This is a genomic window from Neisseria sp., from assembly GCF_030527965.1.
Taxonomy (GTDB): Bacteria; Pseudomonadota; Gammaproteobacteria; order Burkholderiales; family Neisseriaceae; genus Neisseria.
The window spans coordinates 57,672-113,961 of sequence record NZ_JAUMZU010000002.1 but is presented as its reverse complement, the minus strand read 5'-3'; the positions used below and the strand labels follow the sequence as shown (position 1 = coordinate 113,961).

General features: G+C 47.0%; 62 protein-coding genes and 5 tRNA genes (2 of these 67 only partly in view). 23 read left to right on the top strand and 44 right to left on the bottom strand.

Annotated features, from left to right (window positions below):
- The 7 genes from Q4A84_RS01590 to guaB all read right to left on the bottom strand — a co-directional run.
- Window positions 1-898, bottom strand: the 5' portion of a protein-coding gene (locus Q4A84_RS01590; protein WP_303087171.1) for a hypothetical protein. It extends 233 nt beyond the left edge of the window; 898 of the gene's 1,131 nt are visible here — the first part of the coding sequence; the start codon lies at window positions 896-898; its stop codon lies beyond the left edge, outside the window.
- 32 nt (window positions 899-930) lie between these two features.
- Window positions 931-1,755 carry a hypothetical protein gene (locus Q4A84_RS01585; RefSeq protein ID WP_303087170.1) on the bottom strand — a complete coding sequence of 275 codons (825 nt, stop codon included), beginning with the start codon at window positions 1,753-1,755 and terminating at the stop codon, window positions 931-933.
- Between the two features lie 28 nt (window positions 1,756-1,783).
- Window positions 1,784-2,599 carry a hypothetical protein gene (locus Q4A84_RS01580; protein WP_303087169.1) on the bottom strand — a complete coding sequence of 272 codons (816 nt, stop codon included), beginning with the start codon at window positions 2,597-2,599 and terminating at the stop codon, window positions 1,784-1,786.
- A 193-nt stretch (window positions 2,600-2,792) separates the two neighbouring features.
- Window positions 2,793-4,451, bottom strand: a complete 1,659-nt coding sequence (locus Q4A84_RS01575; RefSeq protein WP_303087168.1) for an electron transfer flavoprotein-ubiquinone oxidoreductase — start codon at window positions 4,449-4,451, stop codon at window positions 2,793-2,795.
- Window positions 4,452-4,720: 269 nt separating this feature from the next.
- Window positions 4,721-5,002 carry a cell division protein FtsB gene (ftsB, locus tag Q4A84_RS01570; protein ID WP_303087167.1) on the bottom strand — a complete coding sequence of 94 codons (282 nt, stop codon included), beginning with the start codon at window positions 5,000-5,002 and terminating at the stop codon, window positions 4,721-4,723.
- A gap of 13 nt (window positions 5,003-5,015) precedes the next feature.
- Window positions 5,016-6,302, bottom strand: coding sequence for a phosphopyruvate hydratase (eno, locus tag Q4A84_RS01565; protein WP_303087166.1), 1,287 nt, complete (start codon window positions 6,300-6,302; stop codon window positions 5,016-5,018).
- 293 nt (window positions 6,303-6,595) lie between these two features.
- On the bottom strand, window positions 6,596-8,062 hold the full coding sequence (gene guaB, locus Q4A84_RS01560; RefSeq protein ID WP_303087165.1) for an IMP dehydrogenase: 1,467 nt from the start codon (window positions 8,060-8,062) through the stop codon (window positions 6,596-6,598).
- A gap of 196 nt (window positions 8,063-8,258) precedes the next feature.
- Between guaB and Q4A84_RS01555 the strand changes: the two genes are divergently transcribed.
- Window positions 8,259-8,714 carry a DUF4124 domain-containing protein gene (locus Q4A84_RS01555; protein ID WP_303087164.1) on the top strand — a complete coding sequence of 152 codons (456 nt, stop codon included), beginning with the start codon at window positions 8,259-8,261 and terminating at the stop codon, window positions 8,712-8,714.
- Window positions 8,715-8,727: 13 nt separating this feature from the next.
- Window positions 8,728-10,554 carry an excinuclease ABC subunit UvrC gene (gene uvrC / locus Q4A84_RS01550; RefSeq protein ID WP_368389549.1) on the top strand — a complete coding sequence of 609 codons (1,827 nt, stop codon included), beginning with the start codon at window positions 8,728-8,730 and terminating at the stop codon, window positions 10,552-10,554.
- A gap of 125 nt (window positions 10,555-10,679) precedes the next feature.
- Here uvrC and Q4A84_RS01545 read toward each other — a convergent pair whose 3' ends face one another.
- The 4 genes from Q4A84_RS01545 to Q4A84_RS01530 form a co-directional block, all read right to left on the bottom strand.
- Entirely contained in the window at window positions 10,680-10,919 is a 240-nt protein-coding gene (locus Q4A84_RS01545; protein ID WP_303087162.1) for a recombinase RecA, read from the bottom strand.
- Window positions 10,920-11,039: 120 nt separating this feature from the next.
- Window positions 11,040-11,609, bottom strand: a complete 570-nt coding sequence (locus Q4A84_RS01540; protein ID WP_303087161.1) for a nucleoside 2-deoxyribosyltransferase — start codon at window positions 11,607-11,609, stop codon at window positions 11,040-11,042.
- 52 nt (window positions 11,610-11,661) lie between these two features.
- Entirely contained in the window at window positions 11,662-12,114 is a 453-nt protein-coding gene (locus tag Q4A84_RS01535; RefSeq protein WP_303087160.1) for a hypothetical protein, read from the bottom strand.
- A complete protein-coding gene (locus tag Q4A84_RS01530; protein ID WP_303087159.1) occupies window positions 12,098-13,417 on the bottom strand; it encodes a homoserine dehydrogenase in 1,320 nt (439 codons plus the stop codon). Before Q4A84_RS01530 ends, Q4A84_RS01535 begins: the two co-directional genes overlap by 17 nt.
- A gap of 100 nt (window positions 13,418-13,517) precedes the next feature.
- Here Q4A84_RS01530 and Q4A84_RS01525 point away from each other — a divergent pair, with 100 nt between their 5' ends.
- Entirely contained in the window at window positions 13,518-13,889 is a 372-nt protein-coding gene (locus Q4A84_RS01525; RefSeq protein WP_303087158.1) for an Mth938-like domain-containing protein, read from the top strand.
- A gap of 422 nt (window positions 13,890-14,311) precedes the next feature.
- The gene (locus Q4A84_RS01520; protein ID WP_303087157.1) at window positions 14,312-15,229 is read left to right on the top strand and encodes an alpha/beta hydrolase; all 918 of its coding nucleotides are present in this window, start codon (window positions 14,312-14,314) and stop codon (window positions 15,227-15,229) included.
- A gap of 175 nt (window positions 15,230-15,404) precedes the next feature.
- On the opposite strand, the gene gyrB is transcribed toward Q4A84_RS01520, so the two are convergent.
- Window positions 15,405-17,795, bottom strand: coding sequence for a DNA topoisomerase (ATP-hydrolyzing) subunit B (gene gyrB, locus Q4A84_RS01515; RefSeq protein WP_303087156.1), 2,391 nt, complete (start codon window positions 17,793-17,795; stop codon window positions 15,405-15,407).
- Window positions 17,796-18,111: 316 nt separating this feature from the next.
- On the opposite strand from gyrB, the gene pgsA reads away from it, so the two are divergent.
- From pgsA to Q4A84_RS01485, 6 genes are all read left to right on the top strand, one after another.
- Window positions 18,112-18,675 (top strand): CDP-diacylglycerol--glycerol-3-phosphate 3-phosphatidyltransferase, encoded by a 564-nt coding sequence (gene pgsA / locus Q4A84_RS01510; RefSeq protein WP_303087155.1) that lies wholly within the window; start codon window positions 18,112-18,114, stop codon window positions 18,673-18,675.
- A gap of 85 nt (window positions 18,676-18,760) precedes the next feature.
- A tRNA-Gly gene (locus Q4A84_RS01505) sits at window positions 18,761-18,836 on the top strand.
- A gap of 30 nt (window positions 18,837-18,866) precedes the next feature.
- Window positions 18,867-18,942: transfer RNA gene (locus Q4A84_RS01500), tRNA-Gly, on the top strand.
- Window positions 18,943-18,972: 30 nt separating this feature from the next.
- Window positions 18,973-19,048, top strand: a tRNA-Gly gene (locus Q4A84_RS01495).
- Window positions 19,049-19,084: 36 nt separating this feature from the next.
- Window positions 19,085-19,158: transfer RNA gene (locus Q4A84_RS01490), tRNA-Cys, on the top strand.
- Window positions 19,159-19,312: 154 nt separating this feature from the next.
- Window positions 19,313-19,402 (top strand) — tRNA-Leu (locus Q4A84_RS01485).
- 370 nt (window positions 19,403-19,772) lie between these two features.
- On the opposite strand, the gene Q4A84_RS01480 is transcribed toward Q4A84_RS01485, so the two are convergent.
- Window positions 19,773-21,521, bottom strand: a complete 1,749-nt coding sequence (locus tag Q4A84_RS01480) for a hypothetical protein (RefSeq protein WP_303087154.1) — start codon at window positions 21,519-21,521, stop codon at window positions 19,773-19,775.
- A gap of 335 nt (window positions 21,522-21,856) precedes the next feature.
- On the opposite strand from Q4A84_RS01480, the gene Q4A84_RS01475 reads away from it, so the two are divergent.
- Both Q4A84_RS01475 and metK read left to right on the top strand, forming a co-directional pair.
- Window positions 21,857-22,744 carry a lysophospholipid acyltransferase family protein gene (locus Q4A84_RS01475; protein WP_303087248.1) on the top strand — a complete coding sequence of 296 codons (888 nt, stop codon included), beginning with the start codon at window positions 21,857-21,859 and terminating at the stop codon, window positions 22,742-22,744.
- Window positions 22,745-22,871: 127 nt separating this feature from the next.
- Window positions 22,872-24,041: a methionine adenosyltransferase gene (metK, locus tag Q4A84_RS01470; protein ID WP_303087153.1), complete on the top strand. Its 1,170-nt coding sequence runs from the start codon at window positions 22,872-22,874 to the stop codon at window positions 24,039-24,041.
- 104 nt (window positions 24,042-24,145) lie between these two features.
- On the opposite strand, the gene menA is transcribed toward metK, so the two are convergent.
- Window positions 24,146-25,054 (bottom strand): 1,4-dihydroxy-2-naphthoate octaprenyltransferase, encoded by a 909-nt coding sequence (gene menA, locus Q4A84_RS01465; RefSeq protein ID WP_303087152.1) that lies wholly within the window; start codon window positions 25,052-25,054, stop codon window positions 24,146-24,148.
- 87 nt (window positions 25,055-25,141) lie between these two features.
- Window positions 25,142-28,006, bottom strand: coding sequence for an Rne/Rng family ribonuclease (locus Q4A84_RS01460; protein WP_303087151.1), 2,865 nt, complete (start codon window positions 28,004-28,006; stop codon window positions 25,142-25,144).
- Window positions 28,007-28,613: 607 nt separating this feature from the next.
- On the opposite strand from Q4A84_RS01460, the gene Q4A84_RS01455 reads away from it, so the two are divergent.
- From Q4A84_RS01455 to pntB, 7 genes are all read left to right on the top strand, one after another.
- Window positions 28,614-29,591 carry an RluA family pseudouridine synthase gene (locus tag Q4A84_RS01455; protein ID WP_303087150.1) on the top strand — a complete coding sequence of 326 codons (978 nt, stop codon included), beginning with the start codon at window positions 28,614-28,616 and terminating at the stop codon, window positions 29,589-29,591.
- 67 nt (window positions 29,592-29,658) lie between these two features.
- Window positions 29,659-30,309 carry an HAD-IA family hydrolase gene (locus Q4A84_RS01450; protein WP_303087149.1) on the top strand — a complete coding sequence of 217 codons (651 nt, stop codon included), beginning with the start codon at window positions 29,659-29,661 and terminating at the stop codon, window positions 30,307-30,309.
- A gap of 118 nt (window positions 30,310-30,427) precedes the next feature.
- Window positions 30,428-31,414 (top strand): S49 family peptidase, encoded by a 987-nt coding sequence (locus Q4A84_RS01445; RefSeq protein WP_303087148.1) that lies wholly within the window; start codon window positions 30,428-30,430, stop codon window positions 31,412-31,414.
- A 404-nt stretch (window positions 31,415-31,818) separates the two neighbouring features.
- The gene (locus tag Q4A84_RS01440; protein WP_303087147.1) at window positions 31,819-33,171 is read left to right on the top strand and encodes an NCS2 family permease; all 1,353 of its coding nucleotides are present in this window, start codon (window positions 31,819-31,821) and stop codon (window positions 33,169-33,171) included.
- Between the two features lie 158 nt (window positions 33,172-33,329).
- Window positions 33,330-34,868, top strand: a complete 1,539-nt coding sequence (locus Q4A84_RS01435) for a Re/Si-specific NAD(P)(+) transhydrogenase subunit alpha (protein WP_303087146.1) — start codon at window positions 33,330-33,332, stop codon at window positions 34,866-34,868.
- Between the two features lie 66 nt (window positions 34,869-34,934).
- Complete coding sequence (locus Q4A84_RS01430) at window positions 34,935-35,597, top strand: class I SAM-dependent methyltransferase (RefSeq protein ID WP_303087145.1); 663 nt, start codon at window positions 34,935-34,937, stop codon at window positions 35,595-35,597.
- A 91-nt stretch (window positions 35,598-35,688) separates the two neighbouring features.
- Window positions 35,689-37,074: a Re/Si-specific NAD(P)(+) transhydrogenase subunit beta gene (pntB, locus tag Q4A84_RS01425; RefSeq protein ID WP_303087144.1), complete on the top strand. Its 1,386-nt coding sequence runs from the start codon at window positions 35,689-35,691 to the stop codon at window positions 37,072-37,074.
- A 157-nt stretch (window positions 37,075-37,231) separates the two neighbouring features.
- Here the strand turns inward: pntB and miaB are convergent, their stop codons facing one another.
- The 29 genes from miaB to rplC all read right to left on the bottom strand — a co-directional run bounded on the left by miaB (window position 37,232) and on the right by rplC (window position 52,257).
- Window positions 37,232-38,557: a tRNA (N6-isopentenyl adenosine(37)-C2)-methylthiotransferase MiaB gene (miaB, locus tag Q4A84_RS01420; RefSeq protein WP_303087143.1), complete on the bottom strand. Its 1,326-nt coding sequence runs from the start codon at window positions 38,555-38,557 to the stop codon at window positions 37,232-37,234.
- 270 nt (window positions 38,558-38,827) lie between these two features.
- On the bottom strand, window positions 38,828-39,202 hold the full coding sequence (gene rplQ, locus Q4A84_RS01415; protein WP_303087142.1) for a 50S ribosomal protein L17: 375 nt from the start codon (window positions 39,200-39,202) through the stop codon (window positions 38,828-38,830).
- A gap of 24 nt (window positions 39,203-39,226) precedes the next feature.
- Window positions 39,227-40,210 carry a DNA-directed RNA polymerase subunit alpha gene (gene rpoA / locus Q4A84_RS01410; RefSeq protein ID WP_303087141.1) on the bottom strand — a complete coding sequence of 328 codons (984 nt, stop codon included), beginning with the start codon at window positions 40,208-40,210 and terminating at the stop codon, window positions 39,227-39,229.
- A gap of 25 nt (window positions 40,211-40,235) precedes the next feature.
- Window positions 40,236-40,856, bottom strand: coding sequence for a 30S ribosomal protein S4 (rpsD, locus tag Q4A84_RS01405; RefSeq protein ID WP_303087140.1), 621 nt, complete (start codon window positions 40,854-40,856; stop codon window positions 40,236-40,238).
- An 18-nt stretch (window positions 40,857-40,874) separates the two neighbouring features.
- Window positions 40,875-41,270, bottom strand: coding sequence for a 30S ribosomal protein S11 (rpsK, locus tag Q4A84_RS01400; protein ID WP_002216249.1), 396 nt, complete (start codon window positions 41,268-41,270; stop codon window positions 40,875-40,877).
- Window positions 41,271-41,289: 19 nt separating this feature from the next.
- Window positions 41,290-41,652, bottom strand: a complete 363-nt coding sequence (gene rpsM, locus Q4A84_RS01395; RefSeq protein ID WP_303087139.1) for a 30S ribosomal protein S13 — start codon at window positions 41,650-41,652, stop codon at window positions 41,290-41,292.
- Between the two features lie 60 nt (window positions 41,653-41,712).
- On the bottom strand, window positions 41,713-41,826 hold the full coding sequence (gene rpmJ / locus Q4A84_RS01390) for a 50S ribosomal protein L36 (protein ID WP_303087138.1): 114 nt from the start codon (window positions 41,824-41,826) through the stop codon (window positions 41,713-41,715).
- Window positions 41,827-41,848: 22 nt separating this feature from the next.
- A complete protein-coding gene (infA, locus tag Q4A84_RS01385) occupies window positions 41,849-42,067 on the bottom strand; it encodes a translation initiation factor IF-1 (RefSeq protein ID WP_303087137.1) in 219 nt (72 codons plus the stop codon).
- A 2-nt stretch (window positions 42,068-42,069) separates the two neighbouring features.
- Complete coding sequence (gene secY, locus Q4A84_RS01380) at window positions 42,070-43,362, bottom strand: preprotein translocase subunit SecY (protein WP_303087136.1); 1,293 nt, start codon at window positions 43,360-43,362, stop codon at window positions 42,070-42,072.
- Window positions 43,363-43,373: 11 nt separating this feature from the next.
- Window positions 43,374-43,808 (bottom strand): 50S ribosomal protein L15, encoded by a 435-nt coding sequence (gene rplO / locus Q4A84_RS01375; RefSeq protein ID WP_303087135.1) that lies wholly within the window; start codon window positions 43,806-43,808, stop codon window positions 43,374-43,376.
- A gap of 1 nt (window position 43,809) precedes the next feature.
- Window positions 43,810-43,995: a 50S ribosomal protein L30 gene (rpmD, locus tag Q4A84_RS01370; protein ID WP_303087134.1), complete on the bottom strand. Its 186-nt coding sequence runs from the start codon at window positions 43,993-43,995 to the stop codon at window positions 43,810-43,812.
- A gap of 6 nt (window positions 43,996-44,001) precedes the next feature.
- Entirely contained in the window at window positions 44,002-44,505 is a 504-nt protein-coding gene (rpsE, locus tag Q4A84_RS01365; RefSeq protein ID WP_303087133.1) for a 30S ribosomal protein S5, read from the bottom strand.
- Between the two features lie 28 nt (window positions 44,506-44,533).
- The gene (gene rplR, locus Q4A84_RS01360; protein ID WP_303087132.1) at window positions 44,534-44,887 is read right to left on the bottom strand and encodes a 50S ribosomal protein L18; all 354 of its coding nucleotides are present in this window, start codon (window positions 44,885-44,887) and stop codon (window positions 44,534-44,536) included.
- A gap of 19 nt (window positions 44,888-44,906) precedes the next feature.
- Entirely contained in the window at window positions 44,907-45,440 is a 534-nt protein-coding gene (rplF, locus tag Q4A84_RS01355) for a 50S ribosomal protein L6 (RefSeq protein ID WP_303087131.1), read from the bottom strand.
- 15 nt (window positions 45,441-45,455) lie between these two features.
- Window positions 45,456-45,848 carry a 30S ribosomal protein S8 gene (gene rpsH / locus Q4A84_RS01350; RefSeq protein ID WP_303087130.1) on the bottom strand — a complete coding sequence of 131 codons (393 nt, stop codon included), beginning with the start codon at window positions 45,846-45,848 and terminating at the stop codon, window positions 45,456-45,458.
- A 16-nt stretch (window positions 45,849-45,864) separates the two neighbouring features.
- A complete protein-coding gene (gene rpsN, locus Q4A84_RS01345; RefSeq protein WP_303087129.1) occupies window positions 45,865-46,170 on the bottom strand; it encodes a 30S ribosomal protein S14 in 306 nt (101 codons plus the stop codon).
- Window positions 46,171-46,172: 2 nt separating this feature from the next.
- Window positions 46,173-46,712 (bottom strand): 50S ribosomal protein L5, encoded by a 540-nt coding sequence (gene rplE, locus Q4A84_RS01340; protein WP_303087128.1) that lies wholly within the window; start codon window positions 46,710-46,712, stop codon window positions 46,173-46,175.
- Between the two features lie 10 nt (window positions 46,713-46,722).
- The gene (gene rplX, locus Q4A84_RS01335; RefSeq protein ID WP_303087127.1) at window positions 46,723-47,043 is read right to left on the bottom strand and encodes a 50S ribosomal protein L24; all 321 of its coding nucleotides are present in this window, start codon (window positions 47,041-47,043) and stop codon (window positions 46,723-46,725) included.
- 10 nt (window positions 47,044-47,053) lie between these two features.
- Window positions 47,054-47,422 (bottom strand): 50S ribosomal protein L14, encoded by a 369-nt coding sequence (rplN, locus tag Q4A84_RS01330; protein ID WP_085415761.1) that lies wholly within the window; start codon window positions 47,420-47,422, stop codon window positions 47,054-47,056.
- Window positions 47,423-47,663: 241 nt separating this feature from the next.
- Window positions 47,664-47,927, bottom strand: a complete 264-nt coding sequence (gene rpsQ / locus Q4A84_RS01325; RefSeq protein WP_303087126.1) for a 30S ribosomal protein S17 — start codon at window positions 47,925-47,927, stop codon at window positions 47,664-47,666.
- Window positions 47,927-48,118 carry a 50S ribosomal protein L29 gene (gene rpmC / locus Q4A84_RS01320; protein ID WP_303087125.1) on the bottom strand — a complete coding sequence of 64 codons (192 nt, stop codon included), beginning with the start codon at window positions 48,116-48,118 and terminating at the stop codon, window positions 47,927-47,929. The genes rpsQ and rpmC overlap by 1 nt, the downstream gene beginning before the upstream one ends.
- The gene (gene rplP / locus Q4A84_RS01315) at window positions 48,118-48,534 is read right to left on the bottom strand and encodes a 50S ribosomal protein L16 (RefSeq protein ID WP_303087124.1); all 417 of its coding nucleotides are present in this window, start codon (window positions 48,532-48,534) and stop codon (window positions 48,118-48,120) included. Before rplP ends, rpmC begins: the two co-directional genes overlap by 1 nt.
- Entirely contained in the window at window positions 48,518-49,213 is a 696-nt protein-coding gene (gene rpsC / locus Q4A84_RS01310; RefSeq protein WP_303087123.1) for a 30S ribosomal protein S3, read from the bottom strand. The genes rplP and rpsC overlap by 17 nt, the downstream gene beginning before the upstream one ends.
- 10 nt (window positions 49,214-49,223) lie before the next feature.
- Window positions 49,224-49,553, bottom strand: a complete 330-nt coding sequence (rplV, locus tag Q4A84_RS01305; protein ID WP_303087122.1) for a 50S ribosomal protein L22 — start codon at window positions 49,551-49,553, stop codon at window positions 49,224-49,226.
- Window positions 49,554-49,561: 8 nt separating this feature from the next.
- Window positions 49,562-49,840 carry a 30S ribosomal protein S19 gene (rpsS, locus tag Q4A84_RS01300; protein ID WP_009119027.1) on the bottom strand — a complete coding sequence of 93 codons (279 nt, stop codon included), beginning with the start codon at window positions 49,838-49,840 and terminating at the stop codon, window positions 49,562-49,564.
- Window positions 49,841-49,845: 5 nt separating this feature from the next.
- Window positions 49,846-50,679, bottom strand: a complete 834-nt coding sequence (gene rplB / locus Q4A84_RS01295) for a 50S ribosomal protein L2 (protein ID WP_303087121.1) — start codon at window positions 50,677-50,679, stop codon at window positions 49,846-49,848.
- Window positions 50,680-50,681: 2 nt separating this feature from the next.
- Window positions 50,682-50,996 (bottom strand): 50S ribosomal protein L23, encoded by a 315-nt coding sequence (gene rplW, locus Q4A84_RS01290; protein WP_303087120.1) that lies wholly within the window; start codon window positions 50,994-50,996, stop codon window positions 50,682-50,684.
- Window positions 50,993-51,613: a 50S ribosomal protein L4 gene (gene rplD, locus Q4A84_RS01285; RefSeq protein ID WP_303087119.1), complete on the bottom strand. Its 621-nt coding sequence runs from the start codon at window positions 51,611-51,613 to the stop codon at window positions 50,993-50,995. The genes rplW and rplD overlap by 4 nt, the downstream gene beginning before the upstream one ends.
- Window positions 51,613-52,257, bottom strand: a complete 645-nt coding sequence (gene rplC, locus Q4A84_RS01280; protein ID WP_303087118.1) for a 50S ribosomal protein L3 — start codon at window positions 52,255-52,257, stop codon at window positions 51,613-51,615. The genes rplD and rplC overlap by 1 nt, the downstream gene beginning before the upstream one ends.
- 465 nt (window positions 52,258-52,722) lie before the next feature.
- Between rplC and Q4A84_RS01275 the strand changes: the two genes are divergently transcribed.
- From Q4A84_RS01275 to Q4A84_RS01260, 4 genes are all read left to right on the top strand, one after another.
- The gene (locus Q4A84_RS01275; RefSeq protein ID WP_303087117.1) at window positions 52,723-53,721 is read left to right on the top strand and encodes an ABC transporter substrate-binding protein; all 999 of its coding nucleotides are present in this window, start codon (window positions 52,723-52,725) and stop codon (window positions 53,719-53,721) included.
- Between the two features lie 248 nt (window positions 53,722-53,969).
- Entirely contained in the window at window positions 53,970-54,995 is a 1,026-nt protein-coding gene (locus Q4A84_RS01270; RefSeq protein WP_303087116.1) for an ABC transporter substrate-binding protein, read from the top strand.
- Window positions 54,996-55,112: 117 nt separating this feature from the next.
- Window positions 55,113-56,018, top strand: coding sequence for an ABC transporter permease (locus tag Q4A84_RS01265; RefSeq protein WP_303087115.1), 906 nt, complete (start codon window positions 55,113-55,115; stop codon window positions 56,016-56,018).
- Window positions 56,015-56,290, top strand: the 5' portion of a protein-coding gene (locus Q4A84_RS01260) for an ABC transporter ATP-binding protein (protein ID WP_303087114.1). It continues 519 nt past the right edge of the window; only the first 276 of its 795 coding nucleotides appear in the window; its start codon is at window positions 56,015-56,017; its stop codon lies beyond the right edge, outside the window. Before Q4A84_RS01265 ends, Q4A84_RS01260 begins: the two co-directional genes overlap by 4 nt.

Below are 56,290 nucleotides of genomic sequence, written 5' to 3'. Positions count from 1 at the left end.
GCGCCATTGCCGCATTGTTCAAACTCTCTTCGCTATAAGATTGATTGTTTTTCTGATAGAAGGCTTCCAGATGCGCCTTGCCCGAATGATAAATTCTTTGCGCATTTTCAGGCAGGCTTTCCAACGAAATCTGCTGCGCAGGCGCCGCTTGCGCCAGCGCGATGTCTTCTCCCGATATCCGTTGCGCTTCAGCATGAAGAACGGCTCTTATCTGCGTGGCATGCTTAATCCAGAGTTGTGCATCTTTACGATCCTGTTCGTCAACAGAACGTATATCGCCACGCTCGCCGTAAATGGGTATTTGGTAAGAAGTCTGCGGGCCTAAAAAGGGGCCATTATAACGACCATTTTTATCAACGCTGATTACACCATCTGTAAAATCCGAAACCATTCCATAAAGCGCTAAACTTTCCACAATCGCAGCCGCACCCTCACCTTTCGTTTCCATCAGTCTTTGCCAAGCCTGATCCTGTGATTGCTTGCCATAGCCGTATTTGCCGGCCAGCTTCATCGGCTCTTCCAGTGTCCAGTTTTCAATACGTAATTCGTGTTTTTCAAAAACGCTTTTATGGAACTCACGAGCTTGAAAAAATGTAACATCGGTGTTGGTCTTCCCCCCCGTTTCCTTCATATTGGCTTCCAAGGCATCCAGATAGCCCCCCGCCATATCAACGCGAATTGGGTTCAGCTCGCTTTCGCTGAAATGCCTGCCTGAAGAATCCTGCATAAACAAAATCGCCGTCTCTCCGGTAGGCGTATCGCCCTTGGCCACGCCTTTTGCCCAGCCGGCATAGTTATAACCCTTACCCAACAGCTCGCTGTAAACTCGGATGGCGCCTTCCACGCCATGTTGCTTAATATCTTCACGATAGCGATCAATATCGCTTTTGTTAATCATTGCCGGCATCTTATTGTCCTCTCATCTAAATTTTAAAGTTTACGTTCGGGGTGTTTGGCATTATCTGCAAACTCCGCCAATATCTCTTGCACCCGCGCCTCTATCTTCTGCCAGTCTTTCAGACGATAACGACTGTATCCCACACTAAAATAGGCATACGGACTCATCTGCGATAGAAACTTATGCGTACAGGGTGGATTCGGCACATTATTATTGGAACACTTGATATAGCTGCTGACGTCGCCTTTCTTATCTCGGGCAATAAACAGCGTATTTGTTGAACCAGTATTAGAGTCCGGCTCAAGCTGCTCATACACTTCCAAGCCATACTGCACTTCTCCCGTCTTCTTAAAAGTATATTCCGGAAGTTTGGGTTTAGCCCTCACATCATCGTCTAAATAGCTATTTAAAAAATCTAACACAGCCGTAGTATAAAAATTGACGGAAGCCCATGGCGAATTCTTTATTTTCCTCTCCTCCGAACGATCGGAAAACGAATCCGTGCGGTTGTCGAATACCTTCCCCGTATCCAGATTTACCTCTATCCCAAAATCCCGAATCGGCGACTTCAGCGTACGCGGCGGGCTTTTATAGTTTTCCCAATCCGGCGAAAATATCGTCGGCGTATCCTCGTACGACATCGGGCCTGGGGTGATATATCCTGAGAAACGGATGGGGATTCCGCCCAAACTACCTATGCCATCTACTCCATCATCGGCTGCCGGTTGGTTTTCCGCTTGTTGTTGCGACGCCGAACCCGCCGCATTCCTCTGCGCCTGCGGGCAGGCCGCCAGCGTTAAAGGCAGCAAGCACAAGGCAATCAAGCGCAGCTTGTTGTTCATCAATCTATAAGGCATAGCATTTCCTTTCTTCTTAAAGGCAGCATTAAAGTTTACGTTCGGGGTGTTTGGCATTATCGGCAAACTCCGCCAATATTTCTTGCACCCGCGCCTCTATCTTCTGCCAGTCTTTCAGACGATAACGACTGTATCCCACACTAAAATAGGCATACGGACTCATCTGCGATAGAAACTTATGCGTACAGGGCGGATTCAGCACATTATTATTGGAACACTTGATATAGCTGCTAACATTGCCTTTCTTATCTCGGGCAATAAACAGCGTATCTGTCGAACCCGTATTAGGCTCTGGTTTAAGCTGCTCATACACTTCCAGACCATACTCCATCTTCCCTATTTTTTTGAAAGTAAAGCTCTTTAAGCCGGGTTTCTCCCTCAAATCATCGTCTAAATAACTATTTAAAAAATCTAACACAGCCGTAGTATAAAAACTGACGGAAGCCCACGGCGAATTCTTTATTTCATTTTCATCAAAAAAACCGGAAATCGAATCCGTGCGGTTATTGAATACCTTCCCCGTATCCAGATTCACCTCTATCCCAAAGCTATCAATCGGCGACTTCAGCGTTCGTGGCGGACTTTTATAGTTTTCCCAGTCCGGCGAAAATATCGTCGGCGTATCTTTGTACGAAACTGGGCCATGTGTAATATGCCCCGAGAAACGAATAGGGATTCCACCCCAACTACCCACCCCATCATCGGCTGTCGGCCAGTTCTCCGCTTGTTGTTGCGATGCCGAACCCGCCGCATTCCTCTGCGCCTGCGGGCAGGCCGCCAGCGTTAAAGGCAGTAAGCACAAGGCAATCAAGCGCAGTTTACATGTGATGACTAGATATCTCATACAGAGTTTCTTTTAAATGGGTAGTGTCTATCATATAACAATCGCATCAATTTTTTGTTAAATTTCTACCTAAATTTAAGCTATTTGGGGATGAACAAACCATCTCTACTCTGTTTTTTCCCGCCTGTTTCTTAACCGAAAAGTATAAAAAAGCCTGTCTGAAAATGTTTCAGACAGGCTTTTTTATACACGATTACATCGCACCGTAATTGGGGCCGCTGCCGCCTTCGGGGCAAACCCATTGGATATTCTGCGTTGGGTCTTTAATGTCGCAGGTTTTGCAATGGATACAGTTGGCGGCGTTGATTTGCAACTTCGGCGCGCCGTCTTGCTGCGTGATTTCATAAACCGCGGCAGGGCAGTAACGGGTTTCGGGCGAAGCATATTCGCGGTAGTTGACCTCAATCATCGCCTCGGGATGGCGCAGCACCAAATGGGAAGGCTGGTTTTCTTCATGGCTGGTAGAGGTCAGGAAAACGCTGCTGAGGCGATCGAATGTGAGCACGTTATCGGGCTTCGGATAATCAATCGGGCGGCAATCCGAGGCTTTCTTCAGCGTGCTGTAATCAGGCGCATGGTGTTTTAGCGTCCACGGCACGCGGCCTTTAAACACATATTGCTCCAATCCGGTATAAGCAAACGCCACCCACATGCCCCATTTGAACGAAGGGCGGATATTGCGTACGGCATAAAGCTCTTGGCCCAGCCAGCTTTGCTCCAACAAGCCTTGCACCGATGCCACTTCCTTGCCGCTTTCCGGCTCGAATCCGTTTTCTTCCAACAAGGGAAATGCGGCTTCGGCGGCCAGCATGGCGGATTTCATGGCGGTATGAATGCCTTTGATGCGCGGCACGTTCAAAAAACCGGCAGCATCCCCGATAAGCAGCCCGCCGGGAAAACTTAAGCGCGGCAGGCTTTGCCAACCGCCTTCTACCAGCGCGCGCGCGCCATAGGCAATGCGGCGGCCGCCTGCAAACGTTTTGCGGATTTCAGGATGGGTTTTGAAACGCTGAAATTCTTCAAACGGAGAGAGATACGGGTTTTGGTAGTCCAAGCCGACAACAAAGCCGGTGGCGATTTGATTATTATCCAGATGATAGATAAACGAGCCGCCATAAGTTTTGCTATCGAGCGGCCAGCCGGTGCTGTGCACTACCAAGCCGGGCTGGCATTGCCCTTCGGGCACTTCCCAGATTTCTTTGATGCCGATGCCATAAGTTTGCGGCTGGCTGTGTTTGTCTAGCTGAAATTGCTTGATAACTTGCTTGGCCAAAGAGCCGCGGCAACCTTCGGCAAACAGGGTTTGCTGCCCCAATAATGCCATGCCGGGCTGAAACATATCGGTCGGCTCGCCGTTTTTATCCCGCCCCATGTCGCCCGTGGCGATGCCCTTGACCGAACCATCTGGATGGTAAAGCACTTCGGCCGCGGCAAACCCGGGGTAGATTTCGACACCAAGGTTTTCCGCCTGCTCGGCCAGCCAGCGAACCAGCATGCCCAAGCTGATGATATAATTGCCGTGATTTTTAAAACTGGGTGCGGTCGGCAGCTTGTAGGCTTTGTTTTTGGTGAGGAATAATACGCGGTCTTCGGTAACGCTTCGGGTTAACGGCGCGCCGTTTTTCTGCCAATCCGGCAACAATTCGCTCAATGCCTTGGGATCGATAACGGCACCCGATAAAATATTGGCGCCGACTTCCGAGCCTTTTTCCACCACGCAAACGCTTACTTCCCGCCCTGCTTGTTGTGCCAATTGCTTGAAGCGTATGGCCGCGCTTAAGCCCGAAGGCCCAGCACCAACAATAACCACATCGTATTGCATGCTTTCGCGTTCGATGCTTTGCATGTTCATTTTTTGTGTTCCTGTATATTTTTTTCTGTTGCCACGCTTTTTATCTTTAAATTTTCAATCAATCGGTTCTCATTATATAACATCTGGCGCAACGGTTTGTTTATCTTGCCATATTCTGCCCACCTCTCAAGCGAAGCATCTTGCTTTATCGGCAATCCAGGTAGATTGGGTTCTTCCCAATATCTTGAGATAAAACAGAATGCCTGTCTGAAAACGGTTGAGCAAATCGCTTCGCCGTTTTCAGACAGGCATTGTCTTATCAAGAAGGATTAACGGTTTCGCTGATCAACCATACGGTAATAGATTTCACCGTTTTTGATATAACCTAAATCGACCCGGGCGATTTCGGCAATGGCGTCTTTACCATTGGCCAAATCATTCACTTCCGCTGCCAGCGCATTGTTGCGCAAGGTAAGCATGCTGTTTTCCGTTTCTTGCGAGGTTACTTCGCTTTGCAGCCGCCACATATCCCGCCAGCCACCTTTCGATAGCCAGAGGTCGTATTGCGAGCCAACGATGCAAATGCTCAAAAAAACCGTTACCCATCTCATATTTGATATGGCCTTATTTATTCAATTGGTAAAACGCGCTTTTACCCGGATAGTAAGCGGCTTCGCCCAATTCTTCTTCAATGCGCAGAAGCTGATTGTATTTGGCCATGCGGTCGGAGCGGCTCAAAGAACCGGTTTTAATCTGCATGCAATTGGTTGCAACCGCCAGATCGGCAATGGTGTTGTCTTCAGTTTCGCCCGAACGGTGGCTCATCACGCTCGCATAACGGTTGCGTTTAGCCAAATCCACCGCGCTCAAGGTCTCGCTTAAAGTACCGATTTGGTTCACTTTAACCAACAATGCATTGGCCAAACCTTTTTCAATGCCCTCGGCCAAGATTTTCGGATTGGTTACAAACAAATCGTCGCCAACCAGTTGCACTTTGCTGCCTAATTTGTCGGTCAACAGTTTCCAACCATCCCAATCGTTTTCGTCCATGCCGTCTTCGATCGAAATAATCGGATATTTCGCAACCAAACCGGCCAGGTAATCGGCAAACTCAGCGCTGCTCAACGCCACGCCTTCCGCTTCCAGATGATATTTGCCGTCTTTGTAGAATTCGCTCGACGCGCAATCCAAAGCCAGTAAAACATCTTCGCCCGCTTTGTAACCGGCGGCATTCACAGCTTCAACAATCAGCTGCAAAGCCTCTTCATGGCTTTTCAGGTTAGGCGCAAAACCACCTTCGTCACCAACGGTAGTAGGGAAGCCTTTGCCATCACACAATTTTTTCAGCGCATGGAAAATCTCGGCGCCGCAACGCAAGGCTTCGCGGAAGCTTTTCGCACCCACCGGCATAATCATGAACTCTTGGATGTTCAGGCTGTTGTTGGCATGCTCGCCGCCATTGATAACGTTCATCATCGGCACGGGCAAAGCCATCGGACCGGCACCGCCCAAATAGCGGTAAAGCGGCAAACCAGCATCTTCGGCGGCGGCGCGCGCAACGGCCAGAGAAACGGCCAAAGTCGCATTGGCGCCCAAACGGCCTTTATTTTCAGTGCCGTCCAAATCAATCATGATTTTGTCGATATAACTTTGCTCGGAAGCATCCACACCGATTAAAGCTTGAGCGATTTCATTATTTACATGCTCCACCGCCTGCAACACACCTTTACCCAGATAGCGGCTTTTATCGCCATCACGCAATTCCAAAGCCTCTTTCTGGCCGGTAGACGCACCGGAAGGCACCGCGGCACGACCCATCACGCCAGATTCCAGCAAAACATCACATTCCACAGTAGGATTACCGCGCGAATCCAGAATTTCACGGGCAAAAATATCAATAATAGCGCTCATTGCAGCATTCTCCATAGTTATTCATATTCAGGATTAAATAATTTTCAGACAGGCATCAGATGCAGACAATGCCTATCTGAAAGAATATTACATTTTTAAGATTATACCGATTAAGCCCCAATGAAACGAGCGCTTAACCGGCGATTTAAGTAAAAATTGTTTCGTATCAATTTTTAAACATTTAAGGTAAAGCCGTTAATTTATCATACCCGTACTTTCCGATACGGCAAACATGATTTCCAACGCCTCAAATCAATATGAAGCAAAACTTCAAAACACCTTAGTCAGCCCGATTAACGGACATGATAATTAGGCGCCTCTTTGGTAATTTGCACATCATGCACATGTGATTCATTCATACCTGCTGCCGTAATCTCAACGAATTCCGCTTTTTCATGCATTTCGGTAATGTTGGCGCATCCCAAATAACCCATGCTGGAGCGCAATCCGCCCACCAACTGATGAATAATCTGCACAATCGGGCCTTTATACGGTACACGCCCTTCGATGCCTTCAGGAACATATTTGTCGGCACTTTCCTGCTTGTCTTGGAAATAACGGTCTGACGATCCTTGGCTCATCGCACCCAACGAACCCATGCCGCGATAAGACTTATAAGAACGCCCCTGATACAACTCAATCTCACCCGGCGCCTCGTCGGTACCGGCAAACATACCGCCCAGCATCACACAAGAAGCACCTGCCGCCAAAGCCTTGGCCACATCGCCCGAAAAACGGATGCCACCGTCGGCGATCAACGGCACGCCCGTATCCTTCAGCGCTTCAGCCACATTATGAATGGCCGTCAACTGCGGCACACCCACACCAGCCACAATACGGGTAGTACAAATAGAACCAGGCCCGATGCCGACTTTCACCGCATCGGCGCCTGCGGCTACCAAATCGCGCGCTGCCTGAGCGGTTGCGATATTTCCTCCGATAACCTGCACGTGCGGAAAATTCGTTTTCACCCACTTCACCCGATCCAGCACACCTTGGCTGTGCCCGTGCGCAGTGTCAACTACAATCACATCCACACCCGCCTCAACCAAAGCCTTGACCCGCTCATCGGTATCGGCACCCACACCAACCGCCGCACCCACACGCAAACGACCGTCGGCATCTTTATTTGCATTCGGGAATTCCGTGGTTTTCAGAATGTCTTTAACCGTAATCAGGCCTTTCAGCTCCCAATCGCCGTTTACCACCAACACCCGCTCGACTTTATGTTCATGCATCACATCGCGCGCATCTTCGATAGACGTACCTTCAGACACGGTAACCAGTTTTTCTCGCGGCGTCATAATCGCAGAAACCGGCTGGTCAAGGCGTTTTTCAAAGCGCAAATCGCGATTGGTTACCAAGCCGACCACTTTACCATTTTCCACAACCGGCAAACCCGACATTTTGCGTTTGCGCTGAGCAAGCATCACCAGCAAATCGCGAATCAGCATATCGGGAGAAATGGTTACCGGGTCTTTCACAATACCGCTTTCATGACGTTTTACTTTCGCAACCGCATAAGCCTGCCGCTCGGGCGTCATATTTTTATGAATAATGCCAATTCCGCCTTCCTGCGCCATTGAAATGGCCAAGCGGGCTTCGGTAACGGTATCCATCGCGGCAGAAAGAAAAGGGAGATTAAGGGAGATTTGACGGGTAAGCGGGGTTTTCAGGGAAACGTCGCGCGGCAGCACGTTTGAATGTGCGGGAACCAACAAAACGTCATCAAAAGTATAGGCTTTTTCTACGATACGCATGATGCTTTGAAACTTTCAGTTTGTGCAAGATGCACGATATTGTAGCAAATCCGACGCGCTTTAGTAAGCGACCAAACGGAAAAAAGCTTATTTTTTTAGCCGTTTCCATGACAGCCCAAAAGGAAATCGGTAAAATAAAGCCATCTTTTTACCAATTAAAAACAAACAGCAATCCATAATTTTTGAAAGAACCATTATGCACATTACTTCCTTTGCACGATTCGCCGCCATCGGTCTCATTCTGACTTCTTCCACCCTTTACGCTAAAGAAGTGTACAACTGGAAAGGCGCCAACGGTACCAACACCTATTCCGACGTGCCGCGCAATCTGAAAAGCACCGGCGTCAGCACATTAAACGTGCGCACCCGCACCGTAACCGCGCCGGTTGAGAAAAACGCAGCGCCCGGTTCTTTGGCCGACCAACAAAAACAATTAAACGACCAAATGGCTGAAAACAATAAAAAAGTAGAAGAACAAAACAAAAAAATCGCAGAAGAAAACCAAAAAATGCAGGAGGCCAACTGTAAAACTGCCCGAATGAACCGCACTTTTGCAGAATCCGCCCGCACCGCCAACCGTGATGCCCTGATGGCACGCTATGATAACGACATCAGCAAATTCTGCTCCGCACCGGCGCCAGAGGCTCATTAATACTATTGTTACAGTGTCAGATCATTTCAATTTAACCGTTTTCCTGAAAAACCTGCCTAACCTGCCCGGGGTTTATCGTATGCTCGATAAAAACGGGCAGGTTTTGTATGTTGGCAAAGCAGTCAACCTCAAGCGGCGCGTAACCAGCTATTTTCAAAAAAACGACCATTCGCCGCGCATCATGCTGATGGTCAAGCAAATATATACGGTGGAAACAACGGTTACCCGCTCGGAAGCCGAAGCTCTGATTCTCGAAAACAATCTGATTAAAGCCTTATCGCCGAAATACAATATCTTGTTTCGTGACGATAAAAGCTACCCTTATCTCATGCTCAGCGGCCATGAATTTCCGCAAATGGCTTATTACAGAGGCACTCTGAAAAAGCCCAATCAATATTTCGGCCCTTATCCCAACAGCTATGCCGTACGCGACAGCATTCAGATATTGCAAAAAGTATTTCGGTTGCGCACGTGTGAAGACAGTGTCTTTGAACATCGTGACCGCGCCTGCCTGCTCTATCAAATCAAACGCTGCTCAGGCCCGTGTGTGGGTCACATTTCCTACGAAGATTATCAAGCGAGCATCCGCGAGGCGGTTACCTTTTTAAACGGCAAAACCGGCGAACTAACCCAAAGACTGCACTATAAAATGCAACAAGCTGCCGACCGGCTTGATTTTGAAGAAGCCGCCCGTTACCGCGACCAAATTCAAGCGCTTGGTTTGGTACAAAGCCAGCAGTTTATCGACAGCAAAAACCCAAGCGACATTGATATTCTGGCCGTAGCCGCAATGAGCGGCACTGTTTGCCTGCATTGGGTCAGCATACGCGGCGGGCGCCATGTCGGCGATAAAAATTTCTTTCCCGATACTCGCCATGATCCCGACCCTGAAATTCAAGATTATGCGGAAGCCTTTGTCGCCCAGCATTATCTGGGTAAAAGCAAACCCGACATCATCATCAGCAACTTTACCCTGCCCGCCGGCCTGCAAGAAGCCCTCGTTGCCGAGCACGGCAAACAAATTCAATTCATAACCAAAACCATAGGCGAGCGAAAAATCTGGCTGAAAATGGCCGAACGCAACGCCGCTCTGGCCATCAATCAGCATATCATGCAACACACCGGTCAGCAGCACCGTATCGATGAATTGGCGCGCTTGCTCGGTTTGGAGCCCAGCGATTTAAACCGCCTCGAATGCTTCGATATCAGCCATACCCAAGGTGAAGCCACCATTGCTTCGTGCGTTGTTTACGACGAACAAAACATCCAGCCCTCCCAATACCGCCGCTATAACATCACCACCGCCAAAGCGGGAGACGACTATGCGGCAATGCGCGAAGTGCTGACGCGCCGCTATGGCAAGCTGGCCGAAGCAGAAGCCAACGGAGAAACCGTCAAATGGCCGGATGCCGTGCTCATTGACGGCGGGAAAGGCCAAGTCGGCATGGCAGTTGACGTCTGGGCGGAACTCGGCCTGCACATTCCGATTATCGGCATTGCCAAAGGCCCCGAGCGCAAAGCCGGCTTGGAAGAATTGATTCTGCCTTTTACCGGCCAAACGTTCCGCATGCCGCCCAACAGCCCCGCTTTGCACTTGCTGCAAACCGTGCGCGACGAATCGCACCGCTTCGCCATTACCGGCCACCGTAAAAAGCGCGACAAAGCCCGCGTTACCTCTTCTCTCAACAATATACCCGGCATAGGCAGCAAAAGGCGACAAGCCCTGCTTACTCGCTTTGGCGGCCTGCGCGGCATACAGGCTGCCGGCGTGGAAGAATTGGCGCAAACCGAAGGCATCAGCAAATCTCTGGCACAAAAAATTTACGACAGCCTGCACTAATCAATCCTATATAAGAATGCCTGTCTGAAAATATTTTCAGACAGGCATTTCATGTTTCCCTCTGCTTACCAAACTATTACAACACCATCATAAATAAAAGCATTCGAATACATTAGCCTAAAAAATCAAGGCAATTGCGTTTTCGCCCATAAAACCGCCGCTTCAATCGCCTTTCTGGCTTGCGGGCTGTTTTTCCAACAAGTCGAATGCGTCATTTGCGCCCCCAGCGCCAGCACGTCTTGAACATCAGCATGTGCTAATTTTTCTATATCATCAAACCCCATTGCCTCAAGGCGGGCAACAACGGTTTTGCCAATGCCTTTCTGAGCAAGCAATCCCTGTTTCTGTTCCTCTGTAAATGCCATTGCCTCTCCTCTACACCCAGCCACCTAACCTTTCGCTGCTTAAATGCGATTTTCAGACAGCCTTCTCAATCATTCAATATCACGACGGTTTTTCGTATAACGCTCAAACCTATTAACACCTTATCCATGATGACCATCATCCGCCCTTTTGCATTGGTCGGCATAAAAATCCAATGCTGCTGCAAAGTCCTTAAATATCGTCATGCCAACATCATACAACATTAAATTGAACGGCAAAGCAAAATCCTCGATTTCCGTATAAGCAAACCGGCCATCCGGTGCGGTTTGCATAAAATCAAAGCCGTCGTATTTTACCGTTTGTTCGGCCAAATTATCACTATAGGCCAACACCCGCTTACCCAACGCTCGGGCAAAGCCGCATTCATAAGCCGTGCCGCAATCCGGTTCCGCGCCACGAAACGGCGACAAATTGGCTATTACCGCATCGCATTCTTGAATCATCCGCTCATTAGCCAAACGGATTTTCAAAGCATTATCTCGTTTGATTTCCAAAGAAAAGCCGGGCGACAAATCGATTTCGTTATCCAACGGGAGCAATAGCTGAAAGCAACAATGCCTGTCTGAAAGCTCATCAGCCAGCTTTTCCATCTGCGCAAAAATTGGGCTGCGTTTGGATTCCGGCAAAAACACATCGCCGCCGGCACAATAGATTTTCCATATTTTCATCATCGCCCTCCGATTATAAAAAAACCGCCCGATAATCCAATCTGGCGGCCTTAATTCATTTTGTTTTCAAACCGGCGATACATTGCGCATCCCGCCGGTTAAACGCTTCCACGCCGCCCAACAATTCCAACTGCTTCCGGGCATCCATACTGCTCATCGAGTGGATTTGCTTGTCGGTCAGTTTATCCAGCGGTTCGTTCCACATGCACAGGCAGTAATCCTGAATCACCTCATCCGATTTGCCGCCCAAACCCGCCGCGTTCAAATCCGCTTGCCATTTTTCAGTGAACGGCACGTTTTTCACACATGATTCGATAATGGCGGATTTGGCCTTGGGCTTAGACATCGCGCACTGTGAAAGAAAAAATAATGCGGCAAACAACCCGGCGATGACCCAAAGCCAGATGCGGATGGTGCGGATTTTGGCTTTGCCTTTTTTCAATTCCGCCGCTCTGAAAGCTTGCTCCGCCTCTTTTTGCGCCGCCTCGTCTTTATCCGTTGCGGCCATGCAAGCTCTCCATACGAATCATTGTTACCGAGCCGCGCACACAAGGTAGGCTTTCAATTTCCGCAATCGCCGTCTTGATGTGTTTCTCAACCGTGCTGTGGGTCAAAATCACGATTTCTGCAATCGATTGATCAAACACACCTTTCTGAATCAACGCTTCGATAGACACGCCCTCATCCGCCAGCAATTTGGTAATCTGCGCCAACACGCCCGGTTCGTCATCCGCCTGTACCCGCAGATAATAGCTGCTCACGATTTCATCCATCGGCAATATGACCTGCGCCTTAACCTCTTCGGATTGGAATGCCAACGGCGGCACGCGATTACCGGTATCTGCCGTAATCAAACGGCTCACATCGATAATATCCGCCACCACCGCACTCGCCGTAGGCAACGAGCCCGCGCCGGCGCCGTAATACAAAGTTTCACCCACCATATCGGCATTCACGCGTACTGCATTCATCACGCCATTTACATTGGCAATCAGACGCACTTCTGGAATAAGCGTAGGATGAACGCGCAATTCGATGCCTTTATCCGTTTTACGGGTAATGCCCAACAATTTGATGCGATAGCCCAGTTCTTCAGCATATTTGATATCGCGGCTTTCCAATTTGCTAATGCCTTCCAGATAGCAGGCGTCGAAATTAACCGGCGTACCGAATGCCAATGCCGACATAATGGTAATTTTGTGCCCCGCATCATGGCCTTCGATATCAAAGGTGGGATCCGCTTCCGCATAGCCCAATTTTTGCGCTTCTTTCAGCACATCGGCAAACGCGCTGCCTTTTTCACGCATCTCAGTCAAAATGAAATTGCTGGTACCGTTGATAATGCCCGCGATGCTACGGATATTATTGGCCGCCAAGCCCTCGCGTAATGCTTTGATAATCGGAATACCACCGGCCACGGCCGCTTCAAACTGCACCATCACGTTTTTCTCTTCGGCCTTGGCAAAAATTTCATTGCCATATTCAGCCAGCAGCTTCTTATTGGCCGTTACCACATGCTTGCCCTGATTAATGGCTTCCAGCACCAAATCTTTAGCAATGTCGGTACCGCCGAACAATTCCACCACAATATCCACTTCAGGATGCCGCACCACCTCAAACGGCTGATCGGTAATCACTGTCTGAGGCGGGCAAATACGGCGCGCATTTTCCGTGTTGCGGGTAGAAACCATAAACACATTCACGTCGCGCCCCAAACGGCGGCTGATTTCTTCGGCATTACGGTTCAAAACATCCACCGTACCCTTCCCCACTGTACCCAAACCCAAAATACCGATATTGACTGGCTTCATCGTATCTCCTTGTTAAGCCTTGATGCGTTGGTATAAACTCTTACAAAACAAACTGCTAATGCTAACCGATTTTGGCCGAAAAACCAAGAAAGAAAACTCCATGCAAATTGAAGAAAACAAGCCGCACGGCAAACTTTCCGTTACCGCCTACGAAGAAGGCGTTATTGAAGTTGACGCCCAGCAATACCGCCATCCGTTTTGCCTCACAGACAGCGGATTACACGCCATTGAAGCCGAATCACCCCAAACGCTCGATGCCGAATCTTTTTTATCCCAAATCGGAGATTCCACACCACCGGAAGTTATTTTGGTAGGCACAGGCAATCGGCATAGCTTCCTCCACCCCAAAATAACCGCCAAACTGGCCTCGCGCGGCATCGGTTTAGAAAGCATGTCTACCGCAGCAGCCTGCCGTACCTTCATGATTCTCCAAGGTGAGGGCCGCCGCGTATGGGCTTGGCTATGGCCTTAACCCGCATATATTTAAAATTACAAAAGTAGCTTGTTGTAAAATAACTTATCTTTTTCTCCGAATGCTGGCATACTGGATAAATCTCTAGGAAGAAACTCATCAAAACTAAAAATAAAGAAAGGAGTCACACATGCAACATCGCAGAAGACAGGCAATTTTCCAAGCTGCCAAACGGGCATTCCATACCCGACTAACCGCGGCGCAGCAAGCCGTTATTCGTGAACGTCAGAAATAAGCGACCTGACAAAACAAAATGCCTGCCTGAAAATTTTCAGACAGGCATTTAAACCGCTTGCATCAAAGTAAAATCCGCAATCGTATTTCGTTATTGTCACAAAGCACGCATCAGCTCTGCTAAAACTTATCAATAAACTGCTAAAATAACAGTTCAACAACACACATACTAACAAGAAAGGAAACTCATGAAACCCGTTCAAATCACCGGTAAAGGCTTCACACTTGCCGCCCATCTTTATCTTCCGACCGATTTCAACGCTCAGCAATCTTATCCCGCCATCGTTTGCGTACACCCGGGCGGCGGCGTAAAAGAGCAAACGTCAGGCTTATATGCCGAGCTACTTGCCGAAAAAGGCTTCATCACATTGGCTTTCGATGCCGCATACCAAGGAGAAAGCTCAGGCGAACCCCGAGGCTTGGAAGACCCCGCCCAACGTGTTGAAGATATCAGCTTGGCAATCGATTATCTGGTCAATTTAGAAGGCGTCGCGAACGAAAAAATCGGTTTGTTAGGTATTTGCGCCGGCGGTGGATATGCCATCAACGCAACATTATTCGATAAAAGAATCAAAGCGCTGGCAACCGTGAGCGCAGTGGATATCAACGGTCTGTTCCGTGCAGGCTTCGGCGCCAATCCGATTCCCACATTATTAGAATTGCTGAATAATGCCGGCGCACAACGCAGCCAAGAAGCCAAAGACGGTGAACGTGCGTACATCCCTTTTGTTCCTAATTCCCCCGCCGAATTCAACGAACACACCCCCGAATACGCGAAAGAAGCATACGACTATTATCGTACGCCTCGCGCCCAGCACGAAAGAGCGAGCAATCAGTTATTATTTACCAGCGTTGCCAAAATTTTTGCATTCGACGCATTTAGCCAGGTTGCCGATTTGCTCACTCGACCCACGCTGCTTATCGTAGGAAAACAAGCAGACACCGCTTATTTCAGTGAAAATGTTTTTGAGAAAATCTCGCACAACGATAAACAATTGACATGGATTGACGGCGCAACCCATGTCAGCTTATACGATAAAGATGTTCCTGTGGCATTAGAGTCTATTGCTACTTTTTTCGACACCAAACTGGCAAACGCATCGTAAGTTTTAATCTGCTCTCTATGATAAAAATAAAAAGCAGCTTTCGAGCTGCTTTTCATTGAATCAATCTCACTGAAAAACGATTCGCTTAAATAATAAAAATCCTCATCACTACCAGAGAAAACCAACGCGAAATAAAAAAGCCTGTCTGAAAAGAAATCAGACAGGCTTTTTAATCTTAAGCATCAATATTCTGAGCAATCAATGCATTATTCTCAATAAATGCACGCCGCGGCTCAACTTCATCGCCCATCAGGGTAACAAACACCTCATCCGCAGCAATCGCATCTTCGATACGCACTTTTAAAAGCCGACGCACAGCCGGATCCATTGTGGTTTCCCAAAGCTGCTCCGGATTCATCTCGCCCAACCCTTTATAGCGTTGAATAGCCATACCTTTTTGCGCACTTTGCAGCAAAATCTCCAGAGCATCTTCAAATCCATCAATATCGTATTCGTTATCACCCTTGTAAAGTTTAGCGTCATTGCCCACCAAACCTTTCAACAAAGCAGCCGTCTGACTGATGGTTTGATACGATTTCCCATTAAGAAACTTGGATTCGATGTAACTGACCGCCACATTGCCATGCAATTTGCGGGTAATTTTGATGAAGAAACTGCCATCGCTACCGGCAATACGCTCCAATGCCACTTCTTTTTCATCTAGCTGCGTCATCAGTTCGGCAATCGCAGCATCAACGCTTTGCCGGGTAGACAAATCGATAACATTAGCATATAGCATCGCATGCAACACAGAATCATCAATGACGCGGCTTTCCTGCACAATGGCATTTTTCGCCAGCATAAATTGTTTGGCCGTTGTTTCCAGCTCTTCTCCTTCGATGACACGGCCATCGGAAACAATTTTAGCCTTATCTAAAGCCAACCCGAGCAAAAATTGGTCTTTTTCAAATTCATCTTTCAAATAGCGTTCTTGCTTACCATGCTTGGCTTTGTATAACGGCGGCTGGGCGATGTAAACATAACCGCGCTCAACCAATTCCGGCATTTGGCGATAGAAGAAAGTGAGCAACAGCGTGCGGATGTGCGCACCGTCTACGTCGGCATCAGTCATAATAATGATGCGGTGGTAACGCAATTTCTCCGGATTGAATTCTTCCTTGCCGATACCGGCACCCAAAGCGGTAATCAGCGTGGCCACTTCCTGGCTGGCCAGCATTTTTTCGAAACGGGCTTTTTCCACATTCAAAATTTTGCCCTTCAACGGCAAAATGGCTTGGAATTTGCGGTCTCGCCCCTGTTTGGCCGATCCGCCGGCCGAATCACCCTCGACCAGATAAAGCTCCGACAAAGCCGGGTCTTTTTCCTGACAATCTGCCAGCTTACCGGGCAGGCCCAAACCATCCATCACCCCTTTTCTACGGGTAATCTCACGGGCTTTTCGGGCAGCCTCGCGCGCGCGCGCGGCATCCACAATTTTGCTGCAAATGGTTTTGGCCTCAACCGGGTTTTCTTCCAGAAAATCGGTCAGGGCTTGCCCGATAACCTCGTTCACCACCGGTCCGATTTCACTGGAAACCAGCTTGTCTTTAGTTTGTGACGAAAATTTCGGATCCGGCAATTTAACCGACAGCACACAAGTCAGCCCTTCCCGCATATCATCGCCAGCCGTATCTACTTTAGCTTTTTTGGCGATTTCGTTGGATTCTATATATTGGTTAATGGTGCGGGTCATCACTTGCCGCAAAGCTGTTAAATGCGTTCCGCCGTCGCGTTGCGGAATATTATTGGTAAAACACTGCACCGATTCTTGGTAGCTGTCGTTCCATTGCATCGCCACTTCGACACCCATTCCGTCGCGCTCGCCGGATGCGTAAAAAACTTTCTCGTGCAACGGTGTTTTCTTGCGGTTCATATATTGCACAAAACCGGCCACGCCGCCTGAAAAAGCAAAGCTTTCATGTTTGCCGTCGCGCAAGTCGAATAATTCGATATCAACGCCATTGTTCAAAAAAGACAATTCACGAATGCGCTTGGCAAGAATATCAAAGCTGTATTCCACATTGCCAAAAGTCGTTTCGCTGGCTAAAAAACGAACCGTAGTACCTTTTTTATCGGACGTACCGACTACTTTCAAAGGCTCTACCGCTTCGCCGCAGGCAAACTTCACAAAATGCTCTTTACCGTCGCGATAAATGGTTAAGGTTACCCAATCAGACAACGCATTGACTACCGAAACGCCAACGCCATGCAAGCCGCCGGAAATTTTATAACTGTTATTGTCAAACTTTCCTCCGGCATGCAAAACGGTCATAATCACTTCAGCAGCCGAGCGCCCTTCCTTGGGATGGATACCGGTAGGCATGCCTCGGCCGTTATCTTCCACACTAACCGAATTATCGGCATGAATGGTAACGGTAATTTTATCGCAATGGCCTGCAAGCGCCTCGTCGATAGCATTATCCAATACTTCAAACACCATATGATGCAGGCCGGAGCCGTCTTGCGTATCGCCGATATACATTCCCGGGCGTTTGCGCACTGCTTCCAAGCCTTCCAACACCTGGATGCTCTCCGCGCCGTATTCTTCTCGTTGCTGGTCGGTCATAACAAATAATTCTTTGAATTTTAAAAAGGTTTTTCATTATCTGCAAATACTGCGGTCAATACAAATAAGGACTGCCTATTATATCCGATTTTCGCTTCCCTTGCTGATATGCTTATCTGAAAAAACATTGTAAAATCAAATCTGCCCACCAAATATCCTGCACGCATAACACCAAAGAACAACAGCCGACTTCATACACTGACAACAAATGACATCCAATCCGTTATAATATGTTCAAATATATTTCAGAAACACACAGGCCAAGCGCAAGCCAAATAAATGCCTGTCTGAAAAACCCGCCTGAGATTATCCCTATATGCCGTGCAACATACCCATCTTGCTGACCTGGATGCGCATCCTGCTGATTCCAGTTTTTACCGCCCTGTTTTATCTGCCCCATAGCTGGATAGAACCGCAAACGGTAAACTGGGCCGCAGCATGCATTTTCATTACCGCAGCCGTAACCGACTGGTTCGACGGCTTTCTCGCCCGCCGTTGGCAACAAACTTCCGACTTCGGCGCATTTCTCGATCCCGTCGCAGACAAACTGATGGTTGCCGTATCCTTAATCCTACTGGTCAAACTAGATAGAACACTGGCTTTATTCGCCATGATTATCATCGGACGGGAAATTACCATCTCGGCTTTACGCGAATGGATGGCACAAATGGGCAAGCGCGGCAGCGTAGCAGTTGCTACCATAGGCAAGCTCAAAACCACCGCCCAAATGCTTGCCATCTTACTCCTGCTAATCGGAACCTCCGATTTTTACGGAATCAACTTCCTTATCATCGGCAACATACTCATGCTCATCGCTTCCGTCTTAACCATTTGGTCAATGCTGTATTACCTAAAAATGGCGTGGAAAGAAATCCGTTAAAAAAATCATGTCAATCTCTTGACACTCATTTTAAAATATTTATAATAGCGGCTTCATTTGCCAAGCTGAAGCAAGGCAAACTTAAGCGGGAATAGCTCAGTTGGTAGAGCGCAACCTTGCCAAGGTTGAGGTCGCGAGTTCGAGACTCGTTTCCCGCTCCAGATTTCCATAATTATCGAAACAAAGCCCAAGCGGGAATAGCTCAGTTGGTAGAGCGCAACCTTGCCAAGGTTGAGGTCGCGAGTTCGAGACTCGTTTCCCGCTCCAGATTTCCATAATTATCGAAACAAAGCCCAAGCGGGAATAGCTCAGTTGGTAGAGCGCAACCTTGCCAAGGTTGAGGTCGCGAGTTCGAGACTCGTTTCCCGCTCCAGATTACAAATTGCCCGGCGAGGCGATTTGTCAAAATGGCGAGATGGCAGAGTGGTTATGCAGCGGCCTGCAAAGCCGTGGACGCCGGTTCGATTCCGACTCTCGCCTCCAGAATTTGTTATAATACATCCAAGTTTACGGCGGGGTGGCAGAGTGTTTATGCTGTGAGGGGTGCAACCTTCACATAGGCCGGTTAAAATCCGCGCCCCCGCCTCCATATTTATTATGGCTGCTGGCAAAGCAGCCATAATACTATTTTTGATTCGCCCGGGTGGTGAAATTGGTAGACACAACGGACTTAAAATCCGTCGGCCCTAATACGGTCGTGCCGGTTCGATTCCGGCTCCGGGCACCAACACACAAGCAAAACCGCTTTTCCAGAAGCGGTTTTTTATTTTTTTATATCATGTCATAAGCAACCAAATGAATGAGATTCAGACGAGTACACCCGATCTTTAGTCATAAAATAATCCTTCCTAAATACAATGAAAATACATTGAGATTTAAGCGCTAAGATTGATTATCCGATGGGTTTCATCAACAGGCCTGAGAATATCAGCTTGGTTTATTTCCACAGGGCCATTATCGGATATATGGCCTCGAAAATGATATTCAGCACTATCAGCCCAACTAAGAAAACCCATTCAATACAAAAAAAGCCTGTCTGAACGTTTTCAGACAGGCTTTTATTCAGGTATTACCTTGAAACTCTATTACCAATAATATTAAGCCGTAGCCGTAATCGCCACCAAATCTTCCAGCTTCAAATCACCGGAAGCATTTTGAATGGTGATGGTGTTTTGATAAGTATGGCCGTCTTGCACACCGGTAAAACTTAAAATACCGCTATCGGCATTCCAATTCAGTTTGGAAGTATCAACCAAATCGGTAAATACGATTTTATCGTAGCCTTTCGTAAAATCGGTAATCACGTCATGTCCGCTGTTGCTATTAGCCTTAAAGACAAACGTATCCTTACCGGCAGCACCGCTGAGCGTATCGTTACCTGCTCCGCCGATTAAAATATCATCTTTGAAGCTGCCGACTAAGGTATCATCGCCACCTTGTGCTTTAGCATCCATCAGTTTCGCATAATTATCACGTACATACTGGATCACATCTTCATCAGTGGAGGAATTTGTTGTAGCCTTTAAGTAATCGCGGATACCGGTTACGGTATTGTCATAACTGCTTCCCTGCACGGTACTGCCGTTTGATTTCCAACTCAGATGATCGATGTTCAAACGATCGCCCACCAACACGTCAGATGCAGAAGCGCCTGTGCGGGCGCCCGCAATCAGTAGATCCGAAGTAGCGGTCTTATTGTAGGCATCTCCCACCAAAAGGTCGGAATTATCTGCTTGACCAATCAATTTAGACTCAGTAGCCCCGTCGTAATTATCACCTGAAATCACTTGGCCGTTATCGTTCGTCAACATGCCGAAATCACCTTCCAGATGGCCCCAATCATAAGAAACTTTCAGGGTCGAGGTATCGGTTTTAGCTCCGTTGCTCACGGTATAGGTTACGTCGGGCACGTCATACACCGTATAGGCGCCGTTGGCAATAAACTCGTACTCGCCATTGGCTTTAACTTGCAAAGTACCGCCGTCAAACTGAATGGTATCGCCAGGATCATAGCTCAAGCCGTCTGCTTTGATGCTGGTTACGCCCAAACTACCAACTGGCGTGCCATTCAACGTGCTGCGCGCATTATCCAAAACATTACCACTAATGCCCGCCAAGTTTTCACTCTCATCGGTTAGCACACTATTGGCATTGGCCGGCATATGCAGCGTCAGCTTGACCGAGGAAGCTTGAGAACCGTTGCTTACAGTCATCGCAATAACCGGCAACGAGGCATCGGCCGCCAGACCGCTGCTTTTCACAGAATAAGAACCGTCGCGATTAACCGTTATTTCACCAAGATTATCCACCTTTACAGTCTGACCGGAAGCATAATAAGCGTCGTCTATACGAAAGCCAGAAATATAAGGCTTGTCGCTACTACCCTCATAAGCAGCCAGTACATTGCCACTGGCAGAACCATTATTCAACACGTTAATCGTGTTAGTAGCGGCGACACTGGCTTTGGCATCTGCTTCGGCATACGGAGCTGCAGCCACTTTGCTGCCTATCGCAATATTGAGCGTGGAAGTATCCGTTTGGCTGCCGCTTTTGACGGTATAGCTCACTTCTGGCATTTTTGCCGACGAAACACGCTGCCCTTCCACTGAAAAAGCATAATTACCATTGCTTTCCAGTTTAAAAGTGCCCACGCCGAAAATGCCTGCAGTCTCACCTGATTTATATTTCATACCGTTAATGGAATAGCTTTCCACCTCAGGAGAGCTGGCATTGACAGCATTACTCAATACATTACCACTCAGCTTGTTTCCGGTTGCAGTTACCGTTTCATTGCCATCGGAAAAAGCAGTAGAGGTTGCAGTCAAAATGTTTTGGTTATCACTCATATATATCTCTTAGATCCTAGTAGTTCTTAAAAATTGTCAACAATTATGAATTGTTACCGTCATAATCACAGACGCCCGACATCCCTTTTTAGTTCACTACCATTTACACAACAGTATGTTTATTTAGCTTTTTTTCTCATTACCTCACATAAGTTCATTCTATTATCATTAAAAAATGGTTTTATCATATTGTGATAAACGGTATGTATTAGATAACAAGCGAATAAAATTTCTACTTACCCGCACCTTTTCAGACAGGCTTCTCTCTTGAAAGTCTATGGGCGCTCCTGCTGTTTTCCATTACAATCCTTCCGTTCACTCTTGAAACCGACATGATGCAAACTCTTGTTTTTTTCCTTTTCCGCTGCCTTGCCGCCATACCCTTGCCGCTGTTACACCGCTTGGGCACCTTATTAGGCAATCTCGCCTTTTATCTTGCGCCGTCTGACCGCCGGCGCATCCTTACCCATTTACAAACAGCCGGCTTGCCTACTGACAACCAAACCGTCAAAGCCGTATTACAAGAAACCGCAAAAAGCGGATTGGAATTACCCGTAGCGTTTTTCAGACAACCCCAAGACATCGAAACCCTCTTTCAACACGTACACGGCTGGGAGCATGTTCAAGCCGCGCTGGATGCCGGCGAAGGTTTATTGTTTATCACACCGCACATCGGCAGCTACGATTTAGCCGGACGCTACCTCAGCCAACGGCTGCCTTTTCCCCTTACCGCCATGTACAAACCGCCGAAAATAAAAGCATTCGATGCGGTTATGCAGGCCGGCCGCGTACGCGGCAAAGGCAAAACCGCCCCCACCAACATCCAAGGCGTCAAACAAATCATTCAGGCATTGCGGGCGGGCGAAGCCACCATCATCCTGCCCGATCACGTTCCCTCTCCTGAAGAAGGCGGCGGCGTATGGGCCAAATTTTTCGGACGCGATGCCTATACCATGACACTGGCAGGCAAGCTGGCACAGGTCAAAGGCGTAAAAACCTTATTCTTCTGCGGCGAACGTTTAGCCGGTGGCTCAGGGTTTGTCTTGCATATCAAGCCGCTGCAAGGCCAACTGAACGGCGACAAAGCACACGACGCGCAAATCATCAACAACAACGTCGAATACTGGGTACGCCGCTTCCCCACACAATATCTATTTGCCTACAACCGTTATAAACACCCTGCCGGCGCGCCCCTGCCGCCGCACGACACCATGCCTGTCTGAAAACCCTGCGCCACCCCAATTCCGCTTTTCAGACAGGCATTGCCGCGCCATTTTCTGCTATAATCGGCAGCATTTATTCCCATCCCAACAGAGCACCTAATCTGCCTTTCATCAGAAAGCCTCCATTATGAGCGAATATCTATTCACGTCCGAATCCGTCTCCGAAGGCCATCCCGACAAAGTGGCCGACCAGATTTCCGATGCCGTTCTCGATGCCATATTAACGCAAGACCCCGCCGCCCGCGTTGCGGCGGAAACCTTGGTGGCCACCGATTTATGCGTACTGGCCGGAGAAATCACCACCCGTGCCCAAGTCGATTACGAACAAGTCGCACGCAACACCATCAAGCGCATCGGCTATAACAATCCCGACTGGGGTTTCTCCGCCGATTCCTGCAAAGTCATCCAAAACTACGGCGAACAATCGCCCGACATCGCTTGCGGTGTCAACGAAGGCGAAGGCGTTGATTTGGAGCAAGGCGCCGGCGACCAAGGCCTGATGTTCGGCTACGCCTGCGACGAAACCCCCACCCTGATGCCCTTCCCCATTTATTACAGCCACCGCCTGATGCAGCGTCAAAGCGAAGTACGCAGAAGCGGCCTTCTGCCTTGGCTTCGCCCCGACGCCAAATCTCAGCTAACCTGCGTTTACGACAGCAAAACCGGCAAGGTAAAGCGCATCGACACCGTCGTTCTCTCTACCCAGCACGATCCGGAAATCAGCCGTGAAGATTTGATTGCCGCCGTCAAAGAGCACATCATCTTCCCCGTATTACCGCGCGACATGCTGACCGACGACACAAAATACCTGATTAATCCGACCGGCAGCTTCGTTATCGGCGGCCCGCAGGGCGATTGCGGCGTAACCGGTCGCAAAATCATCGTCGACACTTACGGCGGCGCAGCGCCGCATGGTGGCGGTGCCTTTTCCGGTAAAGATCCGACCAAAGTCGACCGTTCCGCCGCCTACGCCTGCCGCTATGTTGCCAAAAACATCGTGGCCGCCGGCTTGGCACGGCAATGCCAGATCCAGGTTTCCTACGCTATCGGCGTAGCCGAGCCGACCTCCATCTCCATTGACACCTTTGGCACCGGCAAACTGGAAGAAACCAAGCTGATTAACCTGGTACGCCAGCACTTCGACCTGCGCCCGAAAGGCATCATCCAGATGCTCGATCTGATGCGCCCGATTTACAGCAAAACCGCCGCCTACGGTCATTTCGGCCGTGAAGAGCCGGAATTCACATGGGAGCGTACCGACAAAGCCGCCGCACTGAAAACCGCCGCCGGGCTATAACCCAATCATCCCTGCAAAACGACCAATGCCTGTCTGAACACTTTTCAGACAGGCATTTTATATCAGCAAAACAAATGTCTATACATCATCTGTGATACGAACCGTCAATACCAAACAGCCAGCCACAAGCAGAGCACCCACATCAAAATCCAGCCGCTCCATTGCGGCAGCAGCCTATCCAAATCCGCATCGCACGCGCGCCATACTTGGCAGGCATGGCTCAAGGAAGCTACCGTCAATATCACGTTCAGACCCATATAGACAGCACTGTCGGCCAATCGGCACGCCAACCAAACCAACCACAAACCCCACGCCGATCCGGTCAACGCAAGATGGTAAAACTTCGCCCTCGGCAAGCCCAAACGAACGACAACCGTCATTTTCCCAGCCGCCCCATCGCTCTCAATATCGCGCATATTGTTCAAATTCAAAACCATAACGCACCACAACCCCAAAGCCGTTGCCGGCAACCATGAACGAGCGGCCAAAGCTCCGGTTTGCAAATATTCGCTCCCCAACACCCCGAGCCAGCCGAAAAACACCAGCACCGCCAAATCACCGAAGCCGGCATAGCCGTAAGGCTTGTTACCCGCCGTATAAGCAAATGCCGCGGCTATCGCAGCACAGCCCAAAGCCAACCACAACAACCAGCCGCCCCAACCGTCTGCCTGAACCAACGGCAGCGCTTGCGCCAACAAGCCAATGCCGCATACGCAACACACTATTCCGGTTAGCAGCAAAGCACGCTTCATAGCTGCCCGACTAATAAACCCGCCACTTACCATGCGTGGCGGTTGCTTATCCGCTGTATCCGCACAATGACAGGCATCGCCGTAATCATTGGCCAAATTGCTAAACACCTGTAACGCCACCGCCGTTACCAAGCACAACAGCATTACTGTCGCATGATATTGCCCCGTCAATTTTGCCGACAAAGCGCCGCACAACACCGATGCGGCAGCCAATGGCAAGGTCCGCAACCGTGCTGCGACCAGCCAATATTTTAAAGACATAGTTTCAGCATGCTCAAAGACCGAATGCCTGTCTGAAAACTTTTCAGACAGGCATTTCAGTTCAAATGATTTTAAGATTTACACGTTTCAGGAAGCGCTATGCGTTTCCACCTGCACCAAGGGCTCATTGCTTTCCGCACTATCAGTCACGCGCGGTACATCCGATCTGCGCGGGCCTTTAGGCAATTCTGGCTGCTCAACAACCGTCGCCAGCGCCTCGCTACGCGTCTGCACCAGCACCAAACCGCCCAAATCCCAATCCGGCTCGGAAGCCGTCGGCGTTGCTTTAGCCTCGACCACCGGCTCATCCGCCTCAATTCCTCGCAACACATCAGGCGTAGCCGCAGATTCTTCGGTTTCAACCGGCAAAGTGCCTACGATATCGGCTACGGCTTCTTTCACTTTGGCACTGCTTTGCGCCACCACCGTCGCTTCATCATTTTCAATGGCGAATAAAACCGTTTCTTGCGCAGGCGCTTCAGCCGCCGGCTCGGGAATGGTAATAATCAACGGCGCTTGTGCCGCGGCATCATCTTCAAAGCCTTTTAACGCCACCACGACCGGCGCAGCCTTGTCTTCGCCGAACACATGCGCCACCGCATCGCGTACGCGGTCGCCCACTTCAACAATCATCAGATTGCGTTCGATTTTTTCAGCGGAAGGAATATTGCGCTTTTTATCATTCCGTCCGCCCCGTCGGTCGTTCTGACGATTACGATCACGGTTATTGCGCCGTGGTTTTTCCGCTGCTTCAACCGGCTCGGAATTGGCTGGTTTATCCTGCTTCTTCGTTGACTTAGCAGGCTTCTCTACCAGCCCGACCGCTTTTTCCGTACCAACTGCCGCCTTCGCTGGCTCAAGCGCATTATTACCATCTTGAGCCGCATTCTGCACTACCGGCTTAGCCGGTTTATTCTCAGCAGCCGCTTCTTTGCGGTTGCGGCGGCGGTTATTCTGCTGCTCGCCGGCGGCTTTCACATTCTCTTCCGCTGTCGGCAGCTCCTTCGCTTCATTGCGCTCCTGACGGTTATTGCGCCGTTCTTGGGCTCGCTCTTCCTGTCGGTTTTGTCTGTTACCGCGGTTTGCTACTTGATTTTCCTGCCCAGGCGCATTATCGCCGGTTTCAACGGTTTTATCGTTCGAACCGCTCCGATTGCTATTATTGCGCCGGTTGCTGTTGCGCCGACTGCCGTTACGGTTGTTTTTCAAATTGCGGCGGCCGTTGGCATTTTTACGCGGCGCCTCCGGTTTGGCCTCTTCTTTCTTGGCCGCACCGAACAAACCTTTAAACCAAGCCTTGAAATTATCCCACCACGACGCTTTTTTCTCCTCCACCACCGGAGCGGGCTGATCATGCCGAACGCCTTTTACTGCCGGTTCAGGGCGGGCGGCCTTAGTCGACTTGGTTGACGAGAAAGGTACGGCGGCTTCGTCTTTTTCAGGCTCGGCCACGCGTTTGTAGCTGGGCACCACATCTTCTTCCACATCATCAATGCGCACGCGGGTCACTTCATAATGCGGGTTTTCCAGATGCATGTTGGGAATCAACACCACGGAAACATCAAGGCGCTCTTCCATACCAAACAATTCGGCGCGCTTTTCGTTCAGCAAAAACGTTGCCACATCAACGGGAACTTGAGCATGCACTTCGCCCGTATTGTCTTTCATCGCCTCTTCTTGCACAATGCGCAACACGTGCAGCGCGGTAGATTCAATGCCGCGGATAACACCGGTACCGGCACAACGCGGGCAAGCCACGTGGCTGCTCTCGCCCAAAGCCGGTTTTAGGCGCTGGCGCGAAAGCTCCAGCAAACCGAAACGGGAAAGTTTGCCCATTTGAACACGGGCGCGGTCTTTTTTCAGCGCATCACGCAATACGTTTTCCACATCGCGCTGATGCTTGGGATTTTCCATATCGATAAAATCGATTACCACCAAGCCGCCCAAATCGCGCAAGCGCATTTGGCGTGCCACCTCTTCCGCCGCTTCCATATTGGTTTTGAACGCCGTATCTTCAATATCGGCGCCGCGTGTGGCACGGGCTGAGTTCACATCGATGGAAACCAGCGCCTCAGTGTGGTCGATAACAATCGCTCCGCCGCCGGGCAGGCTGACGCTACGGGAAAACGCACTCTCAATCTGATGCTCAATCTGGAAACGGGAAAACAGCGGCGTATGGTCTTGATAGAGCTTGAGCCGACCGACATTACCCGGCATCACATAGCTCATAAACTCGGAAACCTGCTCGTAAACTTCTTGGTTATCAACCAGAATTTCGCCGATATCGGGGCGGAAATAATCGCGGATAGCCCGAATCAGCAGCGAGCTTTCCATAAACAGCAAATATGGTTCTTGATGCGCGTTACCCGCCTCTTCGATGGCATGCCACAGTTGCAGCAAGTAATTAAAATCCCACTGCAATTCTTCAACGCTTCGGCCGATACCCGCGGTACGGGCAATCAGACTCATGCCGCGCGGCACTTCCAATTCGGCCATAGCGGCTTTCAGCTCCTGCCTATCATCGCCTTCGATGCGGCGCGATACACCGCCGCCGCGCGGGTTGTTGGGCATCAAAACCAGATAGCGTCCGGCCAAGCTGATAAACGTGGTCAGCGCCGCGCCTTTGTTGCCGCGTTCGTCTTTCTCCACCTGAACGATGACTTGCATGCCTTCTTTCAGCACATCCTGAATGCGCGCGCGGCCACCTTCGTAATCTTGGAAATAGGATCGAGAAACTTCTTTGAATGGGAGGAAACCGTGACGGTCGGTGCCGTAATCAACAAAACAGGCCTCCAACGATGGTTCGATGCGGGTAATGACACCCTTGTAGATATTGCCTTTACGCTGTTCTTTGCCCAGCGTTTCGATGTCCAGATCCAGTAAGGTCTGTCCATCAACAATCGCTACGCGCAGCTCTTCGGCTTGCGTAGCATTGAATAACATGCGTTTCATTTTTCAATAACCTCTTGGTTTTTAATCACATTTAAAAACCCGAAAGGCACTTTACGAAGCGCGTAATCAGTTTTTAGACTTTGGTTCCGCAGGTTATGAATGCCTGTCTGAAACATATCTGCCGTTTGTTTTTATTCTGCAACAACAGCCGACGACTTCTGCGGAGCGGCTAATTAAAGAAGGAAAAAAGAACGATACGCACGGGTAGCGGCGCGTTGCCCTGCTGTTGCGGGCGGGTAAGGTATTGTCGCCGGTTGAAATAAAACGGGCGGCAACGCCGGAAATAGAGCCATCAACTTCTTAATTATCGTTTGGCCGGTTTGCTCGCCCGAAGCAGCGTTATATTTAACGTCTTACGGCTGTGGCGGCTGACTTGTCCAAACTTTTCAAGTCAAACTTAACTACTGTTCCGATTTGGCGGGCTTTGCGGCAAATCGGAAGAAATGCTTTGTAGAGTGCGTTTTTAATATAAAATATTCCATACCAAACAAGGCGGATTACCGCCGGCTAGCTTCGATAAATCAGGCTAGAACACAATTTCCCAGTTTGGTATCAATCAATTAACTTGCCCCGCTTCTGCAAAGCAAGCCAATGGATTATAGAGAAAATGCCGGCAATTAGCAAAGACTTAGTCAACCATTTGAACATTTCGGAAAACGATGCCGGGCAACGCCTTGATAACTATCTGTTTAAAGTTTTAAAGGGCGTGCCCAAAAGCCATGTTCTGCGCATTATCCGCGCAGGCGAGGTTCGTTTGAACAAAAAGCGCTGCAAGCCTTCGGAACGTATTGCGGCGGGTGACGTTTTGCGCGTTCCGCCGGTGCGTACGGCGGAAAAACCGATGCCGTCTGCCGCGCAGATTCCGGTGCGTGAGTTTGAAATCGTATATGAAGACGATGTACTGCTGGTAATTAACAAACCTGCCGGCATTGCGGTGCACGGCGGCAGCGGCGTCAGTTTCGGCGTTATCGAGCAAATCCGCCGCGCCCGCCCGCAAGCGAAATATCTGGAGCTGGTGCATCGTCTTGATAAAGACACCAGCGGTCTGCTGATGATTGCCAAGAAACGCAGCGCGCTGGTAAAGTTGCATGAAGCCATTCGCAACGACCATCCGAAAAAAAGCTATCTGGCGTTGGGCGTCGGCAAGTTGGCGGCAAACAAACTGCATGTCAAGCTGCCGCTCTTTAAATACACCGGCGCGCAAGGCGAAAAAATGGTGCGAGTCAGCGAAGACGGCCAATCCGCACATACCATATTACATACCTTGCAACGTTTTAACGGCAGCTTGCTGCACCAAGCAGGCCTGTCTGAACTAACGCTGGTCGAAGCCGTTTTAAAAACCGGCCGAACCCACCAAATTCGTGTTCATATGCAAGCGCAAAATTGCCCAATCGCCGGCGACGAACGGTATGGCGATTATCAAGCCAACAAACGTTTGCAAAAGCTGGGGTTAAAACGCATGTTTCTGCACGCAGCCGAATTGCGCCTCGACCACCCCATAACGGGCGAACCTTTAATATTACAAGCACCGTTACCGCAAGAATTGACGGCATTTTTGTCCAGCCTGCAGCCCGTCTCAGCTTAATGCCTGTCTGAAACCACTTTTTCAGACAGGCTTATAAACCGAAACCCCCGTTAATTTGAGAATCGCCATGAAACCCAAACTCATCATCTTCGACTGGGACGGCACCTTGGCCGATACCACCTTACCCATCATCCGCACCATGCAACACGCTTTTACCGAATGTGGTCACGACGCGCCGGCAGACGACACCATACGCCCGCTTATCGGCAAAAGCTTGGCCGGTATCATCCACGCCCTCGCGCCCAAACTTACCGCCGAGCAACAAGAACGCATTGCACACGCCTACAGCCACAGCACGCTCAATCCGAACAACCGCAACATGAAACTATTCGACGACGCCCTAACCTGCTTGAACACCCTGCAACAGCAAGGCTATTGGCTGGCCGTTGCCACCGGCAAAGGCCGCTCGGGGCTGAATCAAGCCATTGCACAAACCCACACGACAGACTATTGGCTGTCGACCCGTTGCGCCAGCGAATGCCCGCCCAAGCCAGCACCCGATATGGTGCTGGAAATCTGCGGCGAACTCGGCCTCAGCACGGCCGACGCCTTAGTGGTCGGCGATACAGCTTTCGATTTGGAAATGGCGGCCAATGCCCGCTGCCGCGCCGTGGCCGTAACCACCGGCGCCCATTCAGCAGAGCAACTGCGACAAGCACCCTGTTTAGCCCTGCTTCCGAAGCTGACCGGCTTGCCCGCATTCTTGGAAACACTCTGAGCAAACCCATAAAGCCGGTTTTCAGGCAAGCATGATGCCTGTCTGAAAAACACAGTTTGCAAACTGGCGCAAAGCCCCTAAAATAACGCCAATTCCCCCATCTTCAGAAAACCACGTTATGTCTTACAAAATCCAGCGCGACCACGAAACGGTTGCAGCCAACCCCGACAACCCTCAAGAAAGCTGGGAGCGCAACACCTTACGCTCCGCCCTGCTTGAATCTTATAAAGAACAACGCCGCGCCCGATTCTGGCGCAATTTCTGGCGCTGCATATGGACGCTGCTACTGATTTCAGTGATTGCCGCCTCATGCAGCGACAAAAAAAGCGGCATCCGCGGCGAACACAGCCCGCATACCGCCGTCATCAATCTGGAAGGCACCATCGGCAACGAATCCCGCGACCAAGTCGCCATGCTGCGCGACGGCTTGGAAGCCGCCTATAAAAATCCCAATGTCAAAGGCATCATTATCCGCGCCAACAGCCCCGGCGGTTCACCCGTCGTATCCAGCACTGCATTCAACGAAATCCGCCACCTGAAAGCCGAACACAAAGACATACCGTTATATGTTGTGGCCGAAGATGTGTGCGCTTCCGGCTGCTACTACATCGCTGCCGCGGCCGACAAAATCTATGCCGACCCCTCCAGCATCGTCGGCAGCATCGGCGTTATCAGCAGCAGCTTCGACCTGACCGGTCTGATGGACAAGCTCGGCGTCAAACGCCGCACCCATACCGCCGGCCAGAATAAGGTTTTGAGTGATCCGTTTTCGCCTGAAACGCCGGAGCAGCAAGCCATCTGGCGCAAGCTTTTGGAAAACACCCAACGCGAATTTATCCAAGCGGTCAAAACCGGTCGCGGCAATCGTTTGAAAGCAAAAGACTTGAGCGATATTTTCAGCGCCCGCGTTTATTCCGGTACAGAAGCCAAAACCGTCGGATTAATCGACGGCTTCGGCAACATCTACAGCGTCTCGCGTGATGTTATCAAAGCACCCGAGTTGGTTGACTACACGCCGCAGGAAGACTTTAATCAAATCCTCAGCCGAAACTTAGGCGCACAGATTTCCAGCCGAATCCAATCCGTGTTAAACAGAATCTGGTAACTTTATCAATCAAAGCCTGTCTGAAATATTTTCAGACAGGCTTTGTTCTATACGGCGTACAACAAAACTTTAACTCATTTGATAACAGCCCGACATCGCCCCTACCTGTTCCATCATAACCACTCAAAAAATCGCCTGCAAAACCATAGTTTAAACATATTTTGCTTTTTCCTAATTGTTTCCATCGACGCTGCCGAAAGCGCCGCCATACCTTTTCCGTTAATCATTGGTTTATGGCAAAACAAACCATCATCAACTCAAACCGCTGAATGAGCAGCCCTTTGTTGCTTTTGAAAAACATCGTTTGTTTATTTAAGCATTTACAAAAATTGTAACTTGGTTACAAAAACAATAATTACACCGTATAATGCGCTTTCATTTGACTTTATCTCTTTAAAATCATTATGGCTATTTCACAAAACAGTTTGCTTGAAAAGATTTTTCGGTTGAAAGAAAACGGAACCAACGTGCGCACTGAGGTTTTGGCTGGGGTAACCACTTTCTTAACCATGTGTTATATCGTGATCGTGAACCCGCTCACGCTTTCTAATACCGGCATGGATTTCGGCGCAGTGTTTGTCGCCACCTGCATATCGGCGGCAATCGGCTGCTTTATCATGGGGATGCTGGCCAATTATCCGATTGCGCTGGCACCTGGTATGGGATTGAACGCTTACTTTACTTACGCTGTTGTCGGCGGCATGGGCGTACCATGGCAGGTGGCTTTGGCCGCCGTATTTGTATCTGGAATTATTTTTATTCTGTTCAGCTTTTTCAAAGTGCGCGAGATGTTGGTTAATGCTTTGCCGATGAGTTTGAAGATGGCGATTGCAGCGGGTATCGGCATATTTCTGGCCTTGATTGCATTGAAAGGCTCCGGAGTGATAGTCAGTAATCCGGCCACGCTTGTGGGCATGGGGCAATTTCGCATTCCTTCGCCGGACAACCCTTCGGTACAACTGATCAATTGGCCGCCTGTGTTGGCACTACTGGGTTTCTTTCTGGTGATAACGCTAGATCGTTTCCGCGTAAAAGGGGCGATTATTTTGAGCATTCTGATCATTACGCTGATTGCGGCTGCACTGGGGTTAACTAAGTTTGAAGACGGTATAATCTCTCATGTTCCCAGCATTGAACCAACCTTGATGCAAATGGATTTTAACGGTTTGTTTAGCGGCAGTATGATTGCGGTGATTTTCGTGTTCTTTCTGGTCGACTTGTTCGACAGTACCGGAACATTGGTTGGCGTATCTCACCGCGCAGGGCTTCTAGTAGACGGCAAACTGCCGCGTTTGAAAAAAGCCTTGTTTGCCGACTCAACGGCAATTATTGCCGGCGCCGCTTTGGGAACCTCATCTACTACGCCTTACATTGAAAGTGCTTCCGGCGTGGCCGCCGGCGGCCGTACTGGATTGACTGCCGTTACGGTAGGCATTCTGATGCTGGCTTGTTTGTGGTTTTCCCCGTTGGCCAAAGCGGTTCCTGCTTTTGCCACTGCTCCTGCATTACTTTACATCGGCGTGCATATGCTGCGCAGTGCAACGGAAATTGACTGGAGCGACATGACGGAAGCCGCTCCCGCTTTTATCACCATTATCTTTATGCCGTTTTCTTATTCTATTGCCGACGGGATTGCGATGGGGTTTATCAGCTATGCGGTAATCAAATTAGCCTGTGGTCGAACCAAAGAAGTGCCGCCCATGGTTTGGATTGTTGCATTGGCTTGGGCGACTAAATTCTGGTTTCTAGGCGCCTGAAAACCTGTTGCTTAGGATAAAAATGCCTGTCTGAATCGTTTTCAGACAGGCATTTTTTTATTAATTAAATGTTGTCAGACAAGGTTAAATTCGTTATAACCCAAAGGAAGTAAGTTTATTTGTCTAATTGTAAATTAAATAAGCATGAGGATGTAGCTATGAGAATCGGCATACCGAAGGAAACGGCGGCGCTGGAAACCCGAGTGGCCTGTACGCCCTCGACTGTAGCCCAGTTGAAAAAATTAGGCTTTGAAGTGGTTGTGGCGCACGACGCAGGTTTGGCAGCAAGCCTGAGTGATGCAGCCTACGAAGCGGCAGGCGCAACGGTGGCGGATACCACCGAAGTATGGGCCTGTCCTTTAATTTATAAAGTTAACGCACCGTCTGATTCAGAAATCGCCGCTTTAACAGCCGGGCAGACTTTAGTAAGCTTTTTATGGCCGGCACAAAATCCGGAGCTCGTGCAAAAGCTGACCGACAAGAAAGTAAACGTATTGGCGATGGACATGGTTCCGCGCATTTCACGTGCGCAAGCGCTGGATGCCTTATCTTCTATGGCCAATATCAGCGGTTACCGCGCTGTCATCGAGGCAGCCAATGCCTTCGGCCGGTTCTTTACCGGCCAGATTACCGCTGCGGGTAAAGTGCCGCCGGCGCAAGTGTTGGTTATCGGCGCAGGGGTTGCCGGACTGGCCGCGATTGGAACGGCCAATTCACTCGGCGCGGTAGTCAAAGCGTTTGATACGCGCTTGGAAGTTGCCGAACAAATCGAATCGATGGGCGGTCAGTTTCTTAAACTAGATTTTCCGCAAGAAGCGGGAGGCAGCGGTGATGGCTATGCCAAAGTGATGAGCGATGAATTTATCGCGGCGGAAATGAAACTGTTTGCAGAGCAAGCCAAAGAAGTAGACATCATCATTACCACCGCCGCCATTCCGGGCAAGCCTGCGCCCAAGCTGATTACCAAAGCAATGGTTGAAAGCATGAAACCCGGTTCAGTCATCGTCGATTTGGCGGCGGCAACCGGCGGCAACTGCGAGCTGACCCGACCGGGCGAGCTTTATACGACTGACAACGGCGTGAAAATCATTGGTTACACAGATATGGCCAACCGTTTGGCCGGCCAGTCTTCCCAACTTTACGCCACCAATCTGGTTAATTTGAGCAAACTGCTCAGCCCGAATAAAGACGGCGAAATTGCACTGGATTTTGATGACGTGGTTATTCGCAACATGACGGTAACACGCGACGGCGAAATCACCTTCCCGCCCCCCGCCATTCAGGTTTCCGCCGCACCCCAACAATCTCAGCCTGAAAAAACGGCAGCGGCCAAGCCCGCACCCAAACCGGTTGCCACGTGGAAAAAACTCGCACCGGCCGCCATTGCCGCAGTTTTGGTATTGTGGGTCGGCGCGGTTGCCCCCGAAGCCTTTCTAAACCACTTTATCGTATTCGTATTGTCTTGTGTTATCGGCTATTACGTCGTGTGGAATGTGAGCCATTCGCTGCACACACCGCTGATGTCGGTAACCAATGCGATTTCAGGCATTATCGTGGTTGGCGCACTGCTGCAAATCGGCCAAGGTAATGGTTGGGTATCATTGTTGGCCTTCATTGCCATCTTGATTGCCGGCATCAATATTTTCGGCGGCTTCTTCGTTACCCGCCGTATGTTGAATATGTTCCGCAGAGGCTAAAGCCATTAGCGACATGCCGAAAAGGGCTGAAACACAATACCCCGTTTTCAACAGGAGCCAATAATCATGCAACAATCCGACGAACAAACCGCCGTCCAACTGCGTTGCCCGCATGGTGAGGAAGGCACCATGTTTGGTCAGGTTATGAATTTACGCAACCTGACTCAAACGGTTAGTGCGTTTCACGCTGTGGCGCTCAACGATTCCGATTGCATTCTGGAGATTGGCTGCGGCAACGGCGGATTATTGAGCTATATTCTTTCGCTGACCGACAATATGCATTACACCGGCTTGGAAATCTCGCCGCTGATGCAGCAACAGGCTCAAACATTCAATGCACCGTTTATCGCTGCACAACAAGCTGAATACGTGCTTTATGACGGAGGCTTGCTGCTCTTCGGCGACCAAGCATTCGATAAAGTGGTTTCGGTAAATACGGTGTACTTCTGGCAAAACGCACCGCAAATGCTGTCTGAAATCTGCCGTGTGTTAAAACCAGCCGGGCGGCTGTGTCTGAACTTTTGCGAAAAAGACTTTATGACCCAATTGCCGTTCGCACAATACGGTTTCACTCTTTACGATGCCAGCGAAATCAAACAAATGACGCAACAAATGCCTCTTTATTGCGTCACCGAGCAGCGTAGCAGAGATTGGGCAGTTAGCAAAACCGGAGCCTTGATACGGCGCGAATTTGTCAATCTGGTGTTTGAGAAGCAAAAGGCTGTCTGAAAACGGAATAGCATGATGTCAGAGGTTTTCAAATCCTCTTCGCATGACCTAACAAGCACAATATATTTTAGTTAACTTTGGAAAAATCAAAATGTCTTCAGGATTAGTTACAGCGGCCTATATCGTTGCCGCCATTCTGTTTATTTTCTCACTGGCGGGGCTTTCCAAGCAGGAAACCGCCAAGCAAGGTTGTTATTCAGGTATAACGGGGATGGCCATTGCCCTATTTGCCACCATATTTTCCGAAAACACCGCCGGGCTTGGCTGGGTAATCATTGCCATGGCTATTGGCGGCGCTATCGGCGTGTATAAAGCCCGCAAAGTAGAAATGACCGAAATGCCCGAGCTGATTGCGCTATTGCACAGCTTTGTTGGCCTGGCTGCTGTATTGGTGGGCTTCAACAGTTTTATCGAACCAGGCGACATTGCCTCGGATATGCACACGATTCATTTAGTGGAAGTATTTTTAGGCATCTTCATCGGCGCGGTAACGTTTACCGGTTCGATTGTAGCTTTCGGCAAACTGAACGGTAAAATCAGCAGCGCACCCTTGCAACTGCCCATGAAACACAAACTCAATCTGTTAGCGCTTGTGGTGTCGTTTATTCTACTGTTGGTATTCGTTTCCGCTGGCGGCAGCTGGTTTGCTCTAATTCTGATGACTGCAATCGCATTGGCTTTTGGCTGGCATTTGGTGGCTTCCATCGGCGGCGCAGATATGCCGGTGGTCGTTTCCATGCTCAACTCCTATTCAGGTTGGGCCGCTGCTGCGGCAGGTTTTATGCTTTCCAACGACTTGCTGATTGTAACAGGCGCATTGGTGGGTTCCAGCGGTGCGATTCTGTCGTACATCATGTGTAAAGCCATGAACCGTTCATTTATTTCCGTCATTGCCGGCGGCTTTGGCACCGACGGATCTTCTGCCAGCTCAGGTAGCGAAGAAGTCGGTGAATACCGCGAAGCCAAGCCGGCAGAAGTTGCAGAAATGCTGAGAAACGCCCACAGTGTTATCATTACGCCCGGCTACGGCATGGCTGTGGCCCAAGCACAATACCCTGTTGCAGAGATTACCGAATTCCTGCGCAAAAATGGCGCCGAAGTTCGTTTCGGCATTCACCCCGTAGCCGGCCGGTTACCCGGTCATATGAATGTATTATTGGCCGAAGCCAAAGTACCTTACGATATCGTTCTGGAAATGGATGAGATTAACGACGACTTCCCCGAAACTGATGTCGTATTGGTTATCGGTGCAAATGATACCGTTAATCCTGCCGCCCAAACCGATCCGAACTCGCCAATCGCCGGTATGCCGGTATTGGAAGTATGGAAAGCCAAAGAAGTGGTGGTATTCAAGCGCTCGATGAACACAGGCTATGCCGGCGTGCAAAACCCACTCTTCTTCAACGAAAACAGCGTTATGTGTTTCGGTGACGCCAAAGCTACAGTGGATGAGATTCTGGCTGAATTGAAAAAATAAAACCGTTTAAAAGCTACAATGCCTGTCTGAAAATATTCAGACAGGCATTTATTTAGGCCATTTAATGGCTTGATTAACCAGCTTCAGCATTTCATAAATTGAATTTTTGATTACAAAACAGGTTTATAAAGAATAATGCCTGTCTGAATATGATACCTCAAGCCGGCACCCTTTTTCCTCTTAGAGAAAAAGTAAATGCTTCAGTAATCTCAAGCTCTACCATTTGGTTAATCAATATCGGATCACCGGTAAAATTGACAATCCGATTATTAGCCGTACGCGCCTGCAATTGATCCGGATCTTTTTTCGACACGCTCTCTACAAGGCAGCGTTGCACCGTACCCAGCATGGTTTGATTAATACGCGCGGTTTCCTGCTCAATCACTTCATTCAGCGCTTCCAAACGCCGCACCTTCTCCTCATAAGGCGTATCGTCCGGCAAATTAGCCGCCGGCGTACCTGGGCGAGGGCTATAAATAAACACAAAGCTTAAATCAAAAGCAATATCTTTAACTAATTTCAAGGTCTGTTCAAATTCTCGCTCGGTTTCACCGGGGAAGCCCACAATAAAATCAGAGCTTAAACACAAATCCGGCCGAATCGACCTCAATTTACGGATAATCGATTTATATTCCAAGGCTGTATAACCTCTTTTCATCGCACTTAATACTCGGTCAGAACCGCTTTGGATAGGTAAATGGAGATGCGAAACCAATTTAGGCAAATCGCGATAGCACTCAATAATCCAATCATTAAATTCGCGCGGATGACTGGTGGTGAAGCGCATCCGTTCAATACCCGGAATTTCATGCACAATCCTCAATAACATAGCAAAATCACAGATATCACCGTCATCCATTAGCCCTCGGTAAGCATTAACATTCTGCCCCAGTAAATTGATCTCCTTCACTCCCTGTTGTGCCAAATTAGCAATTTCCGTCAAAACGTCACTCAATGGGCGCGAAAACTCCTCTCCTCGCGTATAGGGTACAACGCAAAAAGAACAATATTTCGAACAACCTTCCATGATAGACACAAACGCAGAACCACCTTCCACCCGAGCCGGCGGCAAATGGTCGAATTTTTCAATTTCCGGAAAAGAAATATCTACCTGAGCTCTGCCAGTCTCCCTTTTTTCATCAATCATTTGAGGCAAGCGATGTAAAGTTTGCGGCCCGAACACAACATCCACGAATGGAGCACGCTTTACAATAGCCTCACCTTCCTGAGAAGCTACACACCCCCCTACGCCGATAATTAAATTAGGATTTTTTTCTTTTAAAGGGCGAACCCGTCCCAAATCTGAAAACACTTTTTCCTGCGCCTTTTCGCGCACCGAACAAGTATTGAATAAAATAATATCTGCTTCATCCGCATTATCAATTTGTTCTAAATCCTCTCCTTCAGCCAAAACAGACAACATTTTTTCACTGTCATACTCATTCATTTGACAGCCGAAGGTACGAATAAATACTTTTTTCATAGTAAATGGTTCTCTTTCTTCAGGTTACCCGTAATTGCGGGGCTGATATTTTTAGATATCACAATGTACTGCATTTTCAATATAGTATCTTTATGCATTAACAACAATAGTTTTATAAGCGTAACAATGTCAAAAAACCCATCTATTTGCTCAATAAAATATCATAACAATAAAGGCTGAATCCCGATGGCAGGTTTCAGCCTTTAATCAAGTACATTCACTTCCAAATAATATATTTAGAAACAAACAACTTTTGCTATAACATTAAAATTACTCAGAAGCTTGTGCTGATTTTTCAACCAACTCAATCAATGCCAAAGGTGCATTATCCCCTTTGCGGAAACCGTATTTCAGAATACGCACATAACCACCGTTACGAGACGAAAAACGCGGGCCTAAATCATCAAACAATTTAACGACCACATCACGATCACGAGTGCGATTAAACGCTAAACGGCGATTTGCCAAAGAAGGCTTTTTACCTAAAGTAATCAAAGGTTCAACAACACGGCGTAATTCTTTAGCTTTTGGCAAAGTAGTCACAATTGTTTCGTGAGCCAATAAAGAATTCGCCATATTACGTAGCATCGCAGCTCTGTGGCTACTGCTACGATTCAATTTACGGTTACCATTACGATGACGCATGTCATTATCCTTTTGTCTTTAAACTTACGGCTTTTCCAGCCCTGCAGGCGGCCAAGCTTCCAGTTTAGAACCCAACGTTAGTCCTTTTGTTGCCAAAACCTCTTTAATTTCATTTAAAGATTTCCGGCCTAAATTCGGCGTTTTCAACAATTCGGTTTCTGTCCGTTGAATTAAATCACCAATATAATAAATATCTTCAGCTTTTAAGCAATTAGCCGAACGTACCGTCAATTCCAAATCATCAACCGGTCTGAGTAAAACAGGATCAATTGGCGGCGCTTTTTCCTCAATCTCTTCCACCGAAGTACCTTGCAAATCGGCAAAAATCGACATTTGATCAATCAAAATACGCGCTGCACTACGAATTGCTTCTTCAGGATCCAAAGAACCATTGGTCTCAATATCTAAAACCAGACGATCCAAGTCTGTACGTTGTTCAACCCTAGCTGCCTCCACATCGAAACTCACTCGATTAATAGGAGAAAAGCTTGCATCCAATTGAATAGAACCAATTCTATTATCGTCACGACCTACCCTGCGGCCTGAAACAGACTGATAACCTCGGCCCTGCTCAACTTTGATTTCCATATCAATGTGGCCAGCGTTGGCTAAATGGCAAATGACATGATCCGGATTAATGATTTCCACATCATGTGGTAAATCAATATCACTTGCCAATACCACTCCTGTACCAGATTTTTTCAAAGTTAGTACAACTTCATTCCGGCTATGCAACTTAAATACAATACCTTTAATATTCAAAAGAATATCAACAACATCCTCTTGAACACCATCTAAAGTAGAATATTCATGCAAAACACCAGCAATGGTCACTTCAGTAGGAGCAAAGCCATTCATGGATGACAGTAAGATACGGCGCAAAGCATTACCTAAAGTATGGCCGAAACCACGCTCAAATGGTTGCATGGATACCTTAGCGCGAGTAGCAGATAAAGTATCTACATCAATTTGACGAGGCTTCAAAAATTCGGAAGTGCTATTTTGCATTTAACTGTCCCTCACTGAGCTAGTATTATTTCGAATAGAACTCGACCACTAGCTGTTCATTAATATCACTGTACAATTCCGAGCGATCTGGCATATTTTTGAAAATACCTTCCATTTTGCCTGTATCTACAGAAACCCAACTTGGCAAACCGATTTGTTCTGCCAAACCTAAAGATTCCTGAATCCGAACTTGTTTTTTCGCTTTTTCACGGATTGCCACTACATCGCCGGATTTAACCTGATATGATGGGATATTAACGACTTGTCCGTTCACAGTAACTGTTTTATGTGATACCAATTGACGCGCTTCTGCTCGAGTCGAACCAAAACCCATACGATAAACAACATTGTCTAAACGAGATTCCAACAACTGAAGTAACAGCTCTCCTGTAGAACCTTTGCGACGCACTGCTTCAGCAAAATAACGACGAAATTGACGTTCTAAAACACCATAAATACGACGAATTTTTTGTTTTTCACGCAATTGAAGACCATAATCAGACAATCGCGGTTTTTTAGCTCCATGCTGACCAGGAGCAGAATCTATTTTACATTTAGATTCCAAAGAACGACGCGCGCTCTTCAGAAATAAATCAGTGCCCTCTCGACGAGCTAATTTACATTTAGGGCCAGTATAACGTGCCATCTCTCAATCACTCCAAAATTAAATACGACGTTTTTTAGGCGGACGGCAACCGTTGTGTGGCAACGGAGTAACGTCAGTGATACTGGTAATCTTGAAACCAAGAGCATTAAGAGCGCGCACAGAAGATTCACGACCAGGGCCAGGGCCTTTAATACGAACTTCTAAATTCTTTACGCCATACTCTTGGGCAACTTTACCAGCTGCTTCTGCTGCTACTTGTGCAGCAAACGGTGTACTTTTACGCGAACCTTTAAAACCAGCGCCCCCAGAGGTAGCCCAAGATAATGCATTTCCTTGGCGGTCGGTGATAGTAATGATGGTATTATTAAAAGATGCATGGACATGCACGATACCTTCACTCACAGTTTTACGTACTTTTTTACGCACACGCGAGGCTGTGTTTGCTTTAGCCATCTATATTAATCCTTAAAAATTATTTCTTACCGGCAATAGCCTTACGCGGACCTTTTCGAGTACGTGCATTAGTACGCGTACGCTGCCCACGACACGGCAAACCACGACGATGTCTAAAGCCCCGGTAGCAGCCCATATCCATCAATCGTTTGATACTCATTGTTACTTCGCGACGCAAGTCGCCTTCAATTTCATACTTCCCAACTTGTTCGCGTAAAGCTTCCAGTTGGGATTCGTCTAAATCTTTGACTTTAGTACTGGCTATTACACCAGCAGCCTCGCAAATCAATTTAGCACGAGTAGCACCAATACCATAAATAGCTTGTAAGCCAATAACGATATGGGAATTATTAGGGATATTAACCCCCGCAATACGAGCCATATTTACTTCCTTCTAAGGTAAAAAGCTCATCACTATAACATAAATTTCAGGTTAATCAAATTAACCTTGGCGTTGTTTGTGACGAGGATCAACACAAATCACACGAACCACGCGATTACGACGAATAATCTTGCAGTGTCGGCAAATCTTCTTAATAGACGGCTGAACGCGCATCATTAGTTCCTTTCATCAAAAATTATCGTGTTCTGAAAACGATACGAGCACGACTCAAATCATAAGGAGTCAGCTCAACCGTTACCTTATCTCCGGGAGAAATACGGATATAATGCATGCGCATTTTCCCAGAAATGTGACCTAACACGACGTGATCATTTTCAAGTTTTACTTTAAATGTAGCATTGGGCAAGGTTTCAAGAATCTCTCCTTGCATTTGTATAATGTCTTCTTTAGCCATTGTTATTTACGAGATAAAGATTTCATGGAGAAATAATCATACCGCTCAGTCATTTTGTAAGAAGCGATTTGAGTACTAAAATCCATTGTTACGACTACAAGAATTAATAGGGATGTACCGCCTAAATAAAATGGAATATTAAATGTTGAAGTCAATATTTCAGGCAACAAACAAATTCCTGTTATATACAGTGCGCCAAAAAAGGTTAGCCTCATAACAAGCTTTTCCAAATAATTTGCGGTATATTCTCCCGGCCTAATATTAGGAATGACAGCCCCACTTTTTTTCAAATTTTCTGCTATTTCTTTTGGAGAAAAGACCAAGGATGTATAAAAATAACAGAAAAATATAATCAGCAAAGAAAACAAGACCATATAGATAGGCTGGCCATGACTTAACATTGCGACAAGCTGGGAAAATCTTGAGTCATCATGCGAAGCACCAAACCAACTTCCCAAAGTAGCAGGGAAAAGGATGAGGCTAGAAGCAAAGATAGGAGGTATTACCCCTGCCATATTCAATTTAAAAGGTATATGCGTACTTTGCTCTTTAATTATTTGCCTTTTAGCGTAGTGAATCGGTACTTTTCTTAAAGCACTTTCAAAACATACAACAATATATACTAAAAGCATTACTCCGAATATTATGCCAAAAACCTTTAACAACCCACCAGAGTCACTATTCATCAAAGCAATTAGTTTAGTAAAACCAGACGGTACACCGGCAGCAATACCAGAGGTAATGATTAAAGAGATACCGTTACCAATCCCTCTTTCTGTAATCTGCTCTCCAAGCCACATTAAGAACATTGTTCCGCCAACTAAACAAACTATCGTTGAAACGTAAAATTCAAACTTCGGCACAACTACTAATTTTTCTTGACCAAAAACTAAACTAGCCACACCAAAACTTTGCAATGTAGCAAGCAGAACAGTACCGATTCGTGTATATTTAGTAACAATTCTACGTCCAGCATCCCCTTCTTTTTTAAGCGACTTTAAAGAAGGGAGCATTTCAGATGCCAATTGCATCACAATTGATGCTGAAATATAAGGCATAATACCAATTGCTAGGATACTAAATCGCTCTAATGAACCACCTGAAAACATATTGAGCATGCCAAGTATTCCGCTACTTTGATCTTGATATGCCTTAGCCAAAGCAGTTGCATCCACACCTGGCACAGGTATATGGGTACCAATTCGATAAACAATTAAGGCCATAAGCAAAAATAATAATCTATTCTTTAAATCATTAGATTTTGCCAATCCTTTTTTAAATTGTTGATGAGCCAATTTACTCAACCTTATTCCTCAATTTTACCGCCAGCTGCCTCAATAATGGCTTTCGCACCCTTAGTTGCTTTAATACCTTTCAAATGAACTGCCTTGTTTAATTCACCACTCAAAATTACTTTGACTGTTTCAGTTTTTGACGAAATTAAACCTGCTTGCTTCAAAACCAGCAAATCAATATCTTGAACAGCTAAATTCTGCAATTCACACAAGCGAATCTGGGCTGACAAACCAGCACTTAATGATTTAAAACCACGCTTAGGCAAGCGCCGTTGTAACGGCATTTGTCCACCCTCAAAGCCTACTTTATGAAATCCACCAGCTCTACTTTTTTGACCTTTATGTCCACGACCACAAGTTTTCCCTAAACCACTGCCAATGCCGCGACCAACGCGACGTTTAGCGTGAGTAGCACCATCTATAGGCTGAATAGTGTTTAACAACATATTACGACTCCACTTTCAAAAGGTAGCTAATTTTATTAATCATACCACGATTCTCTGGAGTATCCAGAACTTCAACTGTATGTTCACGATGGCGAAGGCCAAGACCTCGAGCACACTGACGATGAGTGTCAACTGTACCAATTAGACTTTTTACCAAAGTCACTTTAAGTTTTTTTTGCTCAACCATTATTTCTTACCTTGAAATTTCGTCTACTGTCAATCCACGTTTTGCCGCAATTTCAGACGGAGTATATAACTTCGACAAACCATCCAAAGTAGCTCGCACAATATTATATGGATTAGTGGAACCATGTACCTTCGCTGAAATATTGTGAATGCCCATTGCATCAAAAATTAAACGCATAGGACCGCCAGCTTTAACACCACTACCTTCTTTAGCAGGTTGCATAAAGACTCGTGTTGCTCCATGTTTTCCAATTACTTCATGATGTATGGTACCTTCTTTCAAAGGCACTTTAATCATACAACGACGTGCTTGATCCATAGCCTTTTGAACAGCAACAGGGACTTCTCTTGATTTCCCTTTGCCCATGCCAATACGACCGTCACCATCGCCAACAACAGTTAGCGCAGAGAAAGCCATAATACGGCCACCTTTTACAACTTTAGTGACACGATTAACAGCTACCATTTTTTCGATTAAACCATCACTACGTTCTTCTTCATGTTTTGCCATGTTAGTAACATCTCCGAAATCTTTAAAATTAGAAGCTCAAGCCATTTTCACGCGCAGCTTCGGCTACCGCTTTTACACGACCATGATATTGAAAGCCCGAGCGATCAAAAGCAACTGTCGTAACACCAACAGCTTTAGCTTTTTCTGCAATTCTCTTACCAACAAAAGCAGCTGCTTCAATATTAGAGCTTGATTTCAACTCTTTACGAACATCTACTTCTAAAGTAGAAGCAGAAGCTAAAATCTTATCACCGTCTGCATTAATGACTTGGGCGTAAATGTGGTTATTTGTGCGAAAAACACACAGTCTAATCATCTTTAAGTCCGCAATACGTGCGCGAGTTTTTTGAGCACGGCGAAATCTTTTTTCATGCTTATCCATAATACGTTCAACACCTCAATTATTTTTTCTTAGCTTCTTTCATTACAACCACTTCATCAGAATAGCGCACTCCTTTGCCTTTATAAGGCTCTGGAGGTCTAAAGCCACGAATTTCAGCAGCCACTTGACCCAAAGCTTGTTTATCTGCACTACTCAATACGATTTCTGTTTGAGAAGGAGTTTGCACAGATACATTTTTTGGTAGTTGATAAACCACAGGATGAGAGAAACCCAAAGACAGATTTAAAGTTGTACCCTGAGCCTGAGCTCTGTAACCAACTCCGATTAATTGCAATTTCTTCTCAAATCCTTCTGAAACGCCTTTAATCATGTTAGCAACTAAAGCCCGTACTGTACCGGACATAGCATTAGCTTTCTTAGTCTTAGCTTCCGTAGAAAAAACCAATTGCTCATCAACCAATTCAATTTTCACCTCAGAAGACAAAGGCAATGACAACTCACCATTTTTCCCTTTGACAACCAATTTATCTGTTCCAAACTTAACTTCAACTCCAGCAGGAACATTTACTGGATTTTTAGCAACTCGAGACATCTTAAAATGTTCCTCCTAGGCAACCACACATAGCAACTCACCGCCAACCCCAACAGCCCGAGCTTTACGATCAGTCATAACGCCTTTAGAAGTACTAACAATAGCAACTCCTAACCCATTCATCACAACAGGAATATCAGAAGAGGCCTTATACACCCTCAAACCAGGGCGCGACACTCGCTTAATCTGTTCTATAACTGGACGGCCTGCGTAATATTTCAATTGAATTTCTAATATTGGTTTCGCATCCGAAGTAATTGAAAAGTCTTCTATATAACCTTCTTCTTTCAAGACTTTTGCGATTGCACATTTTAACTTAGATGACGGCATACCAACCAATGCCTTATGTGCTCGCTGAGCATTACGAATACGAGTCAACATATCAGAAATAGGATCATGCATACTCATTTTTTATCTCTCCTATTTACCAACTAGCCTTAATCACACCAGGAATTTCGCCACGCATGGCAATCTCACGGATTTTAATACGACCCAATCCAAACTTGCGGAAAGTTCCACGGGGACGCCCTGTTAATGCACAGCGACGACGCTGCCTAACTGGAGCCGCATTTCTAGGAATAGCCTGTAATTTCAATCTCGCTTCAAAACGCTCTTCATCAGTAACATTAACATCATGAATAACTGCAAAAATAGCAGCACGCTTTGCGGCATACTTTCGAGCCAAAGCAACTCTTTTTGCTTCACGGTTAATAAGTGCTTTTTTTGCCATGATTATCCTTTAAATGGAAACTTAAATAATGCTAACAATGCTTTTGCTTCTTCATCAGTTTTAGCAGTAGTTGTAATAGTGATATTCAACCCACGCAAAGCATCAATTTTATCATATTCAATTTCCGGAAAAATGATTTGCTCGCGAACACCCATATTGTAATTACCTCGACCGTCGAATGATTTACCATTTACACCCCTGAAATCTCGCACTCGAGGCAAAGCAATTGTTACCAGACGATCTAAAAACTCAAACATCTGTTCACGGCGCAAAGTTACTTTACAGCCAATCGGATAATTATCACGAATTTTAAACCCAGCAATTGATTTTCTAGCGACTGTTACCACTGGTTTTTGACCTGAAATTTTCTCCAAATCAGCAACCGCATGCTCCATTATCTTTTTATCAGCAACAGCTTCACCAACGCCCATATTTAAAGTAATTTTCTCAATACGAGGAACTTCCATAATTGATTTATAATTAAATTGCTTCATCAATTCTGGAGCAACCGTACTGAAATAAAAATCTTTTAATCTAGCCATAATAAGCTCCTTAACCCACCTCAGTGCCCGTCGATTTAAACACACGAATGCGCTTAATTCCGCTTTCAGTCTGAACGACTTTAATACCTACACGATCAGCTTTTTGAGTCTCAGGATTCAGGATTGCAACATTTGAGATATCCAAGGGCATATTTTTCACAACCACGCCACCTTCCACGCCTCTCATTTGGTTAGGCTTTTGATGACGCTTCACTAAATTAACACCATCAACAACTACTTTTCGCTCAAAAACGGAAACAACCTTACCAGTCTTGCCTTTATCTTTTCCAGAAACTATGACAACTTGATCGCCTGTAATAATTTTTTTCACTATTCTCTCCTTACAATACTTCCGGAGCCAACGAAACAATTTTCATAAAACGTTCCGTACGCAATTCACGAGTAACCGGCCCAAAAATACGCGTCCCCATAGGCTCAAGCTTATTATTCAACAACACAGCTGCATTATTATCAAACTTAATTAATGCACCATCAGGACGTCGTACACCTTTCGCCGTCCTAACAACAACCGCATTATATACATCACCTTTTTTTACACGACCTCTAGGAGCCGCATCCTTAACCGCCACCTTAATAATATCGCCTACATTCGCATAGCGTCGCTTAGATCCACCCAATACCTTAATGCACATCACGCGACGCGCACCAGAATTATCAGCCACATCTAAGATGGTCTGCATCTGAATCATATTCTTACCTTAATTAATAAAGCCAACTTAATTTACCACTTACAGATAAAGCAAATCTGAAATATTTATCACTTTAGATTTGTTAAAATCCATAACCTATTTTGGTTCAAGTAAACCAGTCTTGGTCCCAAAGGGAGAAACTCTCAAAAGAAATTGAAAGCCTAAAAAACGAAGTTTACAGGAATAAACCATTTATCGCAAGCTTCGTTTTTTAGCTTAGAAATAGAAAATTTGTAAAAGGTTAAACAGATCTGGCTTTTTCTACCAGTTGCGTAACAACCCAAGATTTAGTTTTAGATAAAGGACGGGCCTCTTCAATCAAAACAATATCTCCAACGCTATACTGATTCTGTTCATCATGAGCATGTATTTTTGAAGAACGGCGGATAACTTTACCATACAAAGGATGTTTCACTTTTCGCTCAACAAGCACGGTTACTGTTTTATCCATTTTATCGCTAACTACCTTGCCTAGCAAGGAACGAACATTTTTAACCTCACTCATTACTTAACACCTTTTTCAGTTAAAATTGTTTTTATACGAGCAATAGAACGACGAACTTCTTTTAACTCACTAGTTTTACTTAATTGGCCAGTAGCATGTTGCATACGTAAACCAAATTGTTTTTTCAGCAAATCAATCAAAACAGAATCTAGCTGCTCGACAGATTTATCTTTTAATTCATTGGCTTTCATTATTTACCCACCTGTCTCACTACAAATACAGTCGGAATCGGTAATTTAGCTGAAGCCAAAGCAAAAGCTTCACGAGCTAACGACTCAACCACACCATCCATTTCGTATAATACTTTGCCCGGCTTAATTTCAGCCACATAGTACTCTACCGAACCTTTGCCGCCTCCCATACGAACTTGAATTGGCTTTTCTGTAATTGGCTTATCTGGAAACACTCTAATCCAAATACGACCACCACGTTTAATATGACGAGTCATCGCTCTACGCGCAGCTTCAATCTGACGGGCAGTCAATCGACCACGACCAATAGCCTTCAACCCAAAATCACCAAAACTTACAGCATTACCACGCGTAGCAATACCTGTATTACGCCCTTTGTGTTGTTTACGATACTTCAGTCTAGTTGGCTGCAGCATTTCGACCTACCTTTCTGCGTTTATTATCCTGTCCCGGCTTAGCTTGAACCTCTTGCTTGCCTTCACCAGTATATACCCATACTTTCAGGCCAATCACCCCATAAGTGGTATGAGCCTCGCTAGTAGCATAATCAACATTAGCTCTCAATGTATGCAATGGTACACGCCCTTCGCGGTACCACTCGCTACGCGCAATATCCGCACCATTCAAACGACCAGAAGTCATGATTTTGATGCCTTTAGCGCCTACTCGCATAGCATTTTGCATCGCTCTTTTCATGGCTCGGCGAAACTGGACACGTTTTTCCAATTGCTGCGCAATACCATCCGCAATAATTTGCGCATCTAATTCAGGCTTACGAATTTCTTCAATATTAACATGAACAGGCACTCCCAAAAGATTTTGCAAATCATGTTTCAGAATTTCGATATCTTCGCCTTTTTTACCAATTACCACACCCGGACGAGCCGAATAAATAGTAATACGAGCAGATTTTGCAGGTCGTTCAATAACAACTCGACCAACCGAAGCACCTGCTAAACGTTTACGCAAATATTCTCGAACATCAATGTCTTGTTTTAAGATGGTTGCAAATTCATTACTTTTAGCAAACCATTTAGATGACCAATCTTTATTGACTGCAAGACGAAAGCCAGTTGGATGAATTTTTTGTCCCATAGCTTTATCCTTAGTTACCCACTGTCACATTAATATGACAGGTTTGTTTTTCAATTCGGTTACCACGACCTTTTGCTCGGGCCTGAAAACGTTTTAGCGATGAAGCCTTGTCAACATAGATAGTAACGACTTTTAATTCATCTATATCAGCACCTTCATTATGCTCCGCATTAGCAATCGCAGATTCCAGTACTTTTTTAATTAACTCAGCACCTTTTTTAGGACTAAACGTCAAAATATTCAGGGCAAGGGCAATATCTTTACCACGAATCATGTCTGCCACCAAACGAGCTTTTTGAGCAGAAATTCGTGCATTTTTATGTTGTGCAGATACTCTCATAATTCACCTTATTTCTTTTTAGCTTTTTTATCGGCCAAGTGACCTTTAAAAGTACGTGTCAATGAGAACTCACCCAGCTTGTGACCTACCATATTATCACTAATAAATACAGGAACATGGGTACGACCATTATGCACGGCAATAGTCAAGCCAATAAAATCAGGCAAAATGGTAGAACGACGTGACCACGTTTTAATAGGGCGTTTGTCGTTATTTGCACGAGCCGCATCTACTTTTTTCAGTAAATGCAGGTCTACATACGGTCCTTTTTTCAATGAACGAGCCATATCAATTAACCTTTATTTGAGTAACGTCTACGAACAATCATATTGTCCGTACGTTTATTATTACGAGTACGGTAACCTTTAGCAGGAGTGCCCCACGGACTAACTGGCTCACGCGCTTCGCCTGTACGGCCTTCACCACCACCATGCGGGTGATCCACAGGGTTCATCACCACACCACGCACTGTCGGACGAATACCACGCCAACGATTTGCACCGGCCTTACCGATTTTCTTCAAGCTTTGCTCTTCATTGCCAACTTCACCGATAGTTGCTCGGCAATCAACATGGATTTTACGCACCTCACCAGATCTTAAGCGTACTTGAGCATAAACACCCTCTTTAGCCAACAATACGGCTGAAGCACCAGCTGAACGCGCAATCTGAGCACCCTTACCAGGCTTCATTTCGATGCAATGAATTGTCGTACCCACAGGAATATTACGGATAGGCAAAGCATTACCCGCCTTAATAGCAGATTCAGCACCAGAAACCACTACAGCACCAACTTTGATACCACGAGGAGCGATAATGTAACGACGTTCTCCATCTACATAGCATAGCAAGGCAATATGCGCTGTACGGTTTGGATCATATTCAATACGTTCAACTTTAGCGGATATACCGTCTTTATTACGTTTAAAATCCACTACGCGATAATGGTGTTTATGCCCGCCACCTTTATGGCGAGTAGTAATATGACCATTATTATTACGACCCGCAGTAGTATTTTTTTTCTCTACTAAAGCAGAAAACGGAGCACCTTTATACAGACCTTCTGTGGTTACGCGAACCATGCCGCGACGACCCGCAGAAGTAGGTTTCATCTTGATAATAGCCATGTTTATTCCTTATCAGCAGCTGCAGCTGCAGCTTCTAAATCCAACTCTTGACCAGCTGCCAAGCTCACATAAGCCTTTTTAACATCACTACGGCGACCAATAGTACGACCAAAACGTTTGGTCTTACCTTTGGTAGTAGTTGTCGTCACAGAAGCAACTTTCACCTCAAACAACAACTCAACAGCAGCTTTGATTTCTTGCTTGGTTGCATTTGACAACACTTTAAAGGTCATTTGGTTACGTTTCTCGGCCAACAGGTTGCTTTTTTCAGAAACAACAGGAGCCAGAAGTACTTGTGTCAAACGTTGCTGATTCATACCCACTGCTCCTCTAACTGTGCAACTGCATCTTTAGTTACAACCACTTTTTTATAGCGCAGCAGACTATACGGATCGATTTGCTGGGCTTCCAATACCAATACATTTGGCAAGTTACGCGAGGCCAGATAAACATTTTCATCCAACTGCTTAGTCACAAATAAAACTTGCTCCATACCCAAATCTTTCACTTGCTCGGCAAATACTTTAGTTTTGGGTGTATCAGCAGACAATGCATCAATTACAAACAAACGTTCATCACGCACCAATTGCGACAAAATGGTCGCCATACCGGCACGATACATTTTACGGTTTACTTTTTGGCTAAAGTTTTCATCCGGTTTATTCGGGAATGAGCGACCGCCTTTACGCCATAAAGGAGAAGAGGTCATACCAGAACGAGCGCGGCCAGTACCTTTTTGGCGCCACGGTTTTTTAGTCGAATGATTTACTTCAGCACGGGTTTTCTGAGCTCGGTTACCCAAACGGGCATTTGCCAAGAAAGCAGTAACCAACTGATGAACCAATGCTTCATTATATTCGCGAGCAAACAAAGCATCAGAAACAGCCAAACTACCCGACACCTGCCCTTTAGCATCAATTACTTTCAATTCCATTACGCACCTACTTTCACGCTCGGACGTACCACAACATCGCTGTTTACAGCACCAGGAACAGCACCTTTAACCAACAACAACTGGCGTTCAGCGTCTACACGCACTACTTCCAGATTTTGAGTAGTTGATTTGGTGTTACCGTACTGTCCAGCCATTCGCTTACCAGGAAATACACGACCCGGATCTTGAGCCATACCGATAGAACCAGGCACACGGTGAGAACGCGAGTTACCATGAGAAGTACGCTGCGCACCGAAATTATGGCGTTTAATCGTACCGGAAAAACCTTTACCTTTTGAAGTTCCAGTTACGTCAACCAACTGACCAACTTCAAACATAGTGACAGTAATTTCGTCGCCAGATTTTAACTCGCCTAATTTTTCTGCAGACAAAGCAAACTCAACTAAACCACGACCAGCCTCTACTCCTGCTTTCGCAAAATGACCGGCTTCAGCTTTATTAATTCGATTTGCTTTTTTCTGACCGAAGGTAACTTGAACAGCCGTATAGCCATCAACATCTTCGGATTTTACTTGAGTGACACGATTAGCAGACATATCCAACACGGTTACCGGAATAGCAGCACCCTGCTCGGTAAACACGCGGGTCATGCCGACTTTGCGTCCAACCAGACCTAACGTCATGATTATTTTCCTTTTTTTAAACAAATGGGCTGATTACGATTGATCAGCCGTTATTTACAAAAATATACTTGGCGGAATACCAAGCAGCGCACTATACCGCATCTCAAGGCACCTTTCAAGAAAAACTTTGTTTTCAAAGCTATATTTCCCAAATTTCAAACACCGAGCATTGGTTACATTTAACATCCTTCTTTAAATAAATACTGACAAAGCTGTGTATAACAAAGAAGGATCCTAAAGACAGCCTGTCTGAAAACGTTTTCAGACAGGCTGTCTTTAATTCTTTAATTATCCTTAAAAATAACAACGCCAAATCAAGTTATCTGCCATTGCGTACAATTAACAATAGAAATTAAAAATTAAACCGTGTCGTTACGCTATAATTAAAAAAATGTGTACCAAAAATTTATATTAAAGCTCTCCTATGACGCTTTTTTCACGATTCATCCCAAGGAATCCCTCACCATGAATATCCGCTTATTGTCTGCCGGCATTATTGCCGCTTGTCTCAGCGCTTGCTCACCAGAGACGCAACAATCGATCTCATCATCCGGTATAAACTCTGCAACACAAAAACGCTACGTTGCCATTACAGCCATTACAGAGCACCCTTCGTTGGATGCCATACGCAAAGGCATTATTGACCAACTTCAATCCGAGGGGTTCGAGGAATGGAAAAATCTAAAAATCGATTTCCAAAGTGCTCATGGAAACACTTCCACTGCAATACAGATTGCTAAAAAATTTGCCGGAGACAATCCCGACGTCATCGTGCCGATTACCACACCGAGTGCGCAAGCTGTTGTCGCAGCAACACAAACAATCCCTGTGGTTTATTCTGGAGTAACTGATCCGATCGGCGCCAAACTTGTTACTAGCTGGGCGCCTTCCGGCACCAACGTTACCGGCACGTCGAGCCAGTATCCAATGGCTCCCGGAGTTGCTTTGATGCAAGAAATCGTACCTAAATTGAAAACCATAGGCTACGTATACAGCCCTGGAGAAATCAATTCCATCGCCATCTTAAAGCAGTTACGCGAAGAAACCGAAAAGCATGGCATTAAAGTTATTGATGTGCCCGCTCAAACGACTGCCGACGTGTTGGCTGCAGCACGCAGCTTGAAAGGCAAAGTACAATTGATTTATACAGGGCATGACAATAATGTTGTATCCGCTTACCCTTCCATGTACAAGGCGGCAACTGAAATGAAAATCCCCTTGGTTGCCGTTGATGCCGATTCTGTGCAGCGCGGTGCGGTTGCTGCCATAAGTGAAGACGATTACAGCTTGGGCAAAGATACCGGCGAAATGGTTGCCCGGATTCTTCGCGGCGAAAAACCAGGGGCCATCGCATCAACCAGACCGAAAAAATTTGAATTGTATATCAACCCAAAACACGCTTCTGCACAAGGCGTTACGCTTCCAGAAAGCTTGAAAAAACGGGCTGATAAAATATTGGACTAACAGTATCTAAAAAAAGCAATTTATCGCAGTGGCATATATATTAAATCCAATGCTTTAAATTGCTTTTTTATTCTGATAAAAATTTTCTTTTTAAAATAAAGTTTCTATATCTCGTAAGATATAAGCATATAAAAACACTATTCAATCGCAAAACTCAAATAAATATCAGAACTCTGTTAAATCCATTTAAGCAAAGCAAACAGCTTTCCGCTATGATATTTGTTTTATCCGCTATCCGGAGCAGAATTATGTCTCTTTCAGCCAAAGCCCCTATTCTTTCTATGGGCATATTGGCAGCTGCTTTACTGGCTGCCTGTTCGCCTGCCAAACAAGATGCGGCGCCCACTTCATCAGCGCCAAACGATACAACCTCATCCTCCAACACCAAGCATCTGGCTGTTACCGCCATTCTGGAACATCCCTCGCTAGACTCCGTACGCAAAGGCATGTTAGAGCAACTGAAAACGGAAGGATTTGAAGAAGGAAAAAACCTAACCGTAGATTTCCAAAGTGCGCAAGGCAACCCGGCAACGGCAGCCCAGATTGCTAAAAAATTCGCCGGAGACAAACCCGATGTTGTGGTGGCTATTTCAACGCCCAGCGCACAAGCTATGGTATCGGCTACGAAGGAAATACCAATCGTCTATTCCGCCGTTACCGACCCGATTTCAGCCAAATTGGTTTCCAACTGGAAACCCAGCGGCACTAATGTTACAGGCGCATCCGACGGCATTCCTTTGGGCCCGCAAATCGACTTGATGAAAAAACTGGTTCCCAATCTGAAAAGTGTCGGCTATGTATACAGCCCCGGCGAAGTAAACTCTACCATCGTAATGAATGAGCTCAAAGCCGATTTGGGAAAACAAGGCATTAACCTGTCTGCCGCATCGGCGCAACGCTCCAGCGAGGTGCTTACCGCCGCGCGCAGCTTAAACGGCAAAGCGCAGCTTATTTACACTTCTCTTGATAACAATGTGGTTTCGTCTTATGAGTCCATGTATAAAGCGGCCAATGAAATCAAAGTGCCGCTTGTCGCTTCCAACACCGAATCCGTAGAACGAGGCGCAGTAGCTGCGCTTGGCATCAGTTATGCCGATTTGGGCAAAGAAACCGGCAAAATCGTAGCGCGCATTTTAAAAGGGGAAAAACCGGGCGACATCCCTTCACAACGCATTGAAAAATTCGATTTGTATTTAAGCCCGAAACACGCTGCCAGCCAAGGTATCGATTTACCGAATAGCTTAAAAGCTCAGGCGGCCAAGATTATTGAATAAGCCCTATTGTTAGGGTAATGATGTTATATAATATATATACCGATGCGGCCAATATGGCGGCATCGGTTTTGGGTTTTCGGAATGCCTGTCTGAAAACTTTTTAGCTAAAGGAATTTCATGACTCTACTCGCTTTATTCGGCACATTCGAAACCGGCCTCGTTTATGCGCTGGTGGCACTCGGCGTGCTCCTTTCTTTCCGCATCCTTGATTTCCCCGATTTAACAGCAGACGGCAGTTTCCCTTTGGGTGCATTTACTTGCGCCGTATGCATGGTGGCAGGCCTCAATCCCATAGCGGCCATAGGCATCGGTTTTCTCTCCGGCGCAGCAGCCGGTTTGATGACTGCATGGCTGCATGTACGGTTGGGCATCTTACAGCTTTTGGCCGGTATTATCGTGATGACCGCGCTTTATTCAATCAACCTGCGCGTAGGCGGTGCGCCCAATATCCCGCTTCTGGGCACCGATACCGTATTTGACTTATTCGCCCCCCTGATTGGCCGCGGTATCTGGCAAAACTCAGCTATTTTACTGGCGTTTGCCTTAATAGTTAAATTTGCGCTCGATTGGTTTTTCTCAACCGAAATGGGATTATCCATGCGTGCAACCGGCGCAAACCCGCGCATGGCGCGGGCCCAAGGTATTGCGACCGGCAACATGGTATTGCTCGGCATGGCTCTCTCCAATGGTTTGATCGCAATGGCAGGCGCCCTGTTTGCTCAACTGGCCGGCAGCGCCGATATCAGCGCTGGCTTGGGTACCATCGTTTTCGGCTTGGCGGCAGTTATTCTCGGCGAAGCGCTTTTACCAAGTAAAAACATGTGGTTGATTACCTTTTCCGTATTGCTCGGCTCAGTGATTTACCGTTTGTTCATCATGGTGGCGATGGGCAGCGAAATCCTCTCCGGCTTAGGCTTGCAAACGCAAGACCTCAATCTTGTTACTTCGATATTGGTGGTGGTGGTATTGATGCTGCCGAAAATCAAAGCCAAATTCCAGAAGCAAAGGAAACAATCGTTATGATGCGCGCACAAGACCTCCGACTGACTTTCAACCCCGGCACTCCGATTGAAAATCCAGCTTTGCGCGGGATGAGCCTGCACATTCAAGACGGTGAGTTTGTTACCGTTATCGGCAGCAACGGTGCGGGAAAATCCACGTTTCTCAACGCCATCAGCGGTGATATACGCATTGATTCCGGTAGCATTCATATCGACGGCTCCGACGTTACCCGCCTGCCCGCTCACAAACGTGCCAACCTAGTTGCCCGAGTATTTCAAGACCCTATGGCCGGT

Excerpts from the sequence above, each read along its gene's own strand:
- Q4A84_RS01585 (WP_303087170.1), bottom strand. The coding sequence starts at position 1,755 with ATGCCTTATAGATTGATGAACAACAAGCTGCGCTTGATTGCCTTGTGC.
- Q4A84_RS01580 (WP_303087169.1), bottom strand. The coding sequence starts at position 2,599 with ATGAGATATCTAGTCATCACATGTAAACTGCGCTTGATTGCCTTGTGC.
- Q4A84_RS01575 (WP_303087168.1), bottom strand. The coding sequence starts at position 4,451 with ATGAACATGCAAAGCATCGAACGCGAAAGCATGCAATACGATGTGGTT.
- ftsB (WP_303087167.1), bottom strand. The coding sequence starts at position 5,002 with ATGAGATGGGTAACGGTTTTTTTGAGCATTTGCATCGTTGGCTCGCAA.
- eno (WP_303087166.1), bottom strand. The coding sequence starts at position 6,302 with ATGAGCGCTATTATTGATATTTTTGCCCGTGAAATTCTGGATTCGCGC.
- guaB (WP_303087165.1), bottom strand. The coding sequence starts at position 8,062 with ATGCGTATCGTAGAAAAAGCCTATACTTTTGATGACGTTTTGTTGGTT.
- Q4A84_RS01555 (WP_303087164.1), top strand. The coding sequence starts at position 8,259 with ATGCACATTACTTCCTTTGCACGATTCGCCGCCATCGGTCTCATTCTG.
- Q4A84_RS01545 (WP_303087162.1), bottom strand. The coding sequence starts at position 10,919 with ATGGCATTTACAGAGGAACAGAAACAGGGATTGCTTGCTCAGAAAGGC.
- Q4A84_RS01540 (WP_303087161.1), bottom strand. The coding sequence starts at position 11,609 with ATGATGAAAATATGGAAAATCTATTGTGCCGGCGGCGATGTGTTTTTG.
- Q4A84_RS01535 (WP_303087160.1), bottom strand. The coding sequence starts at position 12,114 with ATGGCCGCAACGGATAAAGACGAGGCGGCGCAAAAAGAGGCGGAGCAA.
- Q4A84_RS01530 (WP_303087159.1), bottom strand. The coding sequence starts at position 13,417 with ATGAAGCCAGTCAATATCGGTATTTTGGGTTTGGGTACAGTGGGGAAG.
- Q4A84_RS01525 (WP_303087158.1), top strand. The coding sequence starts at position 13,518 with ATGCAAATTGAAGAAAACAAGCCGCACGGCAAACTTTCCGTTACCGCC.
- Q4A84_RS01520 (WP_303087157.1), top strand. The coding sequence starts at position 14,312 with ATGAAACCCGTTCAAATCACCGGTAAAGGCTTCACACTTGCCGCCCAT.
- gyrB (WP_303087156.1), bottom strand. The coding sequence starts at position 17,795 with ATGACCGACCAGCAACGAGAAGAATACGGCGCGGAGAGCATCCAGGTG.
- pgsA (WP_303087155.1), top strand. The coding sequence starts at position 18,112 with ATGCCGTGCAACATACCCATCTTGCTGACCTGGATGCGCATCCTGCTG.
- Q4A84_RS01480 (WP_303087154.1), bottom strand. The coding sequence starts at position 21,521 with ATGAGTGATAACCAAAACATTTTGACTGCAACCTCTACTGCTTTTTCC.
- Q4A84_RS01475 (WP_303087248.1), top strand. The coding sequence starts at position 21,857 with ATGCAAACTCTTGTTTTTTTCCTTTTCCGCTGCCTTGCCGCCATACCC.
- metK (WP_303087153.1), top strand. The coding sequence starts at position 22,872 with ATGAGCGAATATCTATTCACGTCCGAATCCGTCTCCGAAGGCCATCCC.
- menA (WP_303087152.1), bottom strand. The coding sequence starts at position 25,054 with ATGTCTTTAAAATATTGGCTGGTCGCAGCACGGTTGCGGACCTTGCCA.
- Q4A84_RS01460 (WP_303087151.1), bottom strand. The coding sequence starts at position 28,006 with ATGAAACGCATGTTATTCAATGCTACGCAAGCCGAAGAGCTGCGCGTA.
- Q4A84_RS01455 (WP_303087150.1), top strand. The coding sequence starts at position 28,614 with ATGCCGGCAATTAGCAAAGACTTAGTCAACCATTTGAACATTTCGGAA.
- Q4A84_RS01450 (WP_303087149.1), top strand. The coding sequence starts at position 29,659 with ATGAAACCCAAACTCATCATCTTCGACTGGGACGGCACCTTGGCCGAT.
- Q4A84_RS01445 (WP_303087148.1), top strand. The coding sequence starts at position 30,428 with ATGTCTTACAAAATCCAGCGCGACCACGAAACGGTTGCAGCCAACCCC.
- Q4A84_RS01440 (WP_303087147.1), top strand. The coding sequence starts at position 31,819 with ATGGCTATTTCACAAAACAGTTTGCTTGAAAAGATTTTTCGGTTGAAA.
- Q4A84_RS01435 (WP_303087146.1), top strand. The coding sequence starts at position 33,330 with ATGAGAATCGGCATACCGAAGGAAACGGCGGCGCTGGAAACCCGAGTG.
- Q4A84_RS01430 (WP_303087145.1), top strand. The coding sequence starts at position 34,935 with ATGCAACAATCCGACGAACAAACCGCCGTCCAACTGCGTTGCCCGCAT.
- pntB (WP_303087144.1), top strand. The coding sequence starts at position 35,689 with ATGTCTTCAGGATTAGTTACAGCGGCCTATATCGTTGCCGCCATTCTG.
- miaB (WP_303087143.1), bottom strand. The coding sequence starts at position 38,557 with ATGAAAAAAGTATTTATTCGTACCTTCGGCTGTCAAATGAATGAGTAT.
- rplQ (WP_303087142.1), bottom strand. The coding sequence starts at position 39,202 with ATGCGTCATCGTAATGGTAACCGTAAATTGAATCGTAGCAGTAGCCAC.
- rpoA (WP_303087141.1), bottom strand. The coding sequence starts at position 40,210 with ATGCAAAATAGCACTTCCGAATTTTTGAAGCCTCGTCAAATTGATGTA.
- rpsD (WP_303087140.1), bottom strand. The coding sequence starts at position 40,856 with ATGGCACGTTATACTGGCCCTAAATGTAAATTAGCTCGTCGAGAGGGC.
- rpsK (WP_002216249.1), bottom strand. The coding sequence starts at position 41,270 with ATGGCTAAAGCAAACACAGCCTCGCGTGTGCGTAAAAAAGTACGTAAA.
- rpsM (WP_303087139.1), bottom strand. The coding sequence starts at position 41,652 with ATGGCTCGTATTGCGGGGGTTAATATCCCTAATAATTCCCATATCGTT.
- rpmJ (WP_303087138.1), bottom strand. The coding sequence starts at position 41,826 with ATGCGCGTTCAGCCGTCTATTAAGAAGATTTGCCGACACTGCAAGATT.
- infA (WP_303087137.1), bottom strand. The coding sequence starts at position 42,067 with ATGGCTAAAGAAGACATTATACAAATGCAAGGAGAGATTCTTGAAACC.
- rplO (WP_303087135.1), bottom strand. The coding sequence starts at position 43,808 with ATGTTGTTAAACACTATTCAGCCTATAGATGGTGCTACTCACGCTAAA.
- rpmD (WP_303087134.1), bottom strand. The coding sequence starts at position 43,995 with ATGGTTGAGCAAAAAAAACTTAAAGTGACTTTGGTAAAAAGTCTAATT.
- rpsE (WP_303087133.1), bottom strand. The coding sequence starts at position 44,505 with ATGGCAAAACATGAAGAAGAACGTAGTGATGGTTTAATCGAAAAAATG.
- rplR (WP_303087132.1), bottom strand. The coding sequence starts at position 44,887 with ATGGATAAGCATGAAAAAAGATTTCGCCGTGCTCAAAAAACTCGCGCA.
- rplF (WP_303087131.1), bottom strand. The coding sequence starts at position 45,440 with ATGTCTCGAGTTGCTAAAAATCCAGTAAATGTTCCTGCTGGAGTTGAA.
- rpsH (WP_303087130.1), bottom strand. The coding sequence starts at position 45,848 with ATGAGTATGCATGATCCTATTTCTGATATGTTGACTCGTATTCGTAAT.
- rpsN (WP_303087129.1), bottom strand. The coding sequence starts at position 46,170 with ATGGCAAAAAAAGCACTTATTAACCGTGAAGCAAAAAGAGTTGCTTTG.
- rplE (WP_303087128.1), bottom strand. The coding sequence starts at position 46,712 with ATGGCTAGATTAAAAGATTTTTATTTCAGTACGGTTGCTCCAGAATTG.
- rplN (WP_085415761.1), bottom strand. The coding sequence starts at position 47,422 with ATGATTCAGATGCAGACCATCTTAGATGTGGCTGATAATTCTGGTGCG.
- rpsQ (WP_303087126.1), bottom strand. The coding sequence starts at position 47,927 with ATGAGTGAGGTTAAAAATGTTCGTTCCTTGCTAGGCAAGGTAGTTAGC.
- rpmC (WP_303087125.1), bottom strand. The coding sequence starts at position 48,118 with ATGAAAGCCAATGAATTAAAAGATAAATCTGTCGAGCAGCTAGATTCT.
- rplP (WP_303087124.1), bottom strand. The coding sequence starts at position 48,534 with ATGCTGCAGCCAACTAGACTGAAGTATCGTAAACAACACAAAGGGCGT.
- rpsC (WP_303087123.1), bottom strand. The coding sequence starts at position 49,213 with ATGGGACAAAAAATTCATCCAACTGGCTTTCGTCTTGCAGTCAATAAA.
- rplV (WP_303087122.1), bottom strand. The coding sequence starts at position 49,553 with ATGAGAGTATCTGCACAACATAAAAATGCACGAATTTCTGCTCAAAAA.
- rpsS (WP_009119027.1), bottom strand. The coding sequence starts at position 49,840 with ATGGCTCGTTCATTGAAAAAAGGACCGTATGTAGACCTGCATTTACTG.
- rplB (WP_303087121.1), bottom strand. The coding sequence starts at position 50,679 with ATGGCTATTATCAAGATGAAACCTACTTCTGCGGGTCGTCGCGGCATG.
- rplW (WP_303087120.1), bottom strand. The coding sequence starts at position 50,996 with ATGAATCAGCAACGTTTGACACAAGTACTTCTGGCTCCTGTTGTTTCT.
- rplD (WP_303087119.1), bottom strand. The coding sequence starts at position 51,613 with ATGGAATTGAAAGTAATTGATGCTAAAGGGCAGGTGTCGGGTAGTTTG.
- rplC (WP_303087118.1), bottom strand. The coding sequence starts at position 52,257 with ATGACGTTAGGTCTGGTTGGACGCAAAGTCGGCATGACCCGCGTGTTT.
- Q4A84_RS01275 (WP_303087117.1), top strand. The coding sequence starts at position 52,723 with ATGAATATCCGCTTATTGTCTGCCGGCATTATTGCCGCTTGTCTCAGC.
- Q4A84_RS01270 (WP_303087116.1), top strand. The coding sequence starts at position 53,970 with ATGTCTCTTTCAGCCAAAGCCCCTATTCTTTCTATGGGCATATTGGCA.
- Q4A84_RS01265 (WP_303087115.1), top strand. The coding sequence starts at position 55,113 with ATGACTCTACTCGCTTTATTCGGCACATTCGAAACCGGCCTCGTTTAT.